Below are 46,044 nucleotides of genomic sequence, written 5' to 3' on the forward strand. Positions count from 1 at the left end.
GGTCTGCTCGATGAAGGGGACGCGGTCGAAGTGGTCCTCGAGAGCACGCTTGTTGCGCCCGGTGATCATCAGGACGTCGGACAGTCCGGCGTCCACGGCCTCCTGCACCACGTACTGGATCGCGGGCTTGTCGACGACCGGGAGCATCTCCTTCGGCATCGCCTTGGTTGCGGGAAGAAAGCGGGTTCCCAGCCCGGCCGCGGGGATGACGGCCTTAGTCACACGTGATCGCAAAGTCATGGGCACCACATTACATAACGGTCCCCCTCTTCCCGCGAGCTCTGCACAATGGTGGAATGACGCCTTCTGCTCGTGATACCGAACCCGCCACGGATGCCGCCGCGGACAAGGCCCGGCTGCGCCGGTCGCTCCGAGAGGCGCGTGCCGCCCTGGATCCGCTCGACCGGCAGGACCAGTCGCGGGCCCTCGCCCGCTCCGTGACGCAGTATCTCGAGAGGACCACCGCCCCGACCGGGGGCACGCCGTCCCGCCACGCCACGATCGCCGCCTACCTCGGCGTCGACCCTGAGCCGGGCACCGCACCGCTGCTCGGGGAACTGCACCGCCTGGGCTTCGGGGTGGTCGTGCCCGTCTGCGAGCGCGGATACCAGCTGTCCTGGACAACCTGGGCACCCGGCGTCGCGCTCGAGCGCTCCGTGCGCGCCCCGGTGTTCGAGCCCGTGGGCGCGCGGCGGTCGTTCGAGGAGCTCCAGGACGTCGCCCTCGTCCTCGTGCCCGCCCTGGCCGTGGACCGCTCCGGTCACCGGATCGGCCAGGGCGGCGGCTACTACGACCGGTTCCTCGCCCGGCATCCGCTCGGGCGGCCCGGCGCCGTTCCCCGACTGGGCGCGGTCTACCGCTCCGAGATCCTGCCCGCGGGCGCCGTCCCGGTCGAGCCCTGTGACCAACCCCTCCAGGGCACCTTCACCGCGGACGGGCTGCTGGGCTTCGAGGCACGCCGGCCCCCGGTGTAGACTGGCACTCGACCCCGGAGAGTGCCAACAGTCGTCACTGGAAGCGTGCCGGCCGGGGACCACGAAGCCTGTCCAGGAGGATCTCCATGCCCATGTACGCCTACGCCTGCAAGGACTGCGGCCACACCTTCGACATCCAGCAGTCCTTCTCCGACGACTCGCTGACCGTCTGCCCCGTCTGCGACGGCGCCCTGCGGAAGAAGTTCAACAGCGTGGGCGTGGTCTTCAAGGGCTCGGGCTTCTACCGCAACGACTCCCGTGACACGAAGTCGAGCACGGACGCGAAGACCGCTCCCGCGTCGCCGTCGTCGGGGTCCTCGGAGACCTCCGGTGCGTCCAGCACCGCCGGCGCATCGACGGGCTCCTCCTCCACCGCGTCGGCCACCCCGGCCGCGGCGGGAGCAGACCGCGCCGCCTCCTGACCGTCGTGCGACGCCGGGCGCGCGTCGCCGGCGTCGACTGATGTCCACATAGCGGCACCACGGCCTCGCGGGCGGTTCACCGCCCGCCTAGCGTCGGTCCATGCACACCGTCCGCCGCCCCCGGGGCGCGTCCCTCCGGCACCGCCTCCACCGCCTGGTGCACCGCCGCAGGAGGCTCCTGGCCTGCCTTCTCCTGTGCGCTGCCGCCGGCGTCGCCGTCGAGGCGGTCGTGGGAGAGGACCATCCGACGACGGCGGTCGTCAGTGCCGCCCACGACCTCGCCGTCGGGACCGTCCTGACGGATGCCGATGTGTCGATCGTCCGAATCCCCGACCAGGCCGTCGCCGCCGGTACCTTCCAGCACGCCGACGAGGTGGTGGGCCGGCAGCTGGCCACTCCCCTGCCGGAAGGCTTCCCGCTCGCCGCGACGGCCTTCGTCGGCGACGGCCTGCTGACCGGGATGGCGCCCGGCACCGTCGCGGTGCCGCTCCGTCCGGCCGACGCCGCCACGGTCCAGCTCCTGGCCCCGGGTCAGCGGGTGGACGTCATCCTCAGCACCGGCAACGGGTACGACGTCGCGGGCGACTCGACGGTCCTCGCCCGGTCGGTCGCCGTCCTGTGGACCGCGCCGGACGCCGGCAGCGGCACCTGGCCGGGCGCGGGGGACGACGGCGGGCTCGTCGTCGTCGCCGCGCGTCCGGAGGACGCCGCGACGCTCGCCGGGGCGCCCAGCTCCGGGGACGTCCACCTCGTCCTCACGAACGGCTCATGAGGACGGGCCGGCGCCCGCGGCGCCGCGACGTCCCCCTCCGGTCGCACCGGGGTTCAGCCCCAGTGCGGGGGCCGCTGCTCCCTGAGCCATGCGTCATGATCGTCCGAGGTGTCCCCCCACGACCTGGGGTCGTCCTCCCCGGCAGTCGCAGGGAGGACGGGGGCGGGCGCCGGGTCGATCCGGGGATCCTGGCCCGCGCTGACGGCGCGTTCCGGGTCCTGTCCGTCGTGGCTCATCCTGTGCGGGTCCTTCCGTCAGTTCGGCTGGTCCGCGGACCCGCGGGGCGGCAGCCCGATGAGGGCCGACGCGCGCTCCGCACAGCCATCCGGGTCCGTGAAGACCTCGATGGTCCACAGCGGCATGTAGCGCCACCCCATGCGCTCGAGGATCTGGGGCCGGAGCCTGCTGCGCTCGCGCACCGACATGGACCTGTAGCGGCCGGTCCCGTCCGATTCGATCGCGAGGGGGGCCGGGCGTTCGTCCTGCGCGGCGGCGGCACTCCCGTCCGCGCGGAGATCGGCGGGCCGCACCGCGACGATGTCGAGGACACCCGCGTAGTGGTCCCAGACCTCGGCACCGCGGTGCCGCAGCCGGTCCACGAGGTCCGCGACGAGCGGGTCCTCATTGCTCCCGGACACCGGCGTGACCTGCCCGGCGTCGCCGCCGAGTTCGCGCTGGAGCAGCTCGAAGAAGTCCAGGGCACCGGCGGTGAGGCGCTCCGGGTCGAGGTCGGAGGGCTCGAAGCACGTGAGCACGTGCTGCAGCCGGCGCGCGCGCGTCATCGCCATCACGAAGTTGCGGCGCCCGTCGGGGCCGGACAGCGGACCGAAGGAGTGCAGGGCACGCCCGTGGGGGGTCCGGCCGTAGCCGAGGGAGAAGATGATGTCGTCACGGACGAGGCCGCCGGCGCGTTCGACCGGAACCACACGGAAGGACTCCCGGCCCGGGATGAAGAACTCCGCGGCCCACGGGAACTCGGCCATCTGCAGCCGGATGGCTTCCCCGACCCGGGCGGCATGCCGGGAGCTCGCGGTGACGACGGCGAGGGAGGAGCTCGGACGGTGGCGGATGTGCTCGAAGACCAGTTCGACGACGCGGTTGACCTCGACATCGACGCTCTCCACGCCGTCGTGCTCGGAGCTCGGCATGCCCGTGCCGTTCGGCAGGTATTCGACCACGAGCCCGCGGCCCTCCCCGGTGACCTCGGAGGCCTGCGGCAGGCGGGTGAGCTTGCCGTCGTAGAACGAGTCGCTGAGGCAGGTCCCCAGGCCACGGTCCACCCCGCGGTACACCTCGGTCAGTCCGCGCACGGGCAGGACGGAGCGCAGGGCGTCGAAGGCGCTGGGCAGGGGTTCGAGGGCGGAGGCGCGGTCGGCGGACTGCACCTCGATGCTGAAGCGGGTGGGGGCGGCGAGGCGGTCGTCACCGAAGACCACGACCTGCGAGGAACGCGCCACGCAGGGCACCGCGCTCTGCAGGGACATCGACTCGCCGTCGAGGATGACGGCGGTGTCGAACCGGTAGTCCCCCGGCACTGCGCCCCTGATGGTCAGCGGACTCACGGCCCAGACGGGCAGCAGCGCCGCCACGAGGTCGCGGTGGAGGGCCGCGAAGACCTCCAGTGTCAGGGTGCCGTCCTTCAGCTCCTGGCGCAGCCTCCCGGCGTCCTCGGGGTGGCTCTCGACCGCGGCCCGCCAGCGTTCGGCGAGGATCCAGCGGACCCGGGCGGGTCCCGAGGCGATGTGCGCGTTGTCGGCGAGCCGGTACTCCGCCTCGAGCTTGCGGAGACTCGCGCCGTCGGACATCGCGACGTAGTCGTCCCCGCTGATCATGGCCTCGAGGGCGGACTGCCACCACGCGAGCTCGAGCTCGGCGCCTACGCGGTCGGCGGGCACCTCGCGGGCTGCGAGGTCGGTGAGCAGCTCCGCGAGACCCTGCTCGCGCATCTCGTCCAGGAGCAGCGTGCGCTCGGGGAGCGTCTCCAGCGTGTCCTTGTCCGCAGCGAGGTCGCGCAGCAGGGCCTCCAGGGCGTCCAGGGGCAGTCCGGCGAGGTCCGGGTGCTCCGCCGTGGGCCGGAGGGTCGCGGTGAGCTCCGCGAGGCGTCCCTCGACGGCACGGTAGGAGGCATGGATCTCGGCCAGCCCGGTCGGCACGGAGGGGTGCCGCTCGGTGAGGGCGTAGCGCGTCCACAGCGTGCGCTGCTGCTGCACCTCGAGCAGCGAGCTGTGGAGGTCGGAGATGTGGACGCCGGGCCGGATGTACTCCTTGGCGACGCGCCGCAGGCGGGAGCGTGTCATCGAGCTCATCTCGATGTCGCGTTCCTTCCGCCACGACGACGGCGCGGTGGCCGAGATCAGGTCCGTCACCGGGCGGTCGAAGATGTCGGGCGTGAACTTGTCGAGGCTGCCCCGCACGGCGAGGAGCAGCTCGAGCTGCTCCCCCCACTCCCTGAAGCTGTCGCCCAGGGTGATGTGCGAATGCTCCGCGACGCGCTGTACCTCGCCGCGCAGCTCGGGGATCCCGGTGGCGAGTTCCTCGGCGAGGCCGTGCGCGTGCTCGGTCTCCTTGCGGTTGAGCAGCTGCGCACCGTACCAGGGGCTCTCGGTCGACGCCTTGCTGAAGCTGCCCAGTTCGGCGGCCCGCTGGAGCCGCTCCGTGAGCTCCCTGCGGTCGGCGATGGAGTCGAGGACGCTGCGCTTGAGGCGCACCGTGGTGGACGGCGCCGGGTCGAGCGCGGTGAGTCCGGCCAGGGACTGCATCGCCTGGTAGGGCGAGCACCTCCAGCGGCTGCGCACGTCGTGGAGGCTGCGCACGTGCTCGATGAGCTGGTGCCGGTGGTCGGTCAGCGTGGAATGGAGGGTCTCGAGCGACGGTTCGGTCGCCTTCTCGTTCCGTACCAGGGCCCGGATGACGGACTCGCGCAGCTGGGCGGGACCGGTCTGGCTGCCGAGCTGGAGCACGAGGGAGCCGAGGTCCAGGCCGTCGAGGTCCTGGACGAACTCATTGAGCGTGCCACGACGCTCGGCGGCGATGATCACGCGACGGCCCGCGGCGGCCGACCTGGCCGCGAGGTTGAGCGCCGTCTGGGTCTGGCCCGTCCCGGGCGGGGCGGCCACGACGACGCTCACGCCGGAGGACGCGAGGTCGAGGACCTCCTGCTGGGCGCGGTCCGCGTCGAGGATCAGGAGCTCGTCTTGCGGGTCGCGCTCGTCGGGTGCCGGGAACGAGAGGCCATCGGCCGCCGTCGTGAGCGGGGCGGCCGCCTCCTGGCCCTGCGCCGATGCCAGGAGTGCCGCAAGCACGGGGTGTTCGGGGCGCAGGGCCGGGTCGCCCTTCACCCCGGCGAGGTCCGCGAAGGTGGACACGAGGATGCGGTGCTCCACCGACATGCCGCGCACGCCCTCGCTGAGGGCGCGCATGCGCTCGAGGACGGGATGCGGATCGAACCGGGCTGTCCCGTAGGCCAGGCGAGCGATGCCCGCCGGGTCGACCTGGAGGCCCTGCTGGTTCCGCAGGTGCCGGACCAGTGCCGGGTTCATGCTCGCCTGCTCGGTGATCTGGAGCTCGTAGTCGTCCTGCGACGCGTGGACGGTCAGGGACACGGCGGTCAGGAGCACGGGCGCGTTGAGGGTCTGCGAGCGTCCGGAGTCGTCCACGGAGCGCCAGGACGCCGTGCCTGCGGCCAGGTAGCCGACGTCGATCCCGCGTTCGGTCCCGAGTTCGAAGATCTTCGCGCGGAGGGCGCGGGCGGCGGCCTTCGCCGCGCTGTACTGCACCGGGTCGCGGAGGAGGGTCGACAGCCTCGTCCGGCGTCCGGCGAGGAGCTGCGCCAGGCCCGAGGGGTGGGCGTGGGTCAGGTCGATGCTGGTGCCGGCGGAGGGCCGGAAGTGGAGCAGGGTGTCCCCGCTGGCCTGCGGCCCGAGACCGTCGAGCCAGGGCTCGAGGAAGTCCTGCGCTGCTGAGCCCTCGGGCGACGCCGGCTGCTGCGGCGACGACGACGCGGGCTGCTGCTGTCCCGAGGCGGCGACCTGCCGGTCCTCCTGCGGCTGCTCCGCGGGCGCTCCTGCCGCGTCCCGCTGGTCCTGCTCCGGCACGACCGCCTTCTTCCCTGCATTGTCACGTGCTGATTTCGACCAGATGGGCATGTCTTCCAAGCTATCCGAAAAGCGTCCGGACCCCGCGGATAGCAACGCGGCCCGGGCGGCCCGGAGTGGGTCGATCCCCACCCCGGAGTCCGCCTACTCCCATTCGATGGTTCCGGGCGGCTTGCTCGTCACATCGAGCACCACGCGGTTGACGCCGTCCACCTCGTTGGTGATCCGGTTCGAGATCCGTGCGAGCAGGTCGTACGGCAGGCGTGACCAGTCCGCGGTCATGGCGTCCTCGCTCGAGACCGGACGCAGGACGATCGGGTGCCCGTAGGTGCGGCCGTCGCCCTGCACCCCCACGCTGCGGACGTCCGCGAGCAGGACCACGGGCATCTGCCAGACCTCGTTGTCGAGTCCGGCCGCCGTGAGTTCGGCCCGTGCGATCGCGTCCGCTGTGCGGAGCAGTTCGAGCCGCTCCTCGGTGACCTCCCCGACGATCCGGATGCCCAGCCCCGGGCCGGGGAACGGCTGCCGGCCCACGATCTCCGCCGGCAGGCCGAGCTGGGCGCCGACGGCGCGCACCTCGTCCTTGAAGAGGGCCCTGAGTGGCTCGACGAGTTCGAACTGCAGGTCCTCGGGCAGGCCGCCCACGTTGTGGTGGCTCTTGATGTTCGAGGCGCCCTCGCCGCCGCCGGATTCGACGACGTCGGGGTAGAGCGTGCCCTGGACGAGGAAGCGGATGGACTCGCCGTCCGCCTCCGCCTCGCGCATGATGGCGCGTTCCGCCTCCTCGAAGGCACGGATGAACTCGCGGCCGATGATCTTGCGCTTGGTCTCGGGGTCCGAGACGCCGGCCAGCGCGTCGAGGAATCGGCGCTGCTCGTTGGCGACGTACAGCCTGACGCCCGTCGCCGCGACGAAGTCGCGTTCCACCTGCTCGGCCTCGCCCTCGCGGAGCAGCCCGTGGTCGACGAACACGCACGTGAGCTGGTCGCCGACGGCGCGCTGCACGAGCGCGGCGGCCACGGCGGAGTCGACCCCGCCGGAGAGCCCGCAGATCACGCGGGCGTCCCCGACCTGCTCGCGGATGCGCTGCACCTGCTCCTCGAGGATGTTACCGGTGGTCCAGTTCGGGGCCAGGCGCGCGCCCCGGAAGAGGAAGTTCTCGATGACGGCCTGGCCGTGCTGGGAGTGCTTCACCTCGGGGTGCCACTGCACCCCGTAGAGGCCCTTCTCCTCGTTCGCGAAGGCTGCGACGGGCGCGCCGGCGGTGCTGGCGAGGACATCGAAGCCCTCGGGGGCGGACTGCACGCTGTCGCCGTGGCTCATCCACGCGGTCTGGTGCTCGGGGGTCCCGCTGAGGATGGAGCGCGCCGCGCCGTCTGAGCGCACGTCCGTGGAGCCGTACTCCCGCAGGCCCGTCCTGGCGACGGTGCCGCCGAGGACGTCCGCCATCGCCTGGAAGCCGTAGCAGATGCCGAGGACCGGCACGCCGGCCTCGAACAGGTCGGCCTCGACCCGCGGCGCACCCTCGGCGTAGACGCTCGACGGACCGCCGGAGAGGATGATCGCCGCGGGGTTCTTCGCGAGGATCTCCTGCGTGCTCAGGGTGTGCGGCACGATCTCGGAGTAGACGTCGGCCTCGCGGACCCGGCGCGCGATCAGCTGGGCGTACTGCGCGCCGTAGTCGACGACGAGGACAGGTCGGTGTTCGGAGCCGTTCTCGGGGGTAGTCACCCGTCAACAATAGTCTGCGAGCGCGGACCGGCCTGCATCAGCGGGCCTCTGTGAAGCCGCTCAGTAGCGGGGCGCGGCCTCAGGGTGCGCCGCCAGGTCCTCCTCCACCTGCCGGTGGATCCGCTTCTCGACGATGAACGACAGCAGCGGCACCACGCCGCCGAGGGCGATCAGGATGAAGCGGCCGAACGGCCAGCGCATGATCTGCCAGAGGCGGAAGTCGGCGATGAGGTAGACCACGTACAGCCAGCCGTGGACGATCAGCACGGTGGTCGAGAGGTTCAGCCCCCCGGCCGTCGCAGCGACCGTTTCGGGCAGGAACTGGAGGGGCGCGCCGCCGCCGGCCACGATCTCCGTCCCGAACCCGTACTTGGCGACCATCTCCACGACCACGAGCAGGAGCATCACACCTGTCGCGTACGCGAGGATCTTGTAGAACTTCAGGGCGGAGCGGATCTGCGCGTGCGTGCCGCCGAACCGCCGCTTCGGCTTGCCCTTCGCGGGCGCACGGCCCGTTCCTGTGGTCGGGTCGAGAGCTGGCTCAGTCACGGTGCATTCCGCCTTCGGTGTCGGGTCTCATCTCGGAGCTTGCTGCGGGCCTGCCGTCGGATCCGACGCCGGCCGCGGGCTGGGCCTCCGCGTCATCAGCGGCGTCGGCGGCGTCCTCGAGCGAGCGGCGGTGGTCGTCGGCGACGAGCCGCCACCACAGGAAGAACGCGAAGCCCGCGAAGACGAACCACTCGATCGCGTAGAAGATGTTCAGCCAGTTGATGGGGGTTTCCTGCGGCTGCGGGCCGACGACCACCGGCTCCATGCCGGCAGCGAAGGGCACGTCCGCTCCCCCGGCGGTCACCGTCGTCGCCACCACGAAGGCGGCGTAGGCGCGCACGTCCCACCGGGTGGCGAGCTCGGCCGTGGACAGCGAGGGGACCTGGCCCTCGACGGGCCGCTGCACCAGCGGCGCTTCGGGTGGCAGGAGGCGTCCGACGACGGCGGCCGGGCCCTCCTGTTCGGGCAGGGACGTGGCATCCTCCGCCGCGGGCAGCCAGCCGAGCACGATCGGGATCACGGGACTCTCCCCGGCGTCGCCCGCCGGCGTCGCCACGCCGTCGACGGCGAACGCCTGGACCACCCAGAGTCCTTCCTCGCCGTCGCGCAGGCGGTCCTGGACGAGGGTGCGGGTGTCCGGCAGGAAATCGCCGTCGAGCGAGACCATCTGGTCGGCGCCGGAGGCGTACAGGGGCGTGAGGGGCTGGAGCACGTCGGTCAGGGGCCGGACCTCCTCGGTGGTGCTCGGCGCGGGCGGCGGGGCCTGCCGCGAGGAGTTGAACTGCCACTGGCTGAGGAGCACGAAGACCGAGGCGATCACCATCGCGAGGATCAGCAGAAGGATCCATCGAGGCTTGAGCGCGGTCTTCAACACCACTTAAAGGTACTTCGTGCCCGTGTAGAACAACGAATGACGCCCACGCGGGACGGCCCGGGGCGGGACCGGAAAAACTGATTGGGATATCTCTATCACTGAGCCCGGATACGGTCTACGCTTGGTCCTCGTGCGCTCCTATCCCTATCCCCTGACCGGTCCACCGGATCTGCGTTCGCCTGCGCGCTACCTGCTGTGGCTCGCGGGCCACCAGAAGGCGACGCTGGCCGCCGGGATCCTGCTCGGCACCGTGTGGATGGCATCGCAGGCGGTCATGCCCTTCGTCCTCGGCAGGGCCATCGACGACGGCGTGATCGGCGCGGACTACCCGGCGCTCGTCGCGTGGGCCGGCGCCCTGCTCGGCCTCATGGTGGTCCAGGCGGCCTCCGACACCGCCACGCACCGCGCGGGGGTCAGCAACTGGATGCAAGCCGCGTTCCGCTCCGTCCGCCTGGTGGGCCACACGATCAGCAGGACCGGCGACGCGCTGCCTGCGGCCCTGTCCACCGGGGAGGTGGTCTCGACGGCGGCCTCCGACGCCTTCCGGCTCGGCGAGGTCTACGAGGTCCTGACACGGCTCGCCGGCGCGACCGCGGCATGGCTCGTGGTGACGGCCCTCATCTGGCAGACCTCCCCCGTGCTCGGCGTCGTGGTGCTCGCGGGCGTCCCCGCGTGCTGCGGACTGCTCCTGTTCGTGGTGCGGCCGCTGCAGGCGAGGCAGCGTGAGCAGCGCGAGGCATCCGGCCGGATGACAGCGGTCGGCGCGGACACCGTGGCCGGACTGCGCGTGCTGCGCGGCATCGGCGGCGAGCACATCTTCGTGGACCGCTACCGGGCCAGGTCCGCGGAGACACGCGACTCGGGCATCCGGGTGGCGCACTCCCTCGCGGACCTCGAGGCGTCCCAGGTCTTCATCGCAGGCACCTTCAGCGTGGTGTTCACGTGGGTCGGGGCGTCCCTGGTCCTCTCGGGTGACATCACGCCCGGCCAGCTCGTGGCGCTGTACGGCTTCTCGATCTTCCTCATGACGCCCATCCGGGCGGCGGCCGATTCCGTGGCGCGCTTCATCCGCGCCCACGTGGGTGCACGGAAGATCCTCGCCGTGCTCGCGGTCCGGGCGGACGTCGCCGACAGCACGACGCCGGTCCCCGCCCCGCCGTCGGGCTCCGCCCTCGTGGACGAGCGCTCCGGCGTCGTCGTCGAACCCGGCCTGCTGACCGCTGTCGTCTCGAAGGACCCCGCGGAGGCGACAAACGCCGTCACCCGCCTCGGCCGCTTCGAGGACGCCGCCCTCGAGGAGGCGACCGTCCGGTGGGGCGCCGCCGACCTGCGGCACATTCCGCTCGCTGCCATCCGCGAGCGCATCGTGGTGAGCGAGGCGGGCCCGCAGCTCTTCAGCGGGCCCCTCCGCCGGCAGCTCGACCCGCACGGCCGGCACGACGACGGCGGGATCCTCGGAGCCCTCGAAGCCGCCAGCGCCCTCGACATCCTCGACGGACTCGACGGGGGCCTCGACCACGAGGTCACCGAGCGGGGCCGGGGCTTCTCGGGAGGGCAGCGGCAGCGCCTCATCCTGGCCCGTGCCTACCTGACCGACGCCGAGACCCTCGTCCTGGTGGAACCGACCAGCGCCGTCGACGCCCACACCGAGCAGCGGATTGCCTCCCGGCTCGCCGGGGCGCGGCGACGGGACGGCCGGACGACCGTCGTCGTCACCGCGAGCCCGCTGCTGCTGCGGGCCGTGGACCGCGTGATCTTCCTCGAGGACGGCCGCGTCGCCGCACAGGGCAGTCATCCCGACCTCATGGCCGGCCACCCCGCGTACCGGGACGTGGTGATGCGCAGTGAGTAGCACGGCCACGCTTCCCGTCGCCGCGCCGAAAGCGGTGCGCGACGAGGCATCACGCCTGATCCGCCACCACCGGCGGGGCCTCGGGGCGGTGATCGCACTGTACGTCGGATCGGCCGTCGCAGGGCTCGCCGGACCCCTGCTGCTCGGCATCCTCATCGATGCCGTCGCGGCGGGCACGACGTCCGGCGTCGTCGCATCCGTGTCGCTCGGCATGCTCGCGTTCCTCGCGGTGCAGTCGGTGCTGCGCCGGTACGCCGTCCGGTCCGGCATGGTGTTCGGCGAACGCGTGTTCGCCGAGCTGCGCGAGGACTTCATGGAGGACGTCACCGCGCTCCCCCTCTCCACGGTCGAGAAGGCCGGCACCGGCGACCTGGTGGCCCGCACGACCAACGACATCGACGCCGTGTCCCACACGGTGCGCTTCGGCGTCCCGCAGGTCGTCGTCTCGGTGGTGACGATCGTCCTGACGCTCGGCGCCGCCGTCGTCACCTCCCCCGTCCTGTCGCTGGCCCTCCTCGTGGGGCTGCCGCTGCTCTGGCCCGTGACGCGCTGGTACCTCCGGCGCAGCGCCGGCGGGTACATGCGCGAACGCGAGACGTACGCCGTCGTGAACGGGACGATCACCGAGAGCATCGAGGGCGCCCGCACCGTGGACGCCCTCAGCCTGGGAGGGCTGCGCCGCGCGGACCTCGACGACGCCCTCGGCAGCAGCTACCGGGCGGAGCGCTACACGCTGTGGCTGCGCTCCGTGCTGTTCCCGGCCGCGGACATCGCGTTCTGGCTGCCTGCCGCGGCCGTCCTCCTGTGGGGCGGCTGGCTCGCCGGCCAGGGCATGGTCACCCCCGGTGCCGTGGCCACCGTGGCCCTGTTCGCGGTGCGGCTGATCGACCCGGTGGACCTGCTCATCATGTGGACCGACGAGATCCAGGTGGGCGCTGCGTCGCTGGCCAGGATCGTCGGCATCAAGGGCGTCGAGCCCGACCGGGAGGCGACGGCGGCGGAACCGGCCAACGACGACATCGTCGTGTCGGCCGCCACCTACGCCTACCGTCCCGGGCACGACGTGCTGCACGGCGTGGACCTCACGCTCGTGCGGGGCGAGCGCCTGGCCGTCGTCGGCCCGTCGGGGGCCGGCAAGTCGACGCTGGGGCGCCTGATCGCGGGGATCCACCCGCCGACGTCGGGCTCCGTCACGGTGGGCGGCGTGCCGCTCGTGGACCGGCCGCTCGACGCGCTGCGCCGCGAGGTGGCGCTCGTGACGCAGGAGCACCACGTGTTCGTCGGTTCCGTCTCCGACAACGTGCGCCTCGGACGGGCGGACGCGGGCGACGGCGAGATCGAGGACGCCCTGCGCAGCGTCGGGGCGCTCGACTGGGTGAAGCAGCTGCCCGAGGGCGTGGACACGGAGGTGGGCTCGGGTGCGTACGAGTTGAGCCCTGCGCGGGCCCAGGAGCTCGCGCTGGCGCGACTCATCCTCGCCGATCCGCACACCCTGGTGCTCGACGAGGCGACGTCCCTGATCGACCCGCAGGCCGCACGCGACCTCGAGCGCTCGCTCAACGCGGTCCTCGAGGGGCGGACCGTGATCGCCATCGCGCACCGCCTGCACACGGCGCACGACGCCGACCGTGTCGCCGTCGTCGAGGAGGGGCGGATCGCGGAGCTGGGCTCCCACGAGGAACTGCTCGCGCTCGACGGCGCGTACGCGTCCCTGTGGCACTCGTGGCGGAGCGACTGACGGGCCGGTCGTCCGGCTGGCCGTCCAGCTGACCGGCTGACCGGCTGGCCGTCTGCTAGTGGTCGAAGAACACCAGGGAGGAGTTGATCAGTTCGGCGATCACCTCGGCGTCGTGCGCGCGGCGCAGCGACTCCCGGAAGTTCTCCTTGAACAGGCTGCGGGCGATCGTCGCGAGGACCTCGAGGTGCTCCGAGAAGGACTGCGCGGGGGTGGCCATGAGGAGGACGAGGGTGGCCGGGCCGTCCACGGCCCCGAAGTCGAGGCTGTACCCGAAGCGCGTCACCCCGACGGCGATCGAGGTCTGGTTGACGTATTCGCTGCGTGCGTGCGGCAGGCCGACGCCGCCGGGAAGCCCCGTCGCCATCTGGTGCTCACGGGAGTTGACCTGGTCGAGGAAGGCCTGGAGGTCCGAGATCCGGCCCGCCTCGTACAGCCGCCCTGCGAGCTGGGCCGCGGCCTCCTCCTTGGAGGTCGCCTCCATCTCGAGGATCACGAGGTCGGGGGTGGTCAGTTCGGCGTCGTGCAGATCGAGCGGCTTCTCGCTCACAGGGTGCCTTTCGGGGTTCAGTCGACCGAGACGTACGGCGAGAGGACTACTTCCACCCGCTGGAATTCCTTCAGGTCCGAGTACCCGGTGGTGGCCATCGCACGCCGCAGCGCCCCGATCAGGTTCGAGGTGCCGTCCGTGTGGTGTGACGGGCCCCACAGGACTTCCTGCAGGGGCCCGACGGTCCCGATGTTGACCCTGTCGCCGCGCGGCAGTTCCGGGTGGTGTGCCTCCTGACCCCAGTGCCACCCCTGGCCGGGCGCCTCCTCGGCCCGGGCGAGCGCGGAGCCGAGCATGACGGCGTCGGCGCCCATGGCGATGGCCTTGACGATGTCCCCGCTGGCGCCCATGCCGCCGTCGGCGATGACGTGCACGTAGCGCCCGCCGGATTCGTCCATGTAGTCGCGCCGGGCTCCGGCGACGTCGGCGATGGCGGAGGCGAGCGGCGAGTGGATGCCGAGCGCACGGCGGGTCGTGGTCGTGGCGCCGCCGCCGAAGCCGACCAGCACACCGGCCGCACCGGTGCGCATGAGGTGCAGCGCCGGAGTGTAGCCCGCCGCGCCGCCCACGATCACGGGGACGTCGAGTTCGTAGATGAACTTCTTGAGGTCCAGCGGCTCCTCGTTCTTGGACACGTGTTCGGCGGAGACCGTGGTGCCACGGATGACGAAGATGTCGACGCCGGCCGCGAGGACCGTCTTGTAGAACTGCTGGGTGCGCTGCGGCGTGAGCGACCCGGCGACCGTCACGCCGGCCTCGCGGATCTCGGCGAGGCGGCTCGTGATGAGCTCGGCCTGGATCGGGGCCTCGTAGATCTCCTGCATGCGCCGGGTGGCGGCGGGGCTGAAGTTCTCCGCGCTCAGTCCGGCGATCTCGTCGAGGGCCTGCTGCGGGTCCTCGTAGCGGGTCCACAGACCCTCCAGGTTGAGGACGCCGAGGCCGCCGAGCCGGCCCATCGCGATCGCGGTGGCGGGCGACATCGCGGAGTCCATGGGGGCCGCGACGACCGGCATCTCGAACTGGTAGGCGTCGATCTGCCACTGCACGGAGACGTCGAGCGGATCACGGGTGCGGCGGGAGGGCATCACCGCCACGTCGTCCAGCGAATATGCCCTGCGTCCGCGCTTGCCTCGGCCGATCTCGATCTCGTAAGTCACTGCTCTAGGTTAGCCCAGCGCGCCCTCGCGGCAGGTGTCGCGTCGCGCGGGCGCGGCCGCTTGCGCGGGTCAGGCGTCGGGCAGCTGGCTCTCGAACATCCGGAAGTACCGGCCCCGCAGCGCCACGAGTTCCCGGTGCGTCCCCGACTCCACGATTTCGCCGTCCTCGAGCATGTGGACGACGTCGGCCTTCTCGATGGTCGCCAGGCGGTGGCTGATCGCGATGATCGTCCGTGAGCGGTCGGCGAACAGGCGGGTGAAGATGCGGTGCTCGGCGAGCGCGTCGATGGCCGACGTCGGCTCGTCCATGACGATGAACGGCGCGTCCCGGTAGAAGTTGCGGGCCATGGCGAGCCGCTGCCACTGACCGCCGGAGAGACCGCTACCCTTGCGCCCGCGGGGGTCCTCCATCCAGTTGCTGACGTAGTTCTCGAACCCGTTCGGCATCTTCTGGATGAAGTCGGCCGCTTCGGCGTCGCGCGCCGCCCGGCGCACCCTCGCATCGTCGCGCGGCCGGTGGACGTCACCGAAGTAGATGTTGTTCTCCGCCGTCGCGAACTCGTACCGCAGGAAGTCCTGCGACATGACCGCGAGGTGCCGGTGCCAGTCGTCGATGCGGATGCCCCGGAGGTCACGGCCGTCGAGCCGCACCGTCCCCCTGCTCGGCTGGTACAGCCCGGCGAGGACCCGGATGAGCGTGGATTTGCCCGCCCCGTTGTCGCCCACGATGGCCACGTGGGTCCCCCGCTCGAAGGTCATCGAGATGCCCCTGAGGACCTCGGCCTCGCCACCGGCGTAGGTGAAGTGGATGTCCCGGAGCTCGACGGCGGACGGCGGGTCCTCGAGGCGTCCCGTCGCGGCCGTGGACAGCGGGAAGTCCATGAACTGCTCGTAGTCCTTGAGGTTCGCGAGGTCCTCGTCGATGGAGCTCAGCGAGGACACCAGGCTGTTGGCCGTGCTGAGGGCGCGGCTGACGATCTGCTGCACGTAGAGGAACTGCCCCACGGGCTGCGCGCGGGCGATGATCTGCCCCACGATCCACACGAGGGCGAGCAGCTCGGCCCCGTACTGCAGGGCGTCCGCGAGGAGCTGCTTGGGGATGTAGCGCTTCTGGAAGTCGAGGCGCCGCTTCTCGTCGGCGTCCCTCAGCGTGGAGCGCAGGTCCATCAGGTACCGGACGATCCCGTAGAGGCGCATCTCGGCGATGTGCTGCGGCTTCATGAGGTTGGTCTCGATCATGCGCCGCTGCCGCCGGGAGTCCACCTGGGTGTTCCAGTGCGCCATCTGCTCCCGTGCGAGCCGGAACTGCAGGTAGACGCTCGGGATGATCGCCACCAGCACGATCAGGGCGATCCACCAGCTGACCAGGAGCAGCGCGCCGATCGCGAGGAGCACCGACACCAGCTGCGTGAAGATGGCGGCGATGCGGTCGAGGACGCGCGCATAGGAGTCGGAGAACCGGCGGGCGCGGTCGTAGAGGTCGATCGTCTCCTTGTCGTCGTACCGCCAGAACTCCAGGGCGAGGAAGCGCTCGTACATGCGGTCGCCCACGATCGCGCCGACGCGGAAGCTCAGCACCTGCTGGATGTAGCGGTCCACGCTCGTGAACGCCCCCCACAGCAGGCCCAGGACGGCGGTGACGATCACGTAGACGACGGCGGACCGCCCGGCGTCCGGGTCCCCCGCGTAGGCGGCGGCCAGCGCCGTCGTCGTCAGCGACGCGTAGTAGGTGGTGACCAGCGGCAGGACCGCCGAGATGAGGGAGCCCGCGACCTTCATGGTGACGGCGCCCGGCGACGCCTTCGCGCTGACGACGAGGACCTGCCCGACGGCGCGGGCGTACGGTCCCAGCCGCAGCTTGCGGCGGGCGGCCACCTGGGGCTGCGGGAGACCGCTCACGCGGGCCCTCCCGCCCGAGGGGCCACGCGCGGCGCCCTACTTGGAGCCGTAGTTGGGTGCCTCGACCGTCATCTGGATGTCGTGCGGGTGGGATTCCTTGAGGCCTGCGGCGGTGATGCGCACGAACTTGCCCTTGGCCTTCAGCTCGGGGATGGTGCGGGCGCCGGTGTAGAACATGGTCTGGCGCAGGCCTCCGACGAGCTGGTAGGCCACGGACGCGAGCGGCCCGCGGTAGGCGACGCGGCCCTCGATGCCCTCGGGGATCAGCTTGTCGTCGCCGGTCACGTCCGCCTGGAAGTAGCGGTCCTTCGAGTACGAGGTGTTCTTGCCGCGCGTCTGCATCGCGCCGAGCGAGCCCATGCCGCGGTACGTCTTGAACTGCTTGCCGTTGACGAAGATCAGCTCTCCCGGCGCCTCGGCGGAGCCGGCGAGGAGCGAGCCGAGCATCACGGTGTCGGCGCCGGCCACGAGGGCCTTGCCGATGTCACCGGAGTACTGAAGGCCGCCGTCCGCGATCACGGGCACCCCGGCGGGGATGGCAGCCTTCGCCGATTCGTAGATGGCGGTGACCTGCGGGACGCCGACGCCGGCGACGACGCGCGTCGTGCAGATGGACCCCGGGCCCACGCCCACCTTGATGCCGTCGGCGCCGGCGTCGATCAGGGCCTGGGCACCCTCACGGGTGGCGGCCTGGCCGCCGATGATGTCGACGTGCGCGAGGGACGTCTCGGCCTTGAGGCGGGAGATCATCTCCAGGACGCCCGCGCTGTGGCCGTTGGCGGTGTCGACGAAGAGGGCGTCGACGCCGGCGTCGACGAGGGTCATGGCGCGCTCCCAGCCGTCGCCGAAGAAGCCGATGGCCGCGCCGACGCGGAGGCGGCCGTCGTCGTCCTTCGTGGAGAGCGGGTACTGCTCGGCCTTCGTGAAGTCCTTGACGGTGATGAGCCCGCGCAGGATCCCCGCGTCGTCGACGAGCGGGAGCTTCTCGATCTTGTTCTGCGCGAGGAGGTTGATGGCGTCGTCGCCGCTGATCCCGACGGAGCCGGTCACCAGGGGCATCCTCGTCATCACGTCGCGGACGAGCGTGCGCGGGAAGTCGCGCTCGAGCACGAAGCGCGTGTCGCGGTTGGTGACGATGCCGAGCAGGCGCCCCGCCGCGTCCACGACGGGCAGCCCCGAGACGCGGTAGTGCCCGCACAGTTCGTCGAGTTCCTGCAGCGTGGCGTCCGGACCGATGGTCAGCGGCTTGGTGATCATGCCGGACTCGCTGCGCTTCACGCGGTCCACCTGGTCCGCCTGGTCCTGGATGGACAGGTTGCGGTGGATGACGCCGAGCCCGCCCTGCCGCGCCATGGCGATGGCCATCCGCGCTTCGGTGACGGTGTCCATCGCGGAGGAGAGCAGCGGCGTCTTCACCGTGATGCGCTTGGAGATGCGCGACGACGTGTCGGCCTCCGAGGGGATCACGTCGGTGTGGCCGGGGAGCAGGAGCACATCGTCATACGTCAGGCCGATGAATCCGAAGGGGTCGTGGGTCTCGTTCTGGCCGGACTGCTGGGTCACTGCTGCGCCTCTTTCGGTGTGGACCGGTGGGGGTGGAGGTCGGGGCCGACGGCCGAAGATACGCCGGTAGGCCCTGACAGTCTAGAACGGATCGGGGAAGCGCCCTATTCCGGTGACAGCGCTCACGTCACCAGCCGAGGGCCGCCGTGAAGCGCTCCTCGAAGACCGGGACCGTCGTCTCGACGTAGGTCCTGGAGAGGTGGTCGCGGTCCATGTACACGCGGACGTTCCCCACCACTCCGGGGCACGTCCGCCCCGCGCAGACGACGTCGGTCAGGTCCACGTGCTCGAGCCCGGGCAGGCGCCCGGCCAGGGGCAGCAGGGGCGACGACGGCGCGAGCACCTCCGCCGCCGGGACATCGCAGGCCGCCGGGTCGGCGGCATGGAGGGCCGTGCATTCGGCCATGTCCTCCTCGAAGCGCGGCGTGTCACGGAGCGCGACGACGGGGATGCCCGCGTCCAGCAGCGGCGTGATGCCTGCCTCGAAGCCGGCCGGGACCACCTCGTCCGGCGAACTCCAGTCCGTGCGCGTCCCGACGGTGAGGACGGCGTCTGGGGCGAGTTCCAGGGCGTAGGCACGGACGGCGTCGTTGAAGGCCTGGCACTCCGGGTCCACGTCCTCGCGGGAATCGACGAAGCGGCAGCTGGGCCGGTGCACCGAGACGGCGAGCCAGCCGTTGGTCTCGGCCATGGCACCGAGCGCGGTCATCCACATCTGCGAATGGGAATCGCCCAGCACCAGCACGGTCCGCTCCGCGGTCGCCTCGTCCCCGGTCTGGACGCACGAGGACAGCTGCGGGTCGGCGGGCATCAGGGCTTCCGAGCACGGCCCGTCCACGTCCGCCCATTCCGCGCCGAGGCTGCTCGTGAGCGGCTTCACCAGCGCGTCGTCGGCGCCCCGGTACTCGAAGCCGGGGTCCAGGGCGGCGGCACCAGGGTTGTCGGCGCGTGTCTGCTGCTCCACCGCCGCCTCCTGCGCCTGCACCCGGTACTCCCAGCCGGAGAGCGGGACGGCCACGAGGGCGAGGGCCAGCGCCGCGACGAGGCCGGTCCGTCGGCGCTGCACGGACGGCCAGGACCACGAGCGCACCGGCTCCTCGACGAAGCGCGTGGTGAGCGCGGCCAGCACGAGGGAGGCGGCGATGACGACGGCGCCGTCGAGCAGACCGGCGTTCTCCTTGCCGGCGACGACGAGCCAGATGACCAGGAGGGGCCAGTGCCACAGGTAGAGCGCGTAGGACGCCCCGCCGAGGCGCAGGAGCGGCGCCGAGGACAGCCAGCGGTCCACGCCGGCGGGGCTGTCCGTGCGGCCCGCGACGATCACGGCGGCCGCGGCCAGCGTCGGCCAGAGGGCGACGAACCCCGGGAACTGCTGCTGCACCTGCAGGAGGACGCCGCACGCCAGCATCATGACCACGCCGGCCCAGCCGAAGACCACCCGCACCCGCCGCGGGAGCACGAGGTACGGGAGCGCGAGGGCCACGAGCGACCCGAGGGCGAATTCCCAGAGCCGGGCACGCGTGTCGAAGTAGGCCGCCGCCTGGTCGGTCCCGGTTTGCCAGACCGAGAACGCGAGCGATACCGCGAAGAGGGCGCCGAACAGGACGATCAGCACGGGGCGCGGACGAAGCCGCGTGAGGGCGGCGAGCACACCGGCCAGCGCGAAGACGAGCGGCCACAGGAGGAACACCTGCCCCTGGATCGACAGGGACCAGAAATGCTGCAGCGGACTGGCCGCGCTGTGGTCGAGGGCGTAGTAGTCGACCGCGTTGCCCGCGAGCTCCCAGTTCTGCCGGTAGGTCAGCGACGCCCACGTCTGGTCGAACACCGCACGCCAGCGCGAGCTCGGTACGAACACGGCCGTCGCGGCGAGGACGGACAGGAGGACCACGACGGCGGCGGGCAGCAGCCGCTTCAGCAGGTTGAGCCAGTACGCGACGAGCGCGAGGGGCTGCTGCGCCTCGAGCCTCCGCGTGAACGTGACGGTGAGCAGGAAGGCCGAGACGAGCAGGAAGACGTCCACGCCGCCAGACACCCGGCCGAGCCACACGTGGTAGACCACCACCATCGCGACGGCGAGGGCCCGCAGCCCCTGCACCTCGGGACGGAAACGGCGGGTATCGCCGCCTCCGGAAACCGCCGCGGCGGTCACCGGAGCAGCGGGCGTAAGGGTGGAAGCCAGGCTGTTGCTCCTCTGTCGGACGGCCACGGGACATGGACGCAAACCTCCAGTTTACCGTCCGGGCGTCGTCGTCCGGCGCCTCCGCGGAGCGGTCGGCCCCCGCCCATGCGCCGAACCCCGTAGTCTAGGAGGAGTATCTTCCCCGAACGCGGGGGACCAACCAGAACGGAATCGCCGGGTTTGCCGGCCTCGACGACACTCGTCTGACGGCCGCTCCCCCGCCATTCCTCACCAACGAGAGAAACCTGATCTGTGAATAAAAGACCTGCCGCACTGAAAGCACCACGGGAACTGGCCAAGGGAGCCATGCGCATCGTCGCTCTCGGGGGGATCGGTGAGATCGGCAGAAACATGACCGTCTTCGAGTTCGAGGGCAAGCTGCTGATCGTGGACTGCGGGGTGCTGTTCCCGGAGGAACACCAGCCCGGCATCAACGTGATCCTGCCGGACTTCTCCTACATCCGCGACCGGCTCGACGACGTCGTTGCCGTGGTCCTCACGCACGGCCACGAGGACCACATCGGCGGGGTGCCCTACCTGCTCAAGGAGCGCGCCGACATCCCCCTGGTGGGCTCGCGCCTCACGCTCGCCTTCATCGAGGCCAAGCTCAAGGAACACCGGATCACCCCGAAGACCATCCAGGTCAAGGAGGGTGAGCGCCGCACGATGGGCGGCTTCGACCTCGAATTCGTCGCTGTGAACCACTCCATCCCGGACAGCCTCGCCGTCGCCATCCGCACCGCGGCCGGCATGGTCCTGCACACCGGCGACTTCAAGATGGACCAGTTCCCGCTGGACAAGCGCATCACCGACCTCGGCTCCTTCGCCCGGCTCGGCGCGGAGGGCGTGGACCTGTTCCTCACCGACTCCACCAACGCGGACGTCCCCGGCTTCACGACGTCGGAGAAGGACCTCGGGCCCGCGATCGACGCCGTGTTCCGCACCGCGCCGCGCCGGATCATCGTCTCCAGCTTCGCCAGCCACATCCACCGCATCCAGCAGATCATCGACACCGCCCACCGGCACCGCCGCAAGGTGGCGTTCGTGGGCCGTTCGATGGTGCGCAACATGACCATCGCGGCGGATCTGGGCTACCTCAACATCCCGCAGGGCCTGCTGGTGGACTTCAAGAAGCTCGAGCGCAGCGACGACCACAAGGTGGTCCTCATCTGCACCGGCTCGCAGGGTGAGCCGATGGCCGCGCTCTCGCGCATGGCCAACAACGACCACGCCATCCGCATCACCGAGGGCGACACGGTGCTGCTGGCCAGCTCCCTCATCCCGGGCAACGAGAACGCGATCTACGGCATCATCAACGCGCTAACCGAGATCGGCGCCAACGTGGTCCACAAGGGCAACGCGAAGGTGCACGTCTCCGGCCATGCCAGCGCCGGCGAGCTCGCCTACTGCTACAACATCGTCAAGCCCCGCAACGTCATGCCCGTGCACGGCGAGTGGCGCCACCTGCGGGCCAACTCGGAGATCGCCGTCGCCACCGGCGTCGATCCCCGCAACGTGGTCCTCGCCCAGGACGGCGTGACCGTGGACCTCGTCCGCGGCCGCGCGACCATCTCGGGCAAGGTCGACGCCGGGCTCGTGTTCGTCGACGGCGACAGCGTGGGCGGCATCACCGAGGAGGACCTCGTGGAGCGCCGCCGCCTGGCCGAGGAGGGCGTCGTCACCATCCTCGCGATCATCGACCCGGACAACGGCAACATGGTCGAGGCCCCCGAGTTCTTCACCAAGGGCTTCTCCTGCTCCGACGAGGACCTCGACAAGGCCGGCGCCGCCGTCGAGAAGGCACTGCGCGACGCCGCCGGCAACCGCCAGGGCGGACGCCGCCAGGACCCCGAGGACATCATCGAGCGGGCCACCGCCAACTGGATGCGCCGGTTCTACAACCGCCAGCCCGTGGTCAACGCGATCGTCGTCGACGCCTGACCCCGGCAGGACGAGCAAGCCCCGGTACCCGTTCGGGTACCGGGGCTTCGTCGTTGTCGGGGCGTGGCAGGATCTCGTCGACCCGCTCCGAGGAGTCCCTGCCGGTGACCGTCTACCGGCACACTTCCCTGATCCGCCGGCGCCTGGGGAACGTCGACACCGAACTGCAGGACAACAAGGCCGTCAGCCTCGGCCACACCGCCCCGAAGATCGACGGCGTCCCGACCGCGCCCGGAGAGCGTTTCTCCTTCTGGAGCCTCGCCGGCCGGTGCTCCGCGAAGGAGGGATACCGGGAGGGCCTGACGATCAGCAACGGCAGGCCCGGCCGGGGTATGGGCGGCGAGCCGGACTGCGCGGACCTGCCCACCGGGTGCCGCCACTGAGTGGGCATGGTCGCACATGCCCACCGGGTCGGCGCGGTGGATGGGCAGGAGCGCCGCCGGTCGGCGCGGTGGATGGGCAGGAGCGCCGCCGGCCGGCACGGACACCGGACGCAGAAGCACCCCGGCTCCGCGGAGCCGGGGTGCTTCAGGGACGGAGCGGGCCGGAGCCCCTGCGCCTAGTGCGAGTGGCCGTGGCCCTCATCGTCGGACGCCTCGGGCTTCTCGACCACGAGGGTTTCCGTGGTGAGCACCAGAGCCGCGATCGAGGCTGCGTTCTGCAGGGCCGAACGCGTCACCTTGACCGGGTCGATGATGCCGGCGTCGATCAGGTTCTCGTACTCGCCGGTCGCGGCGTTGAAGCCGTGGCCGATCTCGAGGTCGGAGACCTTCGCGACGACGACGTAGCCCTCGTGGCCGGCGTTCTCGGCGATCCAGCGCAGCGGCTGGGCGAGGGCGCGGCGGACGAGGCCGACGGCGGTGGCCGCGTCGCCCTCGAGTGCCAGCACGTCGGGGTCGGTGTCCAGTGCCTTGCCGGCGTGGACCAGCGCGGACCCGCCTCCGGCGACGATGCCCTCTTCGAGGGCCGCACGCGTCGAGGACACGGCGTCCTCGATGCGGTGCTTCTTCTCCTTCAGCTCGACCTCGGTGGCCGCGCCGACCTTGATCACGCCGATACCGCCGGCGAGCTTCGCCAGGCGCTCCTGGAGCTTCTCACGGTCCCAGTCGGAGTCGGTGCGCTCGACCTCGGCGCGGATCTGCGCCACGCGGTCGGCGACGTCGGACTCGCTGCCGGTGCCGTCGACGATCGTGGTGGCGTCCTTGGTGACGGTGATCCGGCGTGCGGAACCGAGCACCTCGAGGCCCACCTGGTCCAGCTTCAGGCCGAGGTCCGGCGAGACGACCTGCGCACCCGTGAGGGTGGCGATGTCCTGCATCATGGCCTTGCGGCGGTCCCCGAAGCCCGGAGCCTTGACGGCGACGACGTTGAGGGTGCCGCGGATCTTGTTGACCACCAGGGTGGAGAGCGCCTCGCCCTCGATGTCCTCGGCGATGATGAACAGCGGTTTGCCGGCCTGCAGGGCCTTCTCGAGCAGCGGCAGGAATTCCGCCAGTGAGGAGATCTTGCCGGAGTTGATGAGGATGAGCGCGTCCTCGAGGACGGCTTCCTGGCGCTCGGCATCGGTCACGAAGTACGGCGAGAGGTAACCCTTGTCGAACTGCATGCCCTCGGTGAGGACGAGCTCGGTCTGCGTGGTGGAGGACTCCTCGATGGTGATCACACCATCCTTGCCGACCTTGTCGAAGGCCTCTGCGAGGAGATCGCCGACCTCGGTGCTCTGCGCGGAGATGGAGGCGACGTCGGCGGTCTGCTGACCGACGACCTCGCGGGCGTTCTCCAGCAGGCGCTTGGCCACGGCCTGGACCGACACCTCGATGCCGTGCTTGAGCTGCCCGGGAGCGGCGCCGGCGGCGACGTTGCGGAGGCCTTCCTTGACGAGTGCCTGGGCCAGGACCGTGGCGGTGGTCGTTCCATCACCGGCGACGTCGTTCGTCTTGGTGGCGACCTCCTTGGCCAGCTGGGCGCCGAGGTTCTCGTACGGGTCGTCGAGTTCGACCTCGCGGGCGATCGTGACGCCGTCGTTCGTGATGGTGGGGGCGCCCCACTTCTTGTCGAGCACGACGTTGCGTCCGCGCGGGCCCAGCGTCACCTTGACGGTGTTCGCGAGCTTGTCCACGCCGGCCTCGAGGGCACGGCGGGCGGCGTCGTTGAATTCCAACTGCTTTGCCATTCGTTGGTTCCTTTCAGGCTTGTGCAGCGAGAAAAACCCCGGCCACAGCGGGCCGGGGCTTCTCCAATCGGGGTGTTACTTGACGACGATCGCGAGGACGTCGCGGGCGGAGAGCACGAGGTACTCCTGGCCGCCCTGCTTGATCTCGGTTCCGCCGTACTTCGAGTAGATGACGATGTCGCCCTCGGCGACATCGACGGGGACGCGGTTGCCGTTGTCGTCGACACGGCCGGGTCCGACTGCTACGACTTCGCCCTCCTGGGGCTTCTCCTTGGCGGTGTCCGGGATGACGAGGCCGGAAGCAGTGGTCTGCTCGGCTTCGAGCGGGCGGACAACAATACGATCCTCAAGCGGCTTGATAGAGACCGACACGGGCTCTCCTTTGCGTTCGATACCAATGAATGGAGGCCGTCGGGCTGGGCGTGAACCGTCGTCGCGGTGCCGGCGAACGCTTCCCTCGGGATTAGCACCCGCAGTGAGCGAGTGCCAACTCCGACTGTATGCAAGCGCTGGCACTCGGTCAAGGCGAGTGCCAGCGCGCGTCATGCGCCGACCCTCCCGTCGCCTAGGCTGGCAGCATGGCTTCGGACAACATCGCGGACATCCTGACCCCGGAGGGCTGGGAGCTGCTGAACTCGCTCGGGCCCTACACCGAGGCCGACAGCCTGCGCCTCACCGGGCAGCTGCGGAAGGCCGGCTACTCCCCCGAGGTGGTCGCCGCCGCGCTCACCCAGTCACGGCTCCGGGCGAAGGCCTCCGCCAAGTTCGGCCCCTTCGCCGAGCGCATGATCTTCACGGCGGCCGGGCTCGAGCAGGCCACGCGCCTGACGGTCGCGGCACGCCACGCCCAGCGCTTCGTCGACGTCGGCCTCGTCAGGATCGCCGACCTCGGCTGCGGGCTCGGCGCGGACAGCATGGCCCTGGCCACCCTCGACCGCGACGTCACCGCCGTCGAGCTCGACGAGACGACCGCCGCTGCCGCGACGATGAACCTGCTCCCCTTCCCCAACGCGCGCGTCGTCAACGCCGACGCCTCCTCCGTCGACACCACCGCGTACGACGGCGTCTGGCTCGACCCGGCGCGCAGGACGACGACGACGTCGGGCACGTCCCGCCTGTTCGACCCCGAGGCGTTCTCACCCCCGCTGTCCTTCGTGCAGGGACTCGCGGACGGCGGCATGCCGGTGGGCGTGAAGATGGGCCCGGGCATGCCGCACGGCTCCATCCCGGCGACCTGCGAGGCACAGTGGGTCTCCGTGGACGGCGACGTCACGGAGGTGGCCCTCTGGTTCAACGCGCTCCGCCGTGACGGCGTCCGGCGGGCAGCCCTCGTGATCGGTGCGCAGGGTGCCGCGGAGATGATGTCGGAGCGGGACTTCGGGGACGGACCGACGGCCGCCATCGGCGGACCCGCCGGATACCTCTACGAGCCCGACGGCGCCGTCATCCGCGCCGAACTCGTGGCGGACCTCGCCGCGCAGCTCGGCGGGCACCTGCTGGATCCGATGATCGCCTACATCTGTGCGCCGTCGTTCACCGATACCCCCTTCGCGCGCGCCTACCGGGTCCTCGAGGTCCGGCCGTACAACGTCAGGGCGCTGAAGACCTGGGTCCGCACCGAGGGGATCGGGGTCCTCGACATCAAGAAGCGCGGCACCTCGGTCACCCCCGAGGAGGTCCGCAAGCAGCTGCTGACCGGGTCGGGCAAGGGCCGGAAGAAGGCCACCCTCGTCCTCACGCGCATCGGGGACGAGCGCGTGGCCATCGTCGTCGAGCCCGTGTCGGCGTCCGGTCCCTAGTCCTCGCTGCTGAGGAGCCTTCGTCGGGCGCTCAGGAGCTCGACCTCCGGCCGGGCCGCGACGTACCGCTCCACGCGGTCCAGCACGTCCACCACGTGGTGCCGGTCCCCGCCGACCACACCGGCCCCGACGACGGCGCGGCGGTGCAGCTCCTGGTGCCCCACCTCCGCGACGGAGAGCTCGAACTTCCGCCGGAGGTCCGCCACGAGCGGGCGCACCACCGAACGTTTGCCCTTCAACGAATGCACATCGCCGAGCAGGACGTCGAACTCGATGAACCCGATCCACATGAGCGTCCTCCTCGTCGAGAGCCCCTCCCCGGGGCGGGCCTAGGCCGAATCGCGCCAGACGACCGTCGTGTCGAGCACCTGCACGGGACTGGGCAGGCCGCGGATCTGGGCCAGCACCAGTTCCGCGGCGGTGCTGCCCAGCAGGTCGGCCGGCTGTCGGACGGTGGACAGCTGGGGCCGGGTACGCACGGCCCAGCTGCTGTCGTCGAAGCCGACGATCCCGACGTCGTCGGGCACCTTCCGCCCCGACTCCTGGAGCGCGGTCATGGCGCCCGCGGCGACGGCGTCCGAGGACGCGAAGACGCCGTCGATCCCGGGGCAGCGACGCAGCAGTTCCTGCATGCCCTCGAGCCCCGCGGCGTAGGTGTAGAGCGGGTACTCGACCACCAGGGAGGCGTCGAACCGGTCGCCCATCGCGTCCCGGAACCCCGTGAAGCGGTCGTACCCGGAATCACGGTCCATGGCGCTGGCGATCATGCCGATCCTCCGGCGCCCGGTGTCCATGAGGCGCCGCGTGATCGCCCGGGCCGCGGCGGCATTGTCGATCGCGACGTACGGCAGGTCCGGCGTGCCGGGCGGGTGGCCGACGAAGGCGGCCGGGACACCGATGTCGCGCACCGCGGAGGCGATGGGGTCGGAGGCCCGCGCGGAGACGATGACCGCGCCGTCCACGAGGCCTCCCCTGAGGTAGTCGGCGACCCTGCGGCTGTCCCTGTCGGAGTCGATGATGAGGGAGACGAGCTGGTAGTCCGCCTTGGAGAGCACGGCGTTCGCCCCGAGGAGGATGGAGCCGATGTTGGGGTCCTCGAACAGGAGCGAGTGCGGCTCGTGGATGATCAGGGCGATCGCCCGGGATTCCTGCGTGACGAGGTTCCTGGCCGCGGAGTTGCGCACGTAGCCCACCCGCGCGATCGCCTCCTCGACGGCGATGCGCGCTTCGTCGGAGACATACCGTTCGCCGTTGACGACCCGCGAGACGGTCCCGCGCGAGAGCCCTGCCGCGGTGGCGACGTCGTTGATGGTCGCCCGGCGTGAACGGGTGCGGATCGGGGGCATACACGTACTTTAGCCGAGCGTTCACGAGCCGTTTCCGTGTCGGGGATGACCGGCAGAGTACTCTGGGGGAAGTTGTCTAGAAGAAGGCGGCTGTTTCTCCGGTTCTCCTCCTCGTTGTCCCCGCCACCGCGCCGGGCATCGTTCAGCAGAGTCCCATCCCCCGATCGGGGCGTGCAGCAATGACCCACCAGGAAGCCCTTCTTCCCCGACTCCCCGCGGGCGGATCGCTGATCCGTTCTCCGCGCCATACCGACGAGGCCGCCGGATCCCGGCATGCCCGTCCGCTCTCCGCGATGCCCTCCGTCTGCCTGCCCTGACGCCCTCGGGCGCCCTGACTCCTCCTGTTCCGCGACCGAGCCGCGACCGCGCCCTCCCCGCGCATCCACGCCGCCCCGGGCGAGCGACCCCGCCGGATCACCCCTCGGCGCCTGCCTCCGACTGCAAAGGATCATCCTCATGACGCAGCACATCGAGCATTTCCTCCAGGCCACCACCACGATCACCACCGACGGAGCCCTGGTCTCCGTCGACGAGCTCGAGTCCCTCTACGTGTACTGGTGCTCCCGGAACAGCGAGGACCCCTCCGCCACGGAGCAGGTCGTCGCAGCCCTCGAGCGGCACGGCGTGGAGCCGGCCACCCGCGACGGCGTAGATTACGTCGAAGGGCTCGTCCTGACCGGCAGCCTCGTGACCGATTTCATCCTCTCGTGCGAGTTCACGGGCATCTGGGGTGTCCCGGCGGCCTACGAGCCGGCGACGGCACTGGACGCCGCGACGGCGTCCTAGCGGGCCTACCGAGCAGGCATGCATGGGCGACGACACGCAGGAGTGATGTGGGCAGGAAGACGACGGGACCACGCAGCACGCCCGCCCTGGCCGCCCTAACGGCCGCGGCCATCCCCTTCACGGCGCACCCCTACAGCCACGAGGAGGGTGCCTCCTCCTACGGACTCGAGGCCGCCGCAGCGCTGGGCATCGAGCCGGAGCGGGTCTTCAAGACCCTGATGGCGAGCGTCGACGGGACGCTGGTCGCCGCCGTCGTCCCCGTCAGCGGTCCACTCGACCTCAAGGCCCTGGCCTCGGCGCTCGGCCGGCGGAAGGCCGCGATGGCCGATCCCGACGCCGCCCGGCGGCGGACGGGCTATGTCCTTGGCGGGATCTCCCCCATCGGCCAACGGCAGGCATCCCCCGTCGTCGTCGACCTGTCCGCACTCGACCACGCGACCGTCTTCGTGTCCGGCGGCCAGCGGGGCCTGGACATCGAACTGGCCCCCGCAGACCTGGTGGCCGTCACGCACGCCCTGACCGCACCGATCGCGGGCGCCCGGCGTCGCTCCGCGGACCCATGAGGCCCTAGCCGGTGCGCGCGAGGTGCTTCAGGACCACCGCGGTCGAGTCCCGGAGGAACCGGTCGATCAGCTCCAGCTGGGCGTCGTCGTAGTCCGACATCATGACCGACAGATCCGCAGCGAGTGGCTGGAAGAACTCGTGCCCGAGCTGCACGGCCGCTGGCTCCACGATCAGCAGGACGCGACGCCGGTCCGTGGGATCCGGCTCCCGCCGGACATGCCCGGCCGCGAGCATGCGGTCGACGAGCGCCGTGACGGAGGCCGGCGTCAGGTCGAGGAGGTCGCCGAGCTGCCCCGAGGTGAGCGGCGTGCCGCGCCGGGCGGCTTCCATGAGTTCCATGACCGCCCGCGCCGCCGTGTGATGCATCCCGTACCGGGTCCCGAAGGCCCGGCTGAGGTCACCGGACACCGAGGAGAACCGCCGGAGCTTGGCGCTGACGTCCTTCTGGCGGTCCGGAGTCTTGTGCGGATCCACGCGGGACTCCTACTCTTAGACGGTCGAACTATTCGATCAGCTTACTTTATGTTCATCGAAAGAATATGGAGGTGCCTGCATGGACGTATCCGAACCCGCCATCTCCGCCGACCACATCGTCCGCCGCTTCGGGGACAAGGTCGCGGTCGACGACGTCAGCCTCGCCGTCGCACCGGGTGAGATCTACGGATTCCTCGGGCCGAACGGTGCCGGCAAATCGACCCTCACCCGGGTCCTGTGCACCCTGATCACGCCGTCCGAGGGGCACGCCCGCGTGGCCGGGTACGACGTCGCCACCGAAGCGGAGGAGGTCCGGTTGCGCGTGGGCGTCGCATTGCAGGAGGCGGCGCTCGACGACCAGCAGACCGGGTCAGAGATGCTGGCGCTGCAGGGCCGCTTCTACGGGCTGTCGGCCGCGGCGACGCGCTCCCGCGTCGCCGAGCTGACGGACCTCATCGATATCGGCGAGGCCCTCGGGCAGCGGATCGGCACCTACTCCGGCGGCATGAAGCGCCGCCTCGACCTGGCACTGGCCCTCGTGCACGACCCGGCCGTGCTGTTCCTCGACGAACCGACCACCGGGCTGGACCCGGTCAGCCGCGTCAAGGTGTGGCAGGAGGTCCGCCGGCTGAACACCGACCTGGGCATGACGGTCTTCCTCACCACGCAGTACCTGGAGGAGGCGGACGAGCTCGCCGACCGCGTGGGCATCATCAACAAGGGCACCCTGGTGGCCGAGGGCACCCCCACCGAGCTCAAGCGTGCCATCGGCACCGACGTCATCATCGTCACGCTCGGAGGGTCCGTCGACCGGGCGAGGGCGGCCCTCGAACGCCTCGGCACCGTCCAGCGGGTCGAGACGAGCGGGGAGACGCTGGTCCTCAGCGTCTCCGACGGGCCCTCGACGATCAGTCCCGTCGCGGTGGCCCTGGCGGACGTACCGGGGGTGGACGTCCGAGAACTGTCCCTGCGCCGACCGTCGCTCGACGACGTGTTCCTCTCGGTCACCGGCGAGCACATCAGCGACGACCGCGGCCCGGCCGGCGACCCGGCTGCCGCACCACGCGAATCCACGAGGGAGCGGGCATGACGACCATCAGCGGCACCACGGGGCGCTCCGCCGCCGAACCGCGGCGCGCGGGTTTCCTGCGCGACCTCCTATCGGTCGCCACCCGCGCGCTCCGGGCCATCCCGCGCGCTCCCGCCGAGGTGATCCCCGCGCTGGTCATCCCGGTGTTCTTCTTCGTCGTCAATATCGGCGCCCTGGAGCCCGTGGCCGAGGCCACCGGGGTGGACAACTTCCGCGCCTTCCAGCTGCCCGTCGCCATCATCTTCGCGGTCACCGGCGTCTCCCGTGCCAGCAGCCTCGTCACGGACATCAGCAGCGGGTACTTCGACCGCCTGCTGCTGACCCCGATGCACCGGTCCGCCCTCCTGCTCGGGCTGATGGTCGCCGACCTGGTCCTCGTGATGGCCCTGTGCGTGCCGGTGCTGATCCTGGGATTCCTCGTCGGCGTCGAATTCACCACCGGTGCGGCCGGGATCATCGGGTTCATCGCGATCGCCGGCCTGTGGGGGCTCGCGTTCACCGGTTTCCCGTACGCGATCGCCCTGCGCACCGGGAGCCCGGGTGCCGTCAACTCCTCCTTCCTGCTCTTCTTCCCCTTCGCCTTCCTCACCACGTCCTTCCTCCCGCAGGAGGCACTCACGGGGTGGCTGGCCACGATCGCCGACTACAACCCGATCACCTACCTGCTCGCCGCGCTGAGGTCGCTCATCAGCGACGGCTGGGTGTGGGACGACCTGTGGCCCGGCTTCCTGGCCATCGCCGGCGTGGGGGCCGTCAGCTTCACGCTCGCCTTCGCCGCCCTGCGCGGACGGGTGTCCCGCGAGTGACGCCGCGCCCGTGCCATCGGACGACGCCGCTGGGTAGGCTGGGCCGGTGAGGATCACCGCGGAGGACACCCCTCCCCTGGACAGTGCCCTCGCGCTCTACGACTCCGTGGGGTGGACGGCCTACACGCGTGACCCCGACCGGCTCGCGCGGAGCCTCACGGGGTCCCACCTGGTCGTCACGGCATGGGACGACGACGGCGGCCTCATCGGGCTGGCGCGCACCGTCTCGGACGGGGAGTCGATCTGCTACATCCAGGACATCCTCGTACACCCCGCGTCCCGGCGCCACGGGGTGGCCCGCGCCCTGATGGAGGAGATCCGGGGGCGCTACGGTCATTGCATGTTCCTGGCCCTCAGCACCGACGCCGACGGGACGGAGGACGCGGCGCAGTCGCACCCGTTCTACCGCGCCCTGGGCTTCCGGTCCCACCCCGACCTCGGCCTGGCCGCCTTCGGCTACCGGCCGTGACCGAACCGGGGCGTGCGCTGCTGCCCGACTGGCCGGAGGTGCCGCCGGCGTCCGGCAGCGTGAGCCTGCGGCAGGTCGAGGACCGGGACGCGGGCATGATCCGTGACCTGGCGACCGACCCCTACGTGCCCCTGATCGGCACCCTGCCGCCGATGGCCGGCGAGGAGGAAGCCCTCGCCTACATCGCCCGCCAGCGCCAACGGCACCCGGAGGGGGCCGGCTTCTCCTTCGCGATCACCGACGCCCGCACGGACCGGGCCCAGGGCGTCATCGGCCTGTGGCTGCGCGACTATCCCCTGGGGCGCGCGCAGGCCGGCTACGCCGTCGCCCCCGCCGCACGCGGCCGCGGGATCGCGACCGATGCCCTGCGTGCACTGGTCTCGTTCGCGTGGACTCTGCCGGGCCTGTACCGCGTGGAACTGCATATCGAGCCGTGGAACACGGCATCCATCGGTGTCGCCCGCCGGGCCGGCTTCAGCTACGAGGGGCTCCTCGGCAGCTACCTGGAGATCGCCGGCGAGCGGCGCGACCTCGCTTCCTACGCGTTGATCCGCACAGCACCACCGGAGACCGTCAGACCCCCGGACTCGGGGATGCCGACCGTGATCAGGGACGGCCGCCCCACATCGGAGCCCTGATGCACGGTGAGCACGGCCGGCGGGACGATCTCGCCCCGCGCCCGCAGATAGGCGCCGAGCGATGCCGCCGCCGAACCGGTGGCGGGGTCCTCGCGCACGCCGCCGGGCGGGAAGGGGTTGCGGGCCTCGAAGACGTCCGGAGCGATCCGGTGCACGACGGCGACCGTCGCCCCCCAGCCGTGGGCGGCCATGAGCGCCTTGAGGCCGTCGTAGTCGTAGTCGAGGCCGCGCAGGACCGCCGCGTCACGGACGGGCACGATCGGGTGGATGTTGCCGGCGAAGGACAGCAGGACGGGCAGGTCGGGTGACAGGTCCTCCTCGGCGAGCCGCAGGTGCCGCAGCAGGTCCGTCCGGCCGACGGCGTCGATCCCGTCGACCCACGGTTCGACCGTCTCGAGGGACGCGACGAAGCGGTCGGCCACCCGGGCCGTCGTGAGCCCGAGCACTCCCACCGGCGTCGAGAGTGCCAGCGTCCCCGGTCCCTCGCGTTCGGCGAGCGCGACGCCCGTGGCGATCGTCGCGTGGCCGCAGAAGGGGATCTCCGCCTCGGGGGCGAAGTAGCGGACCGTGGCACGTCCCGGCAGGCGGCCGGAGATGAAGGCGCTCTCCGCATAGCCGAGCTCCGCGGCGATCGCCTGCATCCCGTCGGCGGTCAGGCCGTCGGCGTCGAGCACCACGCCGGCGGGGTTCCCGCCGTCGGGCCGGTCGGTGAACGCTGCATAGCGGAGGATCTCCATGAGGCCGATGCTAGCGCGGCGCGGGGGACATCACCCTTCGATCGCCGCCGGGTCCCCCGTCGGGGTGTTGGTCCTCCGGTTGATCAGCCAGGTGACGAACCAGAGCACGACGCCGATCACCATCAGGCCCCCGGCGATCTGGTACTGGATGATGTCGCGCCCCACCCAGGGGCCGGCGAGGAAGAGGCAGAGGACCGCGGCCACGGCGGGTAGCGGGCCCGGGGAGGTGAAGAACACCTTCCGGTTGACGTCCCGCTTGCGGCGCAGCACCAGGCACGCGATGTTCACCACGGTGAAGACGCACAGGAGCAGGAACGCCGTGGTCCCGGAGAGGTTGGCGACGATGTTGCCGTCCGGATCACTGGTGACGTACAGGATCAGGGCGAGCGCCAGGACCGTCGAGAAGGCGATGCCGGCCCACGGCGTGCAGCGCACGGGGAGCACCTTGCCCAGCGACCGGGGCAGGACGCCCTGCCGGGCCATACCGTAGATCAGGCGGCTGGCCATCAGCATGTTGATCAGGGCGGTGTTCGCGACCGCGAAGACGGCCAGGAAGGGGAAGATCTGGTCGATGGGGAAATCGGGTGATCCCTTGTGCACCACCTCGAGCAGCGCGGCGCCCTCGGCCTCCCGGATGCCTTCCAGCTCGGTGGGAGTCAGCACCGTGACCACGGAGACGGCCACCAGCATGTAGAAGATGACCGCGATCCCGAGGCCGGTCAGCATGGTCCGCGGGAAGATGCGCTCCGGGTTCTGCGTCTCCTCGACCATGTTGACGGAGTCCTCGAAGCCCACCATCGCGAAGAAGGCGATCGAGGTGGCGGCCGTGACCGCCAGGAAGAGACCCTTGTCCTGGTAGTCGGTGAAGACGAAGACCTGGCCCACGTTGCCGGTGCCCTGCGCCATGGCGAAGAAGCCCACGCCGATCACGATGCACAGCGCGGCGACCTCGATGAGCGTCAGGACGACGTTGAACTTGACGCTCTCGCCGACGCCCCGGAGGTTGATCAGGGCGAGCAGGATCATGAACCCCAGGGCGACGGCGGTGAGCACCCCCTGCCCCGGCATGTCCATCCAGCCGTTGACCACGAAGCCGCCGAAGAGGTTCTGCGCGAGCACGTTGGCGGAGGTGGCGGCACTGGTGACGCCGGAACAGACGACGGCGAAGGCCACCAGGAAGGTGACGAAGTGGATGCCGAACGCCTTGTGGGTGTAGAGGGCGGCACCCGCGGCCTGGGGGTACTGCGTCACGAGCTCGAGGTAGGAGAACGCCGTCATCGTCGCGACGACGAAGGCGAGGAGGAACGGGAGCCAGACCAGTCCGCCGACCGTCCCGGCCATGGTGCCGGTGACGGCGTAGACCCCGGCTCCGAGGATGTCACCCACGATGAACAGGAGGAGCAGCTTGGGCCCGAGGACCCGCTTGAGTTCGGGCTCCTCCCGGGTGGCGGACGCATCGGACACGTGCCCTGCAGAAGTACTCATCAATGGCCTCCCCGTGGTGTTCCACCTCACTGTGGTACCAATCACCCTGCTTAGCAAGACATTGCGCGTGCTTCCAATGTGTGGTCAGGAACGGGATCAGGGTGCCTCCTCGATGGCCCTTGGAGCGGCGTTACGGTCTGGAGGCTCCGGCGTTGACACCCAATGTGAGCCACGTTACTCTGGGAACGTTCACAGATTCTCGACGGAGAGCACAGCGCCCGCATATGGGAGCGTTCACAGAACGCCCGCGCGGCCTCTCCTGCGGCCCGTGCCCGAGAATCGGCACCGCAGCACCGAGGAGCACGCTTGGCACACACGACCACCGTCGCAGGATTGTCCGGCACCGGGCAGCTCGTCTACGGGTGTGATTACAACCCCGAGCAGTGGGACCCCTCCGTCTGGGTGGAGGACGTCCGCCTGATGAAGGAGGCCGGCGTCAACCTCGTGGCCGTCAACATCTTCGGGTGGGCGGAACTCGAACCGGAGCCGGGCGTCTTCCGCTTCGGGAACCTCGACGCCGTCATGGACCTCCTCGCCGAGAACGGCATCGGGGTGAACCTGGGCACCGGGACGTCGTCGACCCCTGCCTGGCTCACCACCGCACACCCCGAACTCCTCCCCCGCGCCGCCGACGGCACGGCACGCTGGCCCGGTGGCCGCCAGGCGTTCTGCCCCAGCTCCCCCGTCTACCGCGACCACGCCCTGGCGCTGGTCGGGCAGGTCGCCGCCCGGTACGGCAGCCACCCGGCGCTGCGCCTGTGGCATGTCTCGAACGAACTCGGCTGCCACAACTCCCTGTGCTACTGCGACGTCTCGGCCGACGCCTTCCGCGGGTGGCTGCGCGACCGCTACCAGAGCCTCGACGCCCTCAACGCGGCGTGGGGAACCGCGTTCTGGAGCCAGCGCTACTCGGGCTGGGAGCAGATCCTGCCCCCGAGACTCACGCTCTCGGCGACCAACCCGACGCAGACGCTCGACTTCCACCGCTTCAGCTCGGACGGACTCCTCGCGCACTACTCGGCCGAGGAAGCCGTCCTGCGGGCCCACAGCGCAGCTCCCGTCACCACGAACTTCATGGTCGCAGCGCACATCCGCAACCAGGACTACTGGACCTGGGCGTCCTCGATGGACGTCATCGCCAACGACCACTACGTGGATCACCGCCTCGACGCCCCGCTCGCCGAACTCGCCTTCAGCGCGGACACCACCCGCGGGCTCGCGCAGGGGCGGCCGTGGGTGCTCATGGAGCACTCCACCGGCGCCGTGAACTGGCAGCCCCGCAACATCGCCAAGGGTCCGGGCGAGATGATCCGCAACTCGCTGACCCACCTCGCCCGCGGCGCGGACGGCCTGTGCTTCTTCCAGTGGCGCGCGTCGCTGCAGGGCAGCGAGAAGTTCCACTCCGCGATGGTGCCCCACGCCGGGACGGACTCGCAGATCTGGCGCGACGTCGTCGAACTCGGCTCCTCCCTGGTCAAGCTCCGCGAGCTCGCGGGCACCACCGTGCACGCCGACGTCGCGCTCGTCTTCAGCTGGGAAACCTGGTGGGCCCACGACCAGGAGTCGCACCCCTCCGGCGACGTCCGCTACATCGAGCAGGTGCACGCCGCCCACAAGGCCCTGTGGGACGCCGGCATCACCGTCGACGTCGTGGCTCCCGGCGCGGACCTCTCCGCCTACCGGCTCGTGGTGGTCCCGAACCTCTACCTGATCCGCGACGAGCACGCCGCGACCATCAGCGACTTCGTGGCCGGCGGCGGATCCGCCGTCGTCACCTTCTTCAGCGGGATCGTCGACGAGAACGAGAGGGTGCGCCCCGGCGGCTACCCCGGGGCGTTCCGGGAGCTGCTCGGCCTCCGGTCGGAGGAGTTCTTCCCCCTGGACCCGGCGCACCCCCTCACCCTGGACAACGGCTCACCCGCGTCCCTCTGGTCCGAGGCCCTCCGCCTCACCACGGCGGAGGCCGTGCTGAGCTACGCGACCGGCCAGCACGCCGGCGGCCCCGCCGTCACCCGCAACCGTTTCGGTGCGGGTGACGCCTGGTACATCGGCACGGTGCTCGACGGCGGTGTCCTCCGGGACCTGCTGCTCCGCGCCGTCGTCGCCGCCGGGATCCCCGTGCCCGAGGTGCAGTCCGGCCTCGAGACGGTCACCCGCCGCGGCAACGGACACGAGTACCTCTTCCTCATCAACCACAGCACCGAGGACCGCAAGCACCGGGTCAGCGGTCTGGAACTGCTGACCGCGGAGGCCGTGGCCGACGCCGTCATTGTTCCCGCGGGCGCAGTGCGCGTCGTCCGCACCACCCCAGTGACCCCCACCGACGGCTCCGCCCAGGGCCGAAAGGATGCAGGCAATGACCGTCATTAGCACTCCGGCCGACTCCCCGAAGGCGCGCCCGGCCGCGCGGAAGAACCGTTCGTCGGGAGCGCAGCGCCGCGCCGTGGCCATGTTCATCGCCCCGTTCGCGCTGCTCTTCGTCGCCTTCTACGCCATCCCGATCGTCTATGCGATCATCCAGTCGCTGCTCACCGTCGAGCGGGAGGGCACCTTCGGCAAGCCCCAGCAGGTCTTCGGCGGCCTCGTGCAGTACGAGCAGGTCTTCCAGAACACCGCCTTCTGGCAGTCCGTGGGCCGGGTCCTGCTGTTCGGCGCCGTGCAGGTACCCATCATGCTCGGCCTCGCCCTGCTGTTCGCCCTGCTGCTCGACTCGCCGCTGCTCCGGGGCAAGAAGTTCTTCCGCCTGGCGTTCTTCGCGCCCTACGCCGTCCCCGGTGTGATCGCCGCCATCATGTGGGGCTTCCTGTACTCGCCGTCGCTCTCCCCGTTCGGACCCGTGACCTCGTCCATCGACTTCCTGGGCGCCGAGCTCGTGCTGTGGGCCATCGCGAACATCGTGACGTGGGTCTATGTGGGCTACAACATGCTGATCATCTATGCGTCCCTGCTCGCCATCCCCCACGAGATCTACGAGGCGGCACGGCTCGACGGCGCCAGCAACATCCAGATAGCCTGGCGCATCAAGATCCCCCTGGTGGTCCCCGCGATCATCCTCACGGCGGTCTTCTCCATCATCGGCACGCTCCAACTGCTGGCCGAACCGCAGACCCTACGCAGCTTCAGCTCGGCGATCAGCAGCACGTACACCCCGAACCTCGCGGTCTACACCACGGCGTCCATCCCCAACTACAACCTGGCCGCCGCCTTCTCGGTGGTCCTGGCCATCGCCACATTCATCCTCTCCTTCGTCTTCCTGAAGGCCACCCAGCGGAAGGTATCCCAGTGATGGCAGCCCCAGCCACAGCCCGCAAGCGCCCGCGCGGCGGGAGCACGACGGCCGACGATGCCGAGAACCGCGGACGCGGCCCCCGCCAGAGCGTCATGTCCCGCAGCGCGGCGATGCTCATCATGGGCGTCTTCACCCTCTACTTCCTGACCCCCATCTGGTGGCTGCTCACCACCTCGACGAAGACCGGCGGGGAGATCACCTCCACGGCGCCGCTCTGGTTCACCGCGAACTCCCTCGGCACGTTCTTCGACAACCTCGGCCGGCTCTTCACCTACGGAGATGGCCTCTTCGGCCGGTGGCTGCTGAACTCCGCCCTCTACGCCGGCGTCGGGGCCCTGATCGGAACGGTCATCGCGGCCATGTGCGGCTATGCCCTCGCCAAGTACGAGTTCCGGGGACGCGAGGCGATCTTCAACATCGTGCTCAGCGGCGTCCTCGTCCCCGCCACCGCACTCGCGCTCCCCCTGTTCCTGATCTTCAGCCGGGTCGAGCTCACCAACACCATGTGGGCCGTCTTCCTGCCCAGCCTCGTCAGCCCCTTCGGCGTGTACCTGGCCCGGATCTACGCGGCGGCGAGTGTTCCCAACGAACTGCTCGAGGCCGCGCGCCTCGACGGCTCCGGGGAGGTACGGACGTTCTTCAGCCTGTCCACGCGCCTGATGGCACCGGCCCTGGTGACCATCTTCCTGTTCCAGTTCGTCGCGATCTGGAACAACTTCTTCCTGCCGCTGATCATGCTGCGTGACCAGGTGCTCTTCCCCGTGACCCTGGGTCTGTACGCCTGGAACAGCCAGATCAGCCAGATCCCGGAGCTGCGGTCCCTCGTGATCGTCGGTGCGCTCGTCTCGATCGTCCCGCTGATCATCGCCTTCCTCGCCCTCCAGCGGTTCTGGAGCAGCGGCCTCGGCGCCGGCAGCGTCAAATAGCCTCCATCATCTTCCCGACCAGCACCACAGGTGCGGGGGCGTCCGCCCCCTCACCGCACTGCTCAATCAACCGATAGGAAAGACAATGCGCGCGCATTACGGAAAAGTCACCGCGGCCTTTGCCATGATCTCTGCGCTGGCTCTCTCCGGCTGTTCAGCCGGCGGAGACAGCTCTGGATCAGGCGCCGAAGCAGGCGCCTGCGAGGCCTCCGACGGGCCCGTCGACCTGACCTTCACCACCTGGGTCCCGGGCATGGACAAGGTCGTCGAGCTGTGGAACGCGGACAACCCCGACATCCAGGTCGAGGTGCAGACCGGCCCCAACGGCAACTCGGGCACGTACCAGAACTTCTTCAACCAGATTCAGGCCGGCAACGCACCGGACCTCGGCCAGATCGAGTACGACGCCCTGCCGAACTTCCGCGTGCAGGACGGCCTCGAGAACCTGGCGGCCTGCGAGGGCGTCGCCGACGCCCAGGACCAGTTCGTCGACTGGACCTGGGGCCAGGTCACCTTCGGCGAGGAGGACGCCGTCTACGCGATCCCGCAGGACAGCGGCCCCATGGCCATGTACTACCGCGCCGACCTCTTCGAGCAGGCCGGCATCGAGGTGCCCACCACCTGGGAGGAGTACGCCGCAGCGGCAGAGAAGATCAAGGCCGAAGGCTCCTACATCACCAACTTCCCGAAGTCGGACGTGAACTGGTTCGCCGGCATGGTCTGGCAGAACGGCGGCCAGTGGTTCGCGAACGACGGCGAGAGCTGGGACGTCAACCTGACCGGCCCCGAGTCCGAGGAGGTCGCCACCTACTGGCAGGACCTGCTGTCGAACGACCTCGTCTCCACCCTGCCGTCCTTCTCGGACGAATGGAACGCATCCTTCAACGAGGGACAGCAGTGGACCTGGGTCTCCGCGGTCTGGGGTGCGACGACGCTCTCGACCGGTGCCCCCGACACGGCCGGCAAGTGGGCCGTCGCCCCGATGCCGCAGTGGGAGGACGGCGGCGACGCCGCCGGTAACTGGGGAGGCTCCTCGACGGCCGTCCTGAAGGGCTCCGAGCACCCGGCCGAGGCCGCGAAGTTCGCGCTGTGGCTGAACACCGACCCCGAAGCGCTGGCCCTCGCCAACGAGCTCGGCGGCCTGTACCCGGCAGCGAAGTCCGCAGCCGACCTCGAGTCCTTCGCCGGCGGCGTCGAGTACTACGGCGGACAGAAGATCTACGACGTCTTCGCCGAGGCTTCCGCCAATGTGAACCCCGACTTCACGTGGGGCCCCACGATGACGCAGACCTACACGGACGTCTCCGACGGATTCGGCGCTGCCATCGGCGGCTCCGGCACCCTGATGGACGCCCTCGAGAACGGGCAGCAGAAGACGATCGACTCGCTCAAGGCGCAGTCGATCCCCGTCTCGGAGTAACCCTCCGGCGGTCCCCGCCACAGCATCCACGAAGCGCCGCGTCCCGCAAGGGGCGCGGCGCTTCGTGCGTCCCGCTGCCATAGGCTGGCGGGATGAGTTCCCCGCACACCCTGCCCCAGGACCGCATCCGGGCAGAGCTCCCGTCGGCCCGCCGCCCCACGACGTCGGACGCCGACTGGCAGTCCTTCCAGGCACGCTTCGACTCGGAGTTCCCGCGCCTCCAGGCGCTGTTCCACCGCATCTACGGGCCCGGGGCGGACGGCGAACTCCTGCGGGTGGCGCTCGACGCGGCGGCCTCCTGGCAGGACCGGCCGGCGGACCTCAAGGCCCTCGACGCCTCGCGTGCCATGGCCCCGGAGTGGTTCCAGTCGCACCGGATGCTCGGCGGCGTCTGCTACGTGGACCTCTACGCCGGGGACCTCGCCGGACTCCGCGCGCGGATCCCCTACTTCCGCGAGCTCGGCCTCACCTACCTGCACCTCATGCCCCTGTTCCGGGCTCCCGAGGAGAACTCGGACGGCGGGTACGCGGTCTCCAGCTACCGCGACGTGGACCCGTCGCTCGGCACCATGGACGATCTCGCCGACCTCGCCCGGGAGCTGCGCGGGGACGGGATAGCCCTCGTGGTGGACTTCATCTTCAACCACACCTCGAACGAGCACGAGTGGGCGCGCAGGGCCGTCGCCGGTGATCCCGAGTACGCGGACTTCTACCTGATCCACCCCGACCGGCAGATGCCGGACGCCTACGAGCGGACCGTCCGGGAGATCTTCCCCGACGACCACCCGGGCTCCTTCGTGCAGCTCGAGGACGGCCGGTGGATCTGGGCCACGTTCCACTCCTTCCAGTGGGACCTCAACTACCGCAACCCGCGCGTCTTCCGAGCCATGGCCGGCGAGATGCTCTACCTCGCCAACCAGGGCGTCGACATCATCCGGATGGACGCCGTCGCCTTCATCTGGAAGCAGCTCGGCACCGCGTGCGAGAGCCTGCCCGAGGCGCACCTGCTGCTGCAGGCCTTCAACGCGGTGTGCCGCCTCGCGGCCCCCTCGCTGCTTTTCAAGTCGGAGGCGATCGTGCATCCCGACGAGGTGGCGCAGTACATCGACCGTGGCGAATGCCAGCTCAGCTACAACCCGCTGCAGATGGCGCTCATCTGGAACTCACTGGCCACGCGGGAGGTCTCCCTGCTCGCCCAGGCCCTCGAGCACCGGCACGACATCCCGGAGGGTACGGCCTGGGTCAACTACGTGCGCAGCCACGACGACATCGGCTGGACGTTCTCGGACGAGGACGCCGCGGACCTCGGCATCGGCGGGTACGACCACCGCCGGTTCCTCAACGCCTTCTACGTGGACCGCTTCCCGGGCAGTTTCGCGCGCGGCGTGCCCTTCCAGGACAACCCCCGCACCGGGGACTGCAGGATCTCCGGCACCACGGCGTCCCTCGCCGGGCTGGAGGCGGACGACGACGGCGCCGTCGCGCGGGTCCTCCTCGCCCACTCGATCATCCTCAGCACGGGCGGCATCCCGCTGCTGTACCTCGGGGACGAGGTGGGCCAGCTGAACGACTACGCCTACCTGGACGACCCCGCCAAGGCCGGGGACAGCCGCTGGGTGGGCCGGCCCGCCTACCCCGCGGACCGGTATGCCGCACGGACGGATCCGACGACGGACGCCGGAGCGATCTTCGCAGGACTGCAGCGACTGATCACGGTGCGCCGGCAGGCACCGGAGTTCTCCGGCGGCCGCCTCGTCCCGTTCCACACGAACAACCCGCACGTCCTCGGCTACCAGCGGCCCGGCCTGCTCGACGGCGAGGAGTCGACCGTCGTCGTGTTCGCGAATTTCGCGGAGACCCCGCAGGACATCAGCGCCCTGACGCTCTCGGGCCTGCCGGAGAGCGCGCCGGAACTCATCAGCGGCCAGATCGGATCCCTGCGGGCGGGCATCACCCTCGAGCCTCTCGGGATCCGGTGGTACCGGATCCAGCCTTCCGTACCTCCGGCGGGACCTCAGGCCTACCGGCGCGAGAACTCCCCTGCTGCCCGGACCTGCTCCGGCGTCGGCCGGATCCCCGTGTAGAGCACGAACTGCTCCTCGGCCTGAAGAGCGACGACCTCCGCCCCCGTGATGACGGGCCGGCCCGCCGCGCGGGCGGCGAGGATCAGCGGTGTCTCCGAGGGGGAGGCGACGACGTCGAACACCACCTGCGCGGCGTCGATCGCCGCCTGCGGGAAGGCGAGGGCGTCGGCGTCGGGACCGGTCATGCCCAGCGGTGTCACGTTGAGGAGCAGGTCCGCCGTCGACTCCCCCACCTCCGGCTGCCAGTCGAAGCCGTACAGGTCCGCGAGCGCCCGGCCGGTGCGTTCGTTGCGGGCGACGACGGTGACACGCGTGAAGCCGGAGTCCCTCAGGGCGGCGACGACGGCCTTCGCCATGCCGCCCGATCCCCGCACGAGGACCGAGTGCGTGGCCGGCACGGCATGGTCGCGCAGGAGCCGCTCGATCGCGAGGTAGTCCGTGTTGTAGGCGGTGAGGACACCGTCGTCGTTCACGATGGTGTTGACGGAGTCGATGGCCTGCGCGGACGGGTCGAGGTGGTCCACGAGGGCGATGACATCCTCCTTGAAGGGCATCGAGACGGCGCACCCGCGGATGCCGAGACCACGCAGCCCGGCGACAGCCGACGGCAGGTCGGTGGTGGTGAACGCCTTGTAGATGTAGTTCAGCCCCAGCTCCTCGTAGAGGTAGTTGTGGAAGCGCGTGCCGATGTTGCTGGGCCGCGCGGCCAGGGAGATGCAGAGCGTCATGTCTTTGTTCAGGATGGGCACCTCCCCATCATCCCAGCAGCGCCCCGTCCGGCACCCCCGAACCGCCGCCCTGTGGTTGCCTGCAAGGCACTAATATTGGGACGAGTCTCCCCCGCGACGGCGCGTTGCCGAGGCACCCCGTCAACGTCCCTTTCAGCACCGCCCCAGGAGCAAGCCCTTGAAGATCGACTTCGCGCAGTCAGCCCAGTCCACGCTCGGTGTCGAGTGGGAGCTGGCGCTCGTGGATCGCTACAACGGAGAACTCGTCTCCGTGGCCGGCGAGGTGCTGCGCGGGGTCAACGCGAAACACCCCGAGCTGCAGGACGACGACGAGCACCCGCACATCAAGCAGGAACTGCTCCTCAACACGGTGGAGCTCGTGACGGGCATCTCTACCTCGGTCGGGGAGGCCACGGCGGATCTGTCCCGCTCCCTCGCCGCCGTCCGCGAGGTCACCGATCCCATGGGCGTGGAGCTCTTCTGCGCGGGTTCGCACCCCTTCAGTGCCCCGCGGGCCCAGCAGGTCACCGACCGGGAGCGGTACGCGAAGCTGATCGACCGCACGCAGTGGTGGGGTCGCCAGATGGTCATCTACGGGGTGCACGTGCATGTGGGACTCGACTCCCGCGACAAGGCGCTGCCGGTCGTGGACGGCCTGACCAACTACTTCCCGCACTTCCAGGCGCTGTCGGCATCGTCGCCGTTCTGGGGAGGCGAGGACACCGGCTACGCCTCCCAGCGGTCCCTCATGTTCCAGCAGCTGCCCACCGCGGGCCTGCCGTTCCACTTCGATGACTGGGCGGCCTACGAGTCCTACGTCCAGGACATGTTCACCACCGGGGTGATCGACTCCGTCAGCGAGATCCGGTGGGACATCCGGCCGGTCGGGAACCTCGGCACGGTGGAGATGCGCGTGTGCGACGGCCTCTCGACCCTGCAGGACGTCGGCGCGGTCGCCGCCCTCACCCAGTGCCTGGTCCAGGAGTTCTCCGAGACCCTCGACGCCGGCGGGAGCATCCCCACCATGCCGCCGTGGCACATCCAGGAGAACAAGTGGCGGGCAGCCCGCTACGGCCTCGACGCGATCATCATCCTCGACGCGGCGGGCAACGAGCGGCTCGTCACCGAGCACCTCGTCGACGTCCTGAACCGCCTCGAGCCCATCGCCGCGAAGCTCGGATGCAGCAGTGAACTCGCGGACGTCGAGACCATCCTCCGGCGCGGCGCCGGCTACCAGCGCCAGCGCAGGGTCGCGGCGGACAACGACGGCGACCTCCGCGCCGTCGTCCTCGACATGGTGCAGCAGCTGCGCGAATAGCCACGGCAGCGGACTGCACTTCATCGAGGCGGTTCAGGCCTCGAGGTGATGGCGCGACGCTGTACTTCGCGGTAGATCGTCGTGCGGGAGACGCTGAAGAGTTCGGCCAGCTCGGCTTGGGTGTGGTCACCCTTGTCGAGTAGCTCGTGCAGGTGCCGACGCTGCGCGGCGGAGAGCTTGGGCGGCTTCCCACGCAATTTGCCCTTGGCCTTCGCGACGGCCATACCCTCTTTCGTCCTCATGCGGATGAGGTCTGATTCGAATTCGGCGACCATCCCGAGGACGTTGAACAGCAACCGTCCAATGGGGTCGGTCGGGTCGTAGACGCTGGCACCGAGACTCAACGACACTCCCTTGCGTGTGAGTTCGTCAGCGATGTCGCGCGCATCCGTGAGTGATCGTGCCAGGCGATCGAGCTTGGTGACGACGAGCGTGTCGCCGGCCCTGACCGCTGCCATCGCTTCACGGAGTCCGGGGCGGTCGCGGTTAGTCCCCGTGAGCCCATGGTCCACGTAGATGACATCCGGTTCTACTCCGAGAGCAATCAGAGCGGTCCGTTGGACGGTAAGGTCCTGTTCGTTCGTCGACACGCGGGCGTATCCGATTTTCATGGGAACAGTGTTGCAGGCGGCACCCCCTGAACCGTGCATTTCACCGTGCGGGTCTTGCGCGCCCGGCTTGTCCGAGGGGCGGCGTGAAGAGCCCGATAGCGGAAGGAGCGTGCGGCGAAGGACCGGCTTACGGACGGGGAAACAGCAAGCAACTCTGCAGGATCGGTTGAAGCGAGCTAGGAGTTTAGTCAGGTAGCCGTCCTACCGGAGCTATTCAACCCTGTCCTAGTCAGTCGACTCCAGGCCGTAGTGAAAGGACCTAGTGTTGGGGCATGGGAGTCATCGCCGATTATCTCGGCCCTCATCTACGAACTTTGGCTGGTCCGTTTTTATTCATCGGTTCAGGTCTGTCTCGCCGCTACGTGGGGTTGCCTGACTGGGAAGGGCTCTTGAGCCACTTCGCGGAGTACACCGATCGGCCTTTCGCTTACTACCGCGGACGAGCGAACGGGGACCTTCCTCAGGCCGCAACACTGCTGGCGGAAGACTTCTACAAGGTCTGGTGGAGCGACGAGCGTTTCGCGGAATCACGCGATCTGTTCGGGGCTGAGGTCACCGAGCCTGCTTCAGCCATCAAGATCGAGATCGCACGGCTTCTCGATGAACGGGTTGCTTCAATGAGCCTCACGGAGGAGTTGAAGCACGAATATGGCCTGCTCAAGGAAGTAACCGCTGAAGGAGTCATCACCACCAACTACGACCCGCTCGTACGACGAGCTTTCCCCGACTACACCACGTTTGTCGGACAGAAGGAACCTTGGTGTCATAGCGTCGTAGCAACAACATAACTGGATAGAGGGAGTTGCCTGGTGGGACGCAGGGCTTTGACGTTCTCGGATCGGGCAGACATCGCGGTGGGGATCCGGGCGGGTCATTCCGACCGGCGGATCGGGGCGGATATCGGGCGCGATCACACGGTGGTGTGGCGGGAGCGGCACCGGAATTCCACGAAGACCCGCGGCTACAAGCCGGTGACCGCTGACTGCAGGGCCGAGGACCGCAGGAA

Annotated in this window: 42 protein-coding genes (1 of these 42 cut by a window edge); 22 read left to right on the top strand and 20 right to left on the bottom strand. The window is 70.1% G+C overall.

Annotated features, from left to right (window positions below):
• A protein-coding gene (gene galU / locus IWX63_RS02020) for a UTP--glucose-1-phosphate uridylyltransferase GalU (protein WP_199276460.1) crosses the window boundary here: on the bottom strand, positions 1-240 show its start. 663 nt of this gene lie to the left of the window's left edge; the window shows 240 of its 903 coding nt (coding positions 1-240); its start codon is at positions 238-240; its stop codon lies off the left edge, out of view.
• A gap of 56 nt (positions 241-296) precedes the next feature.
• Between galU and IWX63_RS02025 the strand changes: the two genes are divergently transcribed.
• The 3 genes from IWX63_RS02025 (at position 297) to cpaB (ending at position 2,168) form a co-directional block, all read left to right on the top strand.
• The gene (locus tag IWX63_RS02025) at positions 297-974 is read left to right on the top strand and encodes a 5-formyltetrahydrofolate cyclo-ligase (protein WP_199276461.1); all 678 of its coding nucleotides are present in this window, start codon (positions 297-299) and stop codon (positions 972-974) included.
• Between the two features lie 86 nt (positions 975-1,060).
• Positions 1,061-1,396, top strand: a complete 336-nt coding sequence (locus tag IWX63_RS02030; protein ID WP_199276462.1) for an FmdB family zinc ribbon protein — start codon at positions 1,061-1,063, stop codon at positions 1,394-1,396.
• A gap of 100 nt (positions 1,397-1,496) precedes the next feature.
• Complete coding sequence (cpaB, locus tag IWX63_RS02035) at positions 1,497-2,168, top strand: Flp pilus assembly protein CpaB (RefSeq protein ID WP_199276463.1); 672 nt, start codon at positions 1,497-1,499, stop codon at positions 2,166-2,168.
• Positions 2,169-2,221: 53 nt separating this feature from the next.
• On the opposite strand, the gene IWX63_RS16685 is transcribed toward cpaB, so the two are convergent.
• From IWX63_RS16685 to IWX63_RS02055, 5 genes are all read right to left on the bottom strand, one after another.
• Positions 2,222-2,404, bottom strand: a complete 183-nt coding sequence (locus tag IWX63_RS16685) for a hypothetical protein (RefSeq protein ID WP_334685553.1) — start codon at positions 2,402-2,404, stop codon at positions 2,222-2,224.
• Positions 2,405-2,422: 18 nt separating this feature from the next.
• Complete coding sequence (locus tag IWX63_RS02040; RefSeq protein WP_334685554.1) at positions 2,423-6,313, bottom strand: DUF4011 domain-containing protein; 3,891 nt, start codon at positions 6,311-6,313, stop codon at positions 2,423-2,425.
• 93 nt (positions 6,314-6,406) lie between these two features.
• Positions 6,407-7,993: a glutamine-hydrolyzing GMP synthase gene (gene guaA, locus IWX63_RS02045; RefSeq protein ID WP_199276464.1), complete on the bottom strand. Its 1,587-nt coding sequence runs from the start codon at positions 7,991-7,993 to the stop codon at positions 6,407-6,409.
• 60 nt (positions 7,994-8,053) lie between these two features.
• Entirely contained in the window at positions 8,054-8,542 is a 489-nt protein-coding gene (locus IWX63_RS02050) for a DUF3817 domain-containing protein (RefSeq protein ID WP_199276465.1), read from the bottom strand.
• Entirely contained in the window at positions 8,535-9,416 is an 882-nt protein-coding gene (locus tag IWX63_RS02055) for an SURF1 family protein (RefSeq protein ID WP_334685555.1), read from the bottom strand. The genes IWX63_RS02050 and IWX63_RS02055 overlap by 8 nt, the downstream gene beginning before the upstream one ends.
• Positions 9,417-9,546: 130 nt before the next feature.
• On the opposite strand from IWX63_RS02055, the gene IWX63_RS02060 reads away from it, so the two are divergent.
• Both IWX63_RS02060 and IWX63_RS02065 read left to right on the top strand, forming a co-directional pair.
• Entirely contained in the window at positions 9,547-11,268 is a 1,722-nt protein-coding gene (locus IWX63_RS02060) for an ABC transporter ATP-binding protein (protein ID WP_199276466.1), read from the top strand.
• Positions 11,261-13,006: an ABC transporter ATP-binding protein gene (locus IWX63_RS02065; protein ID WP_199276467.1), complete on the top strand. Its 1,746-nt coding sequence runs from the start codon at positions 11,261-11,263 to the stop codon at positions 13,004-13,006. The genes IWX63_RS02060 and IWX63_RS02065 overlap by 8 nt, the downstream gene beginning before the upstream one ends.
• Before the next feature lie 55 nt (positions 13,007-13,061).
• On the opposite strand, the gene IWX63_RS02070 is transcribed toward IWX63_RS02065, so the two are convergent.
• The 5 genes from IWX63_RS02070 to IWX63_RS02090 all read right to left on the bottom strand — a co-directional run bounded on the left by IWX63_RS02070 (position 13,062) and on the right by IWX63_RS02090 (position 20,324).
• Positions 13,062-13,553 carry a PTS sugar transporter subunit IIA gene (locus tag IWX63_RS02070; protein ID WP_199276468.1) on the bottom strand — a complete coding sequence of 164 codons (492 nt, stop codon included), beginning with the start codon at positions 13,551-13,553 and terminating at the stop codon, positions 13,062-13,064.
• 17 nt (positions 13,554-13,570) lie between these two features.
• Positions 13,571-14,710 carry a GuaB3 family IMP dehydrogenase-related protein gene (locus IWX63_RS02075; RefSeq protein ID WP_199276469.1) on the bottom strand — a complete coding sequence of 380 codons (1,140 nt, stop codon included), beginning with the start codon at positions 14,708-14,710 and terminating at the stop codon, positions 13,571-13,573.
• Positions 14,711-14,779: 69 nt separating this feature from the next.
• Positions 14,780-16,609, bottom strand: a complete 1,830-nt coding sequence (locus tag IWX63_RS02080; RefSeq protein WP_199276470.1) for an ABC transporter ATP-binding protein — start codon at positions 16,607-16,609, stop codon at positions 14,780-14,782.
• Between the two features lie 36 nt (positions 16,610-16,645).
• Entirely contained in the window at positions 16,646-18,172 is a 1,527-nt protein-coding gene (gene guaB / locus IWX63_RS02085; protein ID WP_199276471.1) for an IMP dehydrogenase, read from the bottom strand.
• A 127-nt stretch (positions 18,173-18,299) separates the two neighbouring features.
• Positions 18,300-20,324, bottom strand: a complete 2,025-nt coding sequence (locus IWX63_RS02090) for an acyltransferase family protein (RefSeq protein ID WP_334685556.1) — start codon at positions 20,322-20,324, stop codon at positions 18,300-18,302.
• 336 nt (positions 20,325-20,660) lie between these two features.
• On the opposite strand from IWX63_RS02090, the gene IWX63_RS02095 reads away from it, so the two are divergent.
• Both IWX63_RS02095 and IWX63_RS02100 read left to right on the top strand, forming a co-directional pair.
• The gene (locus tag IWX63_RS02095; RefSeq protein WP_199276537.1) at positions 20,661-22,295 is read left to right on the top strand and encodes a ribonuclease J; all 1,635 of its coding nucleotides are present in this window, start codon (positions 20,661-20,663) and stop codon (positions 22,293-22,295) included.
• A 104-nt stretch (positions 22,296-22,399) separates the two neighbouring features.
• Complete coding sequence (locus IWX63_RS02100; RefSeq protein WP_334685557.1) at positions 22,400-22,678, top strand: VanW family protein; 279 nt, start codon at positions 22,400-22,402, stop codon at positions 22,676-22,678.
• Positions 22,679-22,854: 176 nt separating this feature from the next.
• On the opposite strand, the gene groL is transcribed toward IWX63_RS02100, so the two are convergent.
• Together groL and groES are read right to left on the bottom strand one after the other, a co-directional pair.
• Entirely contained in the window at positions 22,855-24,468 is a 1,614-nt protein-coding gene (gene groL / locus IWX63_RS02105) for a chaperonin GroEL (protein WP_199276472.1), read from the bottom strand.
• A 75-nt stretch (positions 24,469-24,543) separates the two neighbouring features.
• On the bottom strand, positions 24,544-24,840 hold the full coding sequence (gene groES, locus IWX63_RS02110; RefSeq protein ID WP_104166178.1) for a co-chaperone GroES: 297 nt from the start codon (positions 24,838-24,840) through the stop codon (positions 24,544-24,546).
• A gap of 206 nt (positions 24,841-25,046) precedes the next feature.
• Here groES and IWX63_RS02115 point away from each other — a divergent pair, with 206 nt between their 5' ends.
• On the top strand, positions 25,047-26,267 hold the full coding sequence (locus tag IWX63_RS02115) for a class I SAM-dependent methyltransferase (protein ID WP_199276473.1): 1,221 nt from the start codon (positions 25,047-25,049) through the stop codon (positions 26,265-26,267).
• Here IWX63_RS02115 and IWX63_RS02120 read toward each other — a convergent pair.
• Positions 26,264-26,557 (bottom strand): DUF503 domain-containing protein, encoded by a 294-nt coding sequence (locus IWX63_RS02120; RefSeq protein WP_199276474.1) that lies wholly within the window; start codon positions 26,555-26,557, stop codon positions 26,264-26,266. The genes IWX63_RS02115 and IWX63_RS02120 overlap by 4 nt on opposite strands.
• 39 nt (positions 26,558-26,596) lie before the next feature.
• Entirely contained in the window at positions 26,597-27,613 is a 1,017-nt protein-coding gene (locus tag IWX63_RS02125) for a LacI family DNA-binding transcriptional regulator (protein ID WP_199276475.1), read from the bottom strand.
• Positions 27,614-28,069: 456 nt separating this feature from the next.
• On the opposite strand from IWX63_RS02125, the gene IWX63_RS02130 reads away from it, so the two are divergent.
• Together IWX63_RS02130 and ybaK are read left to right on the top strand one after the other, a co-directional pair.
• Complete coding sequence (locus IWX63_RS02130) at positions 28,070-28,399, top strand: hypothetical protein (RefSeq protein WP_199276476.1); 330 nt, start codon at positions 28,070-28,072, stop codon at positions 28,397-28,399.
• Positions 28,400-28,446: 47 nt separating this feature from the next.
• Positions 28,447-28,962 carry a Cys-tRNA(Pro) deacylase gene (ybaK, locus tag IWX63_RS02135; RefSeq protein WP_199276477.1) on the top strand — a complete coding sequence of 172 codons (516 nt, stop codon included), beginning with the start codon at positions 28,447-28,449 and terminating at the stop codon, positions 28,960-28,962.
• Between the two features lie 4 nt (positions 28,963-28,966).
• On the opposite strand, the gene IWX63_RS02140 is transcribed toward ybaK, so the two are convergent.
• The gene (locus IWX63_RS02140) at positions 28,967-29,437 is read right to left on the bottom strand and encodes a MarR family winged helix-turn-helix transcriptional regulator (protein ID WP_199276478.1); all 471 of its coding nucleotides are present in this window, start codon (positions 29,435-29,437) and stop codon (positions 28,967-28,969) included.
• Between the two features lie 79 nt (positions 29,438-29,516).
• Between IWX63_RS02140 and IWX63_RS02145 the strand changes: the two genes are divergently transcribed.
• From IWX63_RS02145 to IWX63_RS02160, 4 genes are read left to right on the top strand one after another with little or no spacing between them, the layout of a single operon-like run.
• Complete coding sequence (locus IWX63_RS02145) at positions 29,517-30,527, top strand: ATP-binding cassette domain-containing protein (protein ID WP_199276479.1); 1,011 nt, start codon at positions 29,517-29,519, stop codon at positions 30,525-30,527.
• A complete protein-coding gene (locus tag IWX63_RS02150) occupies positions 30,524-31,333 on the top strand; it encodes an ABC transporter permease (RefSeq protein WP_199276480.1) in 810 nt (269 codons plus the stop codon). Before IWX63_RS02145 ends, IWX63_RS02150 begins: the two co-directional genes overlap by 4 nt.
• Positions 31,334-31,379: 46 nt before the next feature.
• Positions 31,380-31,802 carry a GNAT family N-acetyltransferase gene (locus tag IWX63_RS02155; protein WP_334685558.1) on the top strand — a complete coding sequence of 141 codons (423 nt, stop codon included), beginning with the start codon at positions 31,380-31,382 and terminating at the stop codon, positions 31,800-31,802.
• Entirely contained in the window at positions 31,799-32,440 is a 642-nt protein-coding gene (locus tag IWX63_RS02160) for a GNAT family N-acetyltransferase (protein ID WP_334685559.1), read from the top strand. Before IWX63_RS02155 ends, IWX63_RS02160 begins: the two co-directional genes overlap by 4 nt.
• Here the strand turns inward: IWX63_RS02160 and IWX63_RS02165 are convergent.
• Positions 32,341-33,177, bottom strand: a complete 837-nt coding sequence (locus IWX63_RS02165; RefSeq protein ID WP_199276481.1) for a PhzF family phenazine biosynthesis protein — start codon at positions 33,175-33,177, stop codon at positions 32,341-32,343. The two genes, IWX63_RS02160 and IWX63_RS02165, sit on opposite strands and share 100 nt — an antisense overlap.
• 30 nt (positions 33,178-33,207) lie before the next feature.
• Positions 33,208-34,662 carry an APC family permease gene (locus tag IWX63_RS02170; protein ID WP_199276482.1) on the bottom strand — a complete coding sequence of 485 codons (1,455 nt, stop codon included), beginning with the start codon at positions 34,660-34,662 and terminating at the stop codon, positions 33,208-33,210.
• A gap of 306 nt (positions 34,663-34,968) precedes the next feature.
• On the opposite strand from IWX63_RS02170, the gene IWX63_RS02175 reads away from it, so the two are divergent.
• The 5 genes from IWX63_RS02175 (at position 34,969) to IWX63_RS02195 (ending at position 42,381) form a co-directional block, all read left to right on the top strand.
• The gene (locus IWX63_RS02175; protein WP_199276483.1) at positions 34,969-37,032 is read left to right on the top strand and encodes a beta-galactosidase; all 2,064 of its coding nucleotides are present in this window, start codon (positions 34,969-34,971) and stop codon (positions 37,030-37,032) included.
• Entirely contained in the window at positions 37,010-37,948 is a 939-nt protein-coding gene (locus IWX63_RS02180; protein ID WP_199276484.1) for a carbohydrate ABC transporter permease, read from the top strand. The genes IWX63_RS02175 and IWX63_RS02180 overlap by 23 nt, the downstream gene beginning before the upstream one ends.
• A 95-nt stretch (positions 37,949-38,043) precedes the next feature.
• Positions 38,044-38,877, top strand: a complete 834-nt coding sequence (locus IWX63_RS02185) for a carbohydrate ABC transporter permease (RefSeq protein ID WP_199276541.1) — start codon at positions 38,044-38,046, stop codon at positions 38,875-38,877.
• 85 nt (positions 38,878-38,962) lie between these two features.
• Positions 38,963-40,297 (top strand): ABC transporter substrate-binding protein, encoded by a 1,335-nt coding sequence (locus IWX63_RS02190; RefSeq protein WP_199276485.1) that lies wholly within the window; start codon positions 38,963-38,965, stop codon positions 40,295-40,297.
• A 92-nt stretch (positions 40,298-40,389) separates the two neighbouring features.
• Positions 40,390-42,381, top strand: a complete 1,992-nt coding sequence (locus IWX63_RS02195; RefSeq protein WP_199276486.1) for an alpha-amylase family protein — start codon at positions 40,390-40,392, stop codon at positions 42,379-42,381.
• Here the strand turns inward: IWX63_RS02195 and IWX63_RS02200 are convergent.
• Positions 42,318-43,109: a shikimate 5-dehydrogenase gene (locus IWX63_RS02200; protein ID WP_199276542.1), complete on the bottom strand. Its 792-nt coding sequence runs from the start codon at positions 43,107-43,109 to the stop codon at positions 42,318-42,320. The two genes, IWX63_RS02195 and IWX63_RS02200, sit on opposite strands and share 64 nt — an antisense overlap.
• A gap of 178 nt (positions 43,110-43,287) precedes the next feature.
• Between IWX63_RS02200 and IWX63_RS02205 the strand changes: the two genes are divergently transcribed.
• Complete coding sequence (locus IWX63_RS02205) at positions 43,288-44,427, top strand: glutamate--cysteine ligase (RefSeq protein ID WP_199276487.1); 1,140 nt, start codon at positions 43,288-43,290, stop codon at positions 44,425-44,427.
• A gap of 20 nt (positions 44,428-44,447) precedes the next feature.
• On the opposite strand, the gene IWX63_RS02210 is transcribed toward IWX63_RS02205, so the two are convergent.
• Positions 44,448-45,038: a recombinase family protein gene (locus IWX63_RS02210; RefSeq protein ID WP_199276488.1), complete on the bottom strand. Its 591-nt coding sequence runs from the start codon at positions 45,036-45,038 to the stop codon at positions 44,448-44,450.
• Positions 45,039-45,310: 272 nt separating this feature from the next.
• Between IWX63_RS02210 and IWX63_RS02215 the strand changes: the two genes are divergently transcribed.
• Together IWX63_RS02215 and IWX63_RS02220 are read left to right on the top strand one after the other, a co-directional pair.
• Positions 45,311-45,826: a hypothetical protein gene (locus IWX63_RS02215; RefSeq protein WP_199276489.1), complete on the top strand. Its 516-nt coding sequence runs from the start codon at positions 45,311-45,313 to the stop codon at positions 45,824-45,826.
• A 21-nt stretch (positions 45,827-45,847) separates the two neighbouring features.
• On the top strand, positions 45,848-46,044 hold a 197-nt coding region (locus IWX63_RS02220; protein ID WP_442859081.1), incomplete at its 3' end, for a helix-turn-helix domain-containing protein.

Source organism: Arthrobacter sp. CAN_A2 (assembly GCF_015752045.1).
In the GTDB taxonomy this organism is placed as follows: Bacteria; Actinomycetota; Actinomycetes; order Actinomycetales; family Micrococcaceae; genus Arthrobacter_D.

Excerpts from the sequence above, each read along its gene's own strand:
- IWX63_RS02025 (WP_199276461.1), top strand. The coding sequence starts at position 297 with ATGACGCCTTCTGCTCGTGATACCGAACCCGCCACGGATGCCGCCGCG.
- IWX63_RS02030 (WP_199276462.1), top strand. The coding sequence starts at position 1,061 with ATGCCCATGTACGCCTACGCCTGCAAGGACTGCGGCCACACCTTCGAC.
- cpaB (WP_199276463.1), top strand. The coding sequence starts at position 1,497 with ATGCACACCGTCCGCCGCCCCCGGGGCGCGTCCCTCCGGCACCGCCTC.
- IWX63_RS16685 (WP_334685553.1), bottom strand. The coding sequence starts at position 2,404 with ATGAGCCACGACGGACAGGACCCGGAACGCGCCGTCAGCGCGGGCCAG.
- IWX63_RS02040 (WP_334685554.1), bottom strand. The coding sequence starts at position 6,313 with ATGCCCATCTGGTCGAAATCAGCACGTGACAATGCAGGGAAGAAGGCG.
- IWX63_RS02095 (WP_199276537.1), top strand. The coding sequence starts at position 20,661 with ATGCGCATCGTCGCTCTCGGGGGGATCGGTGAGATCGGCAGAAACATG.
- groL (WP_199276472.1), bottom strand. The coding sequence starts at position 24,468 with ATGGCAAAGCAGTTGGAATTCAACGACGCCGCCCGCCGTGCCCTCGAG.
- IWX63_RS02115 (WP_199276473.1), top strand. The coding sequence starts at position 25,047 with ATGGCTTCGGACAACATCGCGGACATCCTGACCCCGGAGGGCTGGGAG.
- IWX63_RS02120 (WP_199276474.1), bottom strand. The coding sequence starts at position 26,557 with ATGTGGATCGGGTTCATCGAGTTCGACGTCCTGCTCGGCGATGTGCAT.
- IWX63_RS02125 (WP_199276475.1), bottom strand. The coding sequence starts at position 27,613 with ATGCCCCCGATCCGCACCCGTTCACGCCGGGCGACCATCAACGACGTC.
- IWX63_RS02130 (WP_199276476.1), top strand. The coding sequence starts at position 28,070 with ATGACGCAGCACATCGAGCATTTCCTCCAGGCCACCACCACGATCACC.
- IWX63_RS02145 (WP_199276479.1), top strand. The coding sequence starts at position 29,517 with ATGGACGTATCCGAACCCGCCATCTCCGCCGACCACATCGTCCGCCGC.
- IWX63_RS02150 (WP_199276480.1), top strand. The coding sequence starts at position 30,524 with ATGACGACCATCAGCGGCACCACGGGGCGCTCCGCCGCCGAACCGCGG.
- IWX63_RS02165 (WP_199276481.1), bottom strand. The coding sequence starts at position 33,177 with ATGGAGATCCTCCGCTATGCAGCGTTCACCGACCGGCCCGACGGCGGG.
- IWX63_RS02170 (WP_199276482.1), bottom strand. The coding sequence starts at position 34,662 with ATGAGTACTTCTGCAGGGCACGTGTCCGATGCGTCCGCCACCCGGGAG.
- IWX63_RS02180 (WP_199276484.1), top strand. The coding sequence starts at position 37,010 with ATGCAGGCAATGACCGTCATTAGCACTCCGGCCGACTCCCCGAAGGCG.
- IWX63_RS02185 (WP_199276541.1), top strand. The coding sequence starts at position 38,044 with ATGTCCCGCAGCGCGGCGATGCTCATCATGGGCGTCTTCACCCTCTAC.
- IWX63_RS02190 (WP_199276485.1), top strand. The coding sequence starts at position 38,963 with ATGCGCGCGCATTACGGAAAAGTCACCGCGGCCTTTGCCATGATCTCT.
- IWX63_RS02195 (WP_199276486.1), top strand. The coding sequence starts at position 40,390 with ATGAGTTCCCCGCACACCCTGCCCCAGGACCGCATCCGGGCAGAGCTC.
- IWX63_RS02200 (WP_199276542.1), bottom strand. The coding sequence starts at position 43,109 with ATGACGCTCTGCATCTCCCTGGCCGCGCGGCCCAGCAACATCGGCACG.
- IWX63_RS02210 (WP_199276488.1), bottom strand. The coding sequence starts at position 45,038 with ATGAAAATCGGATACGCCCGCGTGTCGACGAACGAACAGGACCTTACC.
- IWX63_RS02215 (WP_199276489.1), top strand. The coding sequence starts at position 45,311 with ATGGGAGTCATCGCCGATTATCTCGGCCCTCATCTACGAACTTTGGCT.